General features: G+C 65.7%; 51 protein-coding genes and 5 pseudogenes. 42 read left to right on the top strand and 14 right to left on the bottom strand.

Annotated features, from left to right (window positions below):
- Both ATO3_RS24995 and ATO3_RS24990 read right to left on the bottom strand, forming a co-directional pair.
- The coding region (locus ATO3_RS24995) for an ABC transporter substrate-binding protein (RefSeq protein ID WP_143747386.1) at positions 1-776 on the bottom strand (776 nt) is incomplete at its 3' end.
- 297 nt (positions 777-1,073) lie between these two features.
- Positions 1,074-1,682 (bottom strand): TetR/AcrR family transcriptional regulator, encoded by a 609-nt coding sequence (locus ATO3_RS24990; protein ID WP_088652594.1) that lies wholly within the window; start codon positions 1,680-1,682, stop codon positions 1,074-1,076.
- Positions 1,683-1,759: 77 nt separating this feature from the next.
- Between ATO3_RS24990 and ATO3_RS24985 the strand changes: the two genes are divergently transcribed.
- The 6 genes from ATO3_RS24985 to ATO3_RS24960 all read left to right on the top strand — a co-directional run bounded on the left by ATO3_RS24985 (position 1,760) and on the right by ATO3_RS24960 (position 9,418).
- Entirely contained in the window at positions 1,760-2,959 is a 1,200-nt protein-coding gene (locus tag ATO3_RS24985; RefSeq protein WP_198963348.1) for a Tm-1-like ATP-binding domain-containing protein, read from the top strand.
- On the top strand, positions 2,959-3,804 hold the full coding sequence (locus tag ATO3_RS24980) for a phosphoenolpyruvate hydrolase family protein (protein WP_088652592.1): 846 nt from the start codon (positions 2,959-2,961) through the stop codon (positions 3,802-3,804). Before ATO3_RS24985 ends, ATO3_RS24980 begins: the two co-directional genes overlap by 1 nt.
- Positions 3,801-4,217 carry a cupin domain-containing protein gene (locus ATO3_RS24975; RefSeq protein ID WP_088652591.1) on the top strand — a complete coding sequence of 139 codons (417 nt, stop codon included), beginning with the start codon at positions 3,801-3,803 and terminating at the stop codon, positions 4,215-4,217. The genes ATO3_RS24980 and ATO3_RS24975 overlap by 4 nt, the downstream gene beginning before the upstream one ends.
- A gap of 1 nt (position 4,218) precedes the next feature.
- Complete coding sequence (locus tag ATO3_RS24970) at positions 4,219-5,394, top strand: M24 family metallopeptidase (RefSeq protein WP_088652590.1); 1,176 nt, start codon at positions 4,219-4,221, stop codon at positions 5,392-5,394.
- Between the two features lie 269 nt (positions 5,395-5,663).
- Positions 5,664-7,523: an ABC transporter ATP-binding protein gene (locus ATO3_RS24965; protein ID WP_233152310.1), complete on the top strand. Its 1,860-nt coding sequence runs from the start codon at positions 5,664-5,666 to the stop codon at positions 7,521-7,523.
- A complete protein-coding gene (locus ATO3_RS24960; RefSeq protein ID WP_233152309.1) occupies positions 7,520-9,418 on the top strand; it encodes an ABC transporter ATP-binding protein in 1,899 nt (632 codons plus the stop codon). The genes ATO3_RS24965 and ATO3_RS24960 overlap by 4 nt, the downstream gene beginning before the upstream one ends.
- Before the next feature lie 93 nt (positions 9,419-9,511).
- On the opposite strand, the gene ATO3_RS24955 is transcribed toward ATO3_RS24960, so the two are convergent.
- On the bottom strand, positions 9,512-10,765 hold the full coding sequence (locus ATO3_RS24955) for a replication initiation protein (RefSeq protein ID WP_088652589.1): 1,254 nt from the start codon (positions 10,763-10,765) through the stop codon (positions 9,512-9,514).
- Positions 10,766-11,365: 600 nt separating this feature from the next.
- On the opposite strand from ATO3_RS24955, the gene ATO3_RS24950 reads away from it, so the two are divergent.
- The 3 genes and pseudogenes from ATO3_RS24950 to ATO3_RS29340 form a co-directional block, all read left to right on the top strand.
- Positions 11,366-12,736 carry an AAA family ATPase gene (locus tag ATO3_RS24950; RefSeq protein ID WP_088652588.1) on the top strand — a complete coding sequence of 457 codons (1,371 nt, stop codon included), beginning with the start codon at positions 11,366-11,368 and terminating at the stop codon, positions 12,734-12,736.
- Positions 12,733-13,821, top strand: coding sequence for a ParB N-terminal domain-containing protein (locus ATO3_RS24945; RefSeq protein WP_158218073.1), 1,089 nt, complete (start codon positions 12,733-12,735; stop codon positions 13,819-13,821). The genes ATO3_RS24950 and ATO3_RS24945 overlap by 4 nt, the downstream gene beginning before the upstream one ends.
- A gap of 153 nt (positions 13,822-13,974) precedes the next feature.
- A pseudogene (locus tag ATO3_RS29340) lies at positions 13,975-14,187 on the top strand (hypothetical protein); the annotation flags it as partial.
- A gap of 10 nt (positions 14,188-14,197) precedes the next feature.
- On the opposite strand, the gene ATO3_RS24935 reads toward ATO3_RS29340, so the two are convergent.
- Complete coding sequence (locus tag ATO3_RS24935; protein WP_088652586.1) at positions 14,198-15,295, bottom strand: tyrosine-type recombinase/integrase; 1,098 nt, start codon at positions 15,293-15,295, stop codon at positions 14,198-14,200.
- 347 nt (positions 15,296-15,642) lie between these two features.
- On the opposite strand from ATO3_RS24935, the pseudogene ATO3_RS24930 reads away from it, so the two are divergent.
- From ATO3_RS24930 to ATO3_RS24905, 7 genes and pseudogenes are all read left to right on the top strand, one after another.
- Positions 15,643-16,612 (top strand): annotated as a pseudogene (locus ATO3_RS24930) (Mu transposase domain-containing protein); the annotation flags it as partial.
- A pseudogene (gene istB / locus ATO3_RS24925) lies at positions 16,542-17,063 on the top strand (IS21-like element ISPkr1 family helper ATPase IstB); the annotation flags it as partial. The pseudogenes ATO3_RS24930 and istB, both read left to right, overlap by 71 nt.
- Positions 17,064-17,241: 178 nt before the next feature.
- Positions 17,242-17,553: a hypothetical protein gene (locus tag ATO3_RS24920; RefSeq protein ID WP_088652585.1), complete on the top strand. Its 312-nt coding sequence runs from the start codon at positions 17,242-17,244 to the stop codon at positions 17,551-17,553.
- Between the two features lie 424 nt (positions 17,554-17,977).
- A complete protein-coding gene (locus tag ATO3_RS24915; RefSeq protein ID WP_088652584.1) occupies positions 17,978-18,334 on the top strand; it encodes a BON domain-containing protein in 357 nt (118 codons plus the stop codon).
- Positions 18,335-18,522: 188 nt separating this feature from the next.
- Entirely contained in the window at positions 18,523-19,074 is a 552-nt protein-coding gene (locus tag ATO3_RS24910; protein WP_158218072.1) for an exopolysaccharide biosynthesis protein, read from the top strand.
- Between the two features lie 218 nt (positions 19,075-19,292).
- A pseudogene (locus ATO3_RS29645) lies at positions 19,293-19,431 on the top strand (transposase); the annotation flags it as partial.
- Between the two features lie 442 nt (positions 19,432-19,873).
- Positions 19,874-20,911 carry a CAP domain-containing protein gene (locus ATO3_RS24905; RefSeq protein WP_158218071.1) on the top strand — a complete coding sequence of 346 codons (1,038 nt, stop codon included), beginning with the start codon at positions 19,874-19,876 and terminating at the stop codon, positions 20,909-20,911.
- Positions 20,912-21,033: 122 nt separating this feature from the next.
- Here the strand turns inward: ATO3_RS24905 and ligD are convergent, their stop codons facing one another.
- Positions 21,034-23,469 (bottom strand): DNA ligase D, encoded by a 2,436-nt coding sequence (gene ligD / locus ATO3_RS24900; protein ID WP_088652581.1) that lies wholly within the window; start codon positions 23,467-23,469, stop codon positions 21,034-21,036.
- On the bottom strand, positions 23,466-24,290 hold the full coding sequence (gene ku / locus ATO3_RS24895) for a non-homologous end joining protein Ku (RefSeq protein ID WP_088652580.1): 825 nt from the start codon (positions 24,288-24,290) through the stop codon (positions 23,466-23,468). Before ku ends, ligD begins: the two co-directional genes overlap by 4 nt.
- A gap of 271 nt (positions 24,291-24,561) precedes the next feature.
- Between ku and ATO3_RS24890 the strand changes: the two genes are divergently transcribed.
- Genes ATO3_RS24890 through ATO3_RS24855 form a run of 9 tightly spaced genes read left to right on the top strand, consistent with a single transcriptional unit; the run spans position 24,562 to position 34,331 of the window.
- Complete coding sequence (locus ATO3_RS24890) at positions 24,562-26,043, top strand: glycosyltransferase family 2 protein (protein WP_158218070.1); 1,482 nt, start codon at positions 24,562-24,564, stop codon at positions 26,041-26,043.
- A complete protein-coding gene (locus ATO3_RS24885) occupies positions 26,043-27,026 on the top strand; it encodes a glycosyltransferase family 2 protein (RefSeq protein WP_158218069.1) in 984 nt (327 codons plus the stop codon). The genes ATO3_RS24890 and ATO3_RS24885 overlap by 1 nt, the downstream gene beginning before the upstream one ends.
- The gene (locus ATO3_RS24880) at positions 27,023-28,093 is read left to right on the top strand and encodes a glycosyltransferase family 4 protein (RefSeq protein ID WP_088652577.1); all 1,071 of its coding nucleotides are present in this window, start codon (positions 27,023-27,025) and stop codon (positions 28,091-28,093) included. Before ATO3_RS24885 ends, ATO3_RS24880 begins: the two co-directional genes overlap by 4 nt.
- Positions 28,083-29,216, top strand: a complete 1,134-nt coding sequence (locus tag ATO3_RS28915; protein ID WP_158218068.1) for an acyl-CoA dehydrogenase family protein — start codon at positions 28,083-28,085, stop codon at positions 29,214-29,216. The genes ATO3_RS24880 and ATO3_RS28915 overlap by 11 nt, the downstream gene beginning before the upstream one ends.
- Positions 29,209-29,910: a PIG-L deacetylase family protein gene (locus ATO3_RS24875; protein ID WP_158218067.1), complete on the top strand. Its 702-nt coding sequence runs from the start codon at positions 29,209-29,211 to the stop codon at positions 29,908-29,910. Before ATO3_RS28915 ends, ATO3_RS24875 begins: the two co-directional genes overlap by 8 nt.
- Positions 29,907-30,488: a class I SAM-dependent methyltransferase gene (locus ATO3_RS24870; protein ID WP_088652575.1), complete on the top strand. Its 582-nt coding sequence runs from the start codon at positions 29,907-29,909 to the stop codon at positions 30,486-30,488. The genes ATO3_RS24875 and ATO3_RS24870 overlap by 4 nt, the downstream gene beginning before the upstream one ends.
- The gene (locus tag ATO3_RS24865) at positions 30,485-31,627 is read left to right on the top strand and encodes a glycosyltransferase (RefSeq protein ID WP_088652574.1); all 1,143 of its coding nucleotides are present in this window, start codon (positions 30,485-30,487) and stop codon (positions 31,625-31,627) included. The genes ATO3_RS24870 and ATO3_RS24865 overlap by 4 nt, the downstream gene beginning before the upstream one ends.
- A 43-nt stretch (positions 31,628-31,670) precedes the next feature.
- Positions 31,671-33,740 (top strand): catalase, encoded by a 2,070-nt coding sequence (locus ATO3_RS24860; RefSeq protein ID WP_088652573.1) that lies wholly within the window; start codon positions 31,671-31,673, stop codon positions 33,738-33,740.
- A gap of 51 nt (positions 33,741-33,791) precedes the next feature.
- On the top strand, positions 33,792-34,331 hold the full coding sequence (locus ATO3_RS24855; protein WP_088652572.1) for a DUF421 domain-containing protein: 540 nt from the start codon (positions 33,792-33,794) through the stop codon (positions 34,329-34,331).
- Positions 34,332-34,358: 27 nt separating this feature from the next.
- Here the strand turns inward: ATO3_RS24855 and ATO3_RS24850 are convergent, their stop codons facing one another.
- From ATO3_RS24850 to ATO3_RS24840, 3 genes are all read right to left on the bottom strand, one after another.
- Positions 34,359-36,050, bottom strand: a complete 1,692-nt coding sequence (locus ATO3_RS24850; protein ID WP_088652571.1) for a glycoside hydrolase family 13 protein — start codon at positions 36,048-36,050, stop codon at positions 34,359-34,361.
- An 11-nt stretch (positions 36,051-36,061) separates the two neighbouring features.
- Positions 36,062-37,753, bottom strand: a complete 1,692-nt coding sequence (locus tag ATO3_RS24845) for an alpha-amylase family glycosyl hydrolase (protein WP_088652570.1) — start codon at positions 37,751-37,753, stop codon at positions 36,062-36,064.
- 68 nt (positions 37,754-37,821) lie between these two features.
- Positions 37,822-38,679 carry an SDR family oxidoreductase gene (locus ATO3_RS24840; protein WP_088652596.1) on the bottom strand — a complete coding sequence of 286 codons (858 nt, stop codon included), beginning with the start codon at positions 38,677-38,679 and terminating at the stop codon, positions 37,822-37,824.
- A 329-nt stretch (positions 38,680-39,008) separates the two neighbouring features.
- Here ATO3_RS24840 and ATO3_RS24835 point away from each other — a divergent pair, with 329 nt between their 5' ends.
- The 10 genes and pseudogenes from ATO3_RS24835 (at position 39,009) to ATO3_RS24790 (ending at position 45,607) form a co-directional block, all read left to right on the top strand.
- Complete coding sequence (locus ATO3_RS24835) at positions 39,009-39,629, top strand: hypothetical protein (protein ID WP_143747383.1); 621 nt, start codon at positions 39,009-39,011, stop codon at positions 39,627-39,629.
- Positions 39,626-40,021, top strand: coding sequence for a phage holin family protein (locus tag ATO3_RS24830; protein ID WP_088652568.1), 396 nt, complete (start codon positions 39,626-39,628; stop codon positions 40,019-40,021). The genes ATO3_RS24835 and ATO3_RS24830 overlap by 4 nt, the downstream gene beginning before the upstream one ends.
- Positions 40,011-41,120: a DUF3618 domain-containing protein gene (locus ATO3_RS24825; protein WP_088652567.1), complete on the top strand. Its 1,110-nt coding sequence runs from the start codon at positions 40,011-40,013 to the stop codon at positions 41,118-41,120. The genes ATO3_RS24830 and ATO3_RS24825 overlap by 11 nt, the downstream gene beginning before the upstream one ends.
- Before the next feature lie 57 nt (positions 41,121-41,177).
- Entirely contained in the window at positions 41,178-42,125 is a 948-nt protein-coding gene (locus tag ATO3_RS24820; protein ID WP_088652566.1) for a YihY/virulence factor BrkB family protein, read from the top strand.
- A gap of 195 nt (positions 42,126-42,320) precedes the next feature.
- The gene (locus ATO3_RS28910) at positions 42,321-42,461 is read left to right on the top strand and encodes a hypothetical protein (protein ID WP_158218066.1); all 141 of its coding nucleotides are present in this window, start codon (positions 42,321-42,323) and stop codon (positions 42,459-42,461) included.
- 272 nt (positions 42,462-42,733) lie between these two features.
- A pseudogene (locus ATO3_RS24815) lies at positions 42,734-43,141 on the top strand (trehalose-phosphatase); the annotation flags it as partial.
- A gap of 24 nt (positions 43,142-43,165) precedes the next feature.
- Entirely contained in the window at positions 43,166-43,363 is a 198-nt protein-coding gene (locus tag ATO3_RS24810; protein WP_088652565.1) for a hypothetical protein, read from the top strand.
- Between the two features lie 27 nt (positions 43,364-43,390).
- Positions 43,391-43,714 (top strand): hypothetical protein, encoded by a 324-nt coding sequence (locus ATO3_RS24805; RefSeq protein WP_088652564.1) that lies wholly within the window; start codon positions 43,391-43,393, stop codon positions 43,712-43,714.
- A gap of 1,047 nt (positions 43,715-44,761) precedes the next feature.
- Complete coding sequence (locus ATO3_RS24795) at positions 44,762-45,028, top strand: hypothetical protein (RefSeq protein WP_088652562.1); 267 nt, start codon at positions 44,762-44,764, stop codon at positions 45,026-45,028.
- 12 nt (positions 45,029-45,040) lie between these two features.
- Positions 45,041-45,607 (top strand): hypothetical protein, encoded by a 567-nt coding sequence (locus ATO3_RS24790; RefSeq protein WP_088652561.1) that lies wholly within the window; start codon positions 45,041-45,043, stop codon positions 45,605-45,607.
- Positions 45,608-45,745: 138 nt separating this feature from the next.
- Here the strand turns inward: ATO3_RS24790 and ATO3_RS24785 are convergent, their stop codons facing one another.
- The gene (locus tag ATO3_RS24785) at positions 45,746-46,234 is read right to left on the bottom strand and encodes a COG4315 family predicted lipoprotein (RefSeq protein ID WP_158218065.1); all 489 of its coding nucleotides are present in this window, start codon (positions 46,232-46,234) and stop codon (positions 45,746-45,748) included.
- A gap of 254 nt (positions 46,235-46,488) precedes the next feature.
- Here ATO3_RS24785 and ATO3_RS24780 point away from each other — a divergent pair, with 254 nt between their 5' ends.
- Positions 46,489-47,061 (top strand): response regulator, encoded by a 573-nt coding sequence (locus tag ATO3_RS24780; RefSeq protein ID WP_088652559.1) that lies wholly within the window; start codon positions 46,489-46,491, stop codon positions 47,059-47,061.
- A 28-nt stretch (positions 47,062-47,089) separates the two neighbouring features.
- On the opposite strand, the gene ATO3_RS24775 is transcribed toward ATO3_RS24780, so the two are convergent.
- Both ATO3_RS24775 and ATO3_RS24770 read right to left on the bottom strand, forming a co-directional pair.
- Positions 47,090-48,160, bottom strand: coding sequence for a sensor histidine kinase (locus ATO3_RS24775; protein WP_088652558.1), 1,071 nt, complete (start codon positions 48,158-48,160; stop codon positions 47,090-47,092).
- A complete protein-coding gene (locus ATO3_RS24770) occupies positions 48,153-49,619 on the bottom strand; it encodes an ATPase domain-containing protein (RefSeq protein WP_088652557.1) in 1,467 nt (488 codons plus the stop codon). The genes ATO3_RS24775 and ATO3_RS24770 overlap by 8 nt, the downstream gene beginning before the upstream one ends.
- Before the next feature lie 156 nt (positions 49,620-49,775).
- Here ATO3_RS24770 and ATO3_RS29335 point away from each other — a divergent pair, with 156 nt between their 5' ends.
- The 6 genes from ATO3_RS29335 to ATO3_RS28905 all read left to right on the top strand — a co-directional run bounded on the left by ATO3_RS29335 (position 49,776) and on the right by ATO3_RS28905 (position 55,515).
- A complete protein-coding gene (locus ATO3_RS29335; RefSeq protein WP_158218064.1) occupies positions 49,776-50,405 on the top strand; it encodes a chemotaxis protein CheB in 630 nt (209 codons plus the stop codon).
- Positions 50,342-51,322, top strand: coding sequence for a CheR family methyltransferase (locus ATO3_RS24760; RefSeq protein WP_233152311.1), 981 nt, complete (start codon positions 50,342-50,344; stop codon positions 51,320-51,322). Before ATO3_RS29335 ends, ATO3_RS24760 begins: the two co-directional genes overlap by 64 nt.
- Complete coding sequence (locus tag ATO3_RS24755) at positions 51,223-53,958, top strand: PAS domain-containing protein (RefSeq protein WP_088652555.1); 2,736 nt, start codon at positions 51,223-51,225, stop codon at positions 53,956-53,958. The genes ATO3_RS24760 and ATO3_RS24755 overlap by 100 nt, the downstream gene beginning before the upstream one ends.
- 13 nt (positions 53,959-53,971) lie before the next feature.
- Positions 53,972-54,460 (top strand): response regulator, encoded by a 489-nt coding sequence (locus tag ATO3_RS28650; RefSeq protein WP_143747381.1) that lies wholly within the window; start codon positions 53,972-53,974, stop codon positions 54,458-54,460.
- 22 nt (positions 54,461-54,482) lie between these two features.
- Entirely contained in the window at positions 54,483-55,097 is a 615-nt protein-coding gene (locus ATO3_RS24750; RefSeq protein WP_088652554.1) for a BON domain-containing protein, read from the top strand.
- 259 nt (positions 55,098-55,356) lie between these two features.
- On the top strand, positions 55,357-55,515 hold the full coding sequence (locus tag ATO3_RS28905) for a hypothetical protein (protein ID WP_158218063.1): 159 nt from the start codon (positions 55,357-55,359) through the stop codon (positions 55,513-55,515).
- Between the two features lie 9 nt (positions 55,516-55,524).
- On the opposite strand, the gene ATO3_RS24745 is transcribed toward ATO3_RS28905, so the two are convergent.
- Positions 55,525-56,058, bottom strand: coding sequence for a sigma-70 family RNA polymerase sigma factor (locus ATO3_RS24745; RefSeq protein WP_088652553.1), 534 nt, complete (start codon positions 56,056-56,058; stop codon positions 55,525-55,527).
- A gap of 105 nt (positions 56,059-56,163) precedes the next feature.
- Entirely contained in the window at positions 56,164-56,991 is an 828-nt protein-coding gene (locus tag ATO3_RS24740) for a DUF305 domain-containing protein (protein WP_088652552.1), read from the bottom strand.
- Between the last annotated feature and the right edge of the window lie 47 nt (positions 56,992-57,038).

Here is a 57,038-nt window from a genome sequence, read left to right as displayed (position 1 = left end):
TTCGCCCCCGGAGAGCGACCGCCGCAATCATACCATGTCTTGTAATCTTCCAAGGCCCGGATGTTCTGCTCCGAATTCAGGATGCCCTCGACCTCGTAGGTCTCGTAATTCCCCAGATCGCCCCCGTAAGAGAAGATCGCGTTCTCCACGCCCATCACCATGGCGTCATAGGAATTGTCCGTATAGATCGCCACGCCATAGCGGTCCTCGTCCGGGCGGTGGAAGAACGCGGCGATGTCGAGAAGCTGCGCCCATGTCTCGGGCGGGGCCAGGGGATAGCCGTATTCGGCCTCGAACGCCTCCATCTCGGCGGGATCCTCGAACCAGTCCTTGCGGTAGGACCAGCCGACCGCGTCGCCCTCGGCCGGGACGGCCCAGTACTTGCCCGAATTGCCGGGATATTCGGCGTAGTATTTCACCGTGGCCGGGGCCATCACGTTGCCCAGGTCATGTTCGGTGAAGAACTCGGTCAGGTCGACGTAATGGCCCCCCTCCGAGGCCGCGCCAAGCCACTGGCTGTCGCCGACGATCAGGTCGTAGGCGGACCCGCGCGCATTGAATTCGGTAAAGGCCTTGGTCTGGAAATCGGACCACGGGGTCGTTTCCACGGTCACGAGAACGCCGGTCTCGGCCTCGTAATCGTTTACCAGCTCCTGCAGGTAATTCGCGGGATCCCATTCGGCCCAGAAGATCGTCAGTTCCTGCGCCATGGCAGCCGGTGCGATCAGCGCACCAAACGCCGCCCCGGCCAGAAGCCGGCTCGCATATCGTTTCATTCCTATCTCCTCCCAGTTCGGTTCCTCATGTGGCGCCCGCTTCGGGATCTTTTGGAATGTCCCATTGCCTTGAGCTGCCAGGCGCCACTGTCGAACACAATTTTTGGTACTACCAGATTGCGCAATCTGTCAAGAAGTTGTTAGCTGGTCCCAGGCCCTCCCGATTGGAGTTTTCCCCTGTCTTACATGGCAAAATATGTCACATCCGGCCACAGGTCACGGACCGCCCGGCCGGGCGCCCGGCCTGGGGCGCATTCGCGCTATTGGCGCAATTTGGTCGGACCAGTTTTGGCCCGCCTAATCTTCGCCCCGGTGTCGCACCGTCGCGGCGACCATCGCCTGCGCCGCCCAGAGAGCCGTTTCCAGCGCCTCCTCCTCGCTCAGGCCCCAGATGTCCTTCAGCACGATCATAGCCTCGACCCCGAAGGTCAAAGACAACGCCTGATTGAGCCGCATCCGGTCCTCTGCGGAGATGTCCAGATCCTGCGTCGCGCTTTGCAGCAGGCGGCGGCGGTGGCCGCGCCCCAGCGTCGAATCCTCGGCCGCCGCGTCCAGCGACTGGCGCAGCGCGGCGCGAAACGTCGCCTCGTGCTCGAACAGGCGCGGGAAGGCGGTGCGGTACAGATCGTCGATCCGCGCCGCGCCGGTCGCGCCGTCGTCCCAGTCCAGGATTGGCCCCAGCGCCTCGGCCACCACGGCGCGCAGCATGTCGGCCAGCGTCGGGAAATAGCGATAGGCGGTCGAGCGCGACACGCCCGCCGCCTCCGCGACCTCGCTGACCGAAGGCGACTGTCCCGCGCGCATCATGTCGCGCGCGGTGGCCACCATCAGGGCGTGGGTGCGGGCCGCCGCGCCCTTCAGGGGCGGCGTCTCGATCGGGTCGGTGCGTTGACTTGGGACTTGCATCCCAATATGGTACTGCAGTCCCATTTTCGGTCAACCCGTAATCCGCATGGGGCCTCTGGGAGGGGGGAGGATCGGCGATGTCAGCCATGATCCAGGTTGTCGGCACCGCCGACACCAAGGGCGAAGAGCTTGCCTATCTGCGTGACCTGATCGTCGCCGGCGGCGGCCAGGCCCGTATCGTGGATCTGGGCACGCGGGCCCCGTCGGTGCCGGTGGACGTGCCCGCCGAGGCGGTGGCCGCCTGCCACCCCGACGGCGCCGGGGCCGTGCTGGACGGCGACGACCGGGGCACGGCGGTGGCCGCCATGGGCACGGCCTTCGCGGAATGGTGCCGGCGCCATGGCGACGAGGTGTCCGGCATGATCGCGGTCGGCGGCGGCGGCGGAACCTCGATCGCCTGCGCGGGGATGCGCGACCTGCCCTACGGCCTGCCCAAGATCATGGTCTCGACGCTGGCGTCGGGCGACACCGCCCCCTATGTCGGCATCTCGGACATCGTGATGGTGCCCTCGGTCACCGATATTGCCGGGCTCAACCGGCTCAGCCGGGTGATCCTGTCCAACGCCGCGCAGGCGCTGCTGGGCGCGGTGCAGCACCCGCCGCCCCGGGCCGGCGATGACAAGCTGGCCGTCGGGCTGACCATGTTCGGCGTCACCACGCCCTGCCTCACCGCCATCTCGGGGCATCTGGCGGATCGCTACGACTGCCTTGTCTTTCACGCGACCGGGACCGGCGGGCGGGCGATGGAACGCCTGCTGGACCAGGGCGTGCTGTCCGGCCTGATCGACATCACCACGACCGAAATCGCCGATCTTCTGGTCGGCGGCGTGCTGGCCGCCGGGCCCGACCGGCTCGACGCGGTGGCCCGCAGCGGCGCGCCCTGGCTCGGCTCGGTCGGTGCGCTCGACATGGTGAACTTCTGGGCCCCCGACACCGTGCCGCCCGCCTTCGCGGACCGCGCCTTCCATCACCACAATCCCAACGTCACGCTGATGCGCACCACGGTCGGGGAAAACACCCGGATCGGCCGCTGGATCGGCGAAAAGCTAAACGCCTGCGCCGGGCCCGTCCGCCTGCTGTTCCCGCAAAAAGGCCTCTCGGCGCTTGATATCGAGGGCGGCGCCTTCTGGGACCCCGAGGCCGACGCCGCGCTGTTCGAGGCGCTCCGCGCGACCCTGACCGACCCCACGCGGCTGGTCTCCCTGCCCCACCACATCAACGACGCCGCCTTTGCCGAGGCCGCCGCCGCAACCTTCCTAGAGCTGATGGACCACTGATGCCCCAGATCCCGCGCAAAGACCTGCTGAGCCGTTTTCACGACATGATCGCCCAGGGCATCCCCATCATCGGCGGCGGCGCCGGCACGGGGCTGTCGGCCAAGTCCGAGGAGGCCGGCGGCATCGACCTGATCATCATCTACAATTCCGGACGCTACCGCATGGCCGGGCGCGGATCGGCCGCCGGGCTGCTGGCCTATGGCAATGCGAACGAGATCGTCCGCGACATGGCCGTCGAAGTGCTGCCGGTGGTCCGGCACACGCCCGTCCTGGCCGGCGTCAACGGCACCGACCCCTTCATCCTGATGCCGCGCTTCCTGGCCGAGCTGAAGGACATGGGCTTTTCCGGCGTGCAGAACTTTCCGACCGTGGGGCTGTTCGACGGCACCATGCGGCAAAGCTTCGAGGAAACCGGCATGGGCTTCGGGCTCGAGGTCGACATGATCGCCGAGGCCCATCGCCAGGATCTTCTGACCACGCCCTATGTCTTCAACCCCGACGAGGCCATCGCGATGACGAAGGCCGGCGCCGACATCATCGTGGCCCATATGGGCGTGACCACCGGCGGCACCATCGGCGCGACCTCGGCCAGGTCGCTGGACGATTGCGTGGGCCAGATCGACGCCATCGCCGCCGCCGCCCGGTCGGTGCGCGAGGATGTCATCCTGCTGTGCCACGGCGGGCCGATCTCGATGCCCGAGGATGCCGCATACGTGCTGGGCAAGGCCGCCGGCATCCACGGCTTCTACGGCGCCTCGTCGGCGGAACGCCTGCCCGCCGAACGCGCCATCGCCGACCAGATCCGCGCCTTCAAGGCGCTGAAACCCGAAGGAGACAAGCGATGACCGACGTGAAGGACCTGTACCGCTATCCCGGCGACGTGGATGCCTACGGCTTCGACTGGGGCCAGCTTTCGGTGACGCTGGGCCCGAAGGTGAACGGCGCGGCGCAGTTTTCGGCCGCCGTGGTGACGGTGCCGCCCGGCCAGGGCCACGCGCGCCACAACCACCCCGGATCCGAAGAGATCATCCATATCCTCGAAGGCGAGGGCGAACAGATGGTCGAGGACGAGGCCGGCCATCCGCACACCGAAACCGTGCGCGCCGGCTGCACCGTCTTCATCCCCGAAAGCCGGTTTCATTCGACCCTCAACACCTCGGACAGCGACCTGAAGATCTTCGTCGTCTATGCCCCCGCCGGCCCCGAAGAGCTGCTCAGGGACATGCCCGATTTCCGGCTGATCCCGGCGAGGCCCTGAGATGCCCGATCAGACCGAGGCCCTTTCTTACGACTTTGCCCATCTCGACGCGCTGATGGAGGCCGCCGGGATCGACGTGCTGCTGGCCAGCTCCAAGCACAATGTTCAGTACCTGCTGGGCGGATATCGTTTCATCTTCTTCTCGGCGATGGATGCGATCGGGCACAGCCGCTACCTGCCCATCGTCGCCTATCTGCGCGGCGCGCCGGACAGCACCGCCTATATCGGCAACCGGATGGAGGGGATGGAGCATGCCAACCACCCGTTCTGGACCCCGCATTTCCACCCTGCCGCCTGGGGCACGACGGATGCGATGGCAGAGGCGATCCGCCACCTGAAGGCCCATGGCCCCGCGTCGCCCCGCATCGGGGTGGAGCCCGGCTTTCTGCCGATGGATGCCGCCCGCGCGCTGACCTCGGCCTTCGCCAACGCCCCGCTCACGGATGCCACGCATGTGCTGGAACGGCTGCGCGCGGTGAAATCCCCGGCCGAGCTGGCGCTGCTGAAGCAGGCCAGCGAGAGGATCGGCGACGCGATGCGGGCGACGATCGCCGCGGCGCAGGCGGGCACGACCAAGCACGAGATCATCGACCGGCTCCGGCAGGAGGAAACCGGCCGCGGGCTGCAGTTCGAATACTGCCTCCTGACGCTTGGCGCCTCGCACAACCGCGCGGCGTCCGATCAGGCCTGGGCCGAGGGCGAGGTGCTGTCGATCGACTCGGGCGGGAACCTGAAGGGCTATATCGGCGACATCTGCCGTATGGGGGTGCTGGGCGCGCCGGACAGCGAGCTGGAGGATCTGCTGGCCGAGATCGAGACGGTCCAGCAGGCCGCCTTTTCCAGGGTGCGCGCCGGGGCCCACGGGGCCGAGGTGATCGAGGCCGGGCAGGCCGAACTGGCCCGCCAGCCCAGCCGGGACTGCACCGATTTCTTCGCCCACGGCATGGGCGTCATCACGCACGAGGCGCCCTTCCTGATGACCAACCATCCCGTCACCTACGAGGGCGTGGATGCCGACCGCCCCCTGCAGGCGGGCATGGTCCTGTCGGTCGAAACCACCATGCAGCATCCCACGCGCGGCTTCATCAAGCTCGAGGACACGCTTGCCGTGACCGAAACCGGTTATGAGCTTTACGGGTGTGACGGTCGCGGCTGGACCCGGGGCGGGACGGGCTGAGCCCGGACATCGACGGCCCCGCCCCAGAGGCCGCGCCCCGGGCGGCGGGTGGCGCCCCTGGCCGATGAACCCGCGCAGCCGGGCCTACGGCTGTACCATCGCCAACCGGCGCCTGCGCCCCGCGCGGCGCCGGGCTTCCCATCGGCATCCAACCACCCATCCGGCGGGGAAATTTCCCGTAAAGGCTGGAAAACCGGCCGCGCCCGTGGCAGGTGAACGGGACAACATCAGCACGACCGTGTCGAAGATCGTGCGCCAGGAGACGTTCCGTGAAAGCTCAATCCGCGCCTTCCGATCACCCCGATGGGGACGGCGGGCGGCAGATCGTTCCGGATTTCAACCGGACAGCCAGCGTCGGGCTCGACCGCTCACGCGAAACCATGCGCCGCATCATGCAGATGTCGCTGGCCTACCGGCGGCAGGCGGGGCTTGCGATCCTCTGCACGATCCTCGGCGTGCTGGCCCAGCTGACCATTCCGCTTCTGCTGGGCCGCGCCGTCGACCAGGCACAGACCGCGCTGACCGCCGGGGGCGGCACCGCCCAGCTTCTGCCCGTCGCGCTCATGCTGCTGGCGATGAGCGTTCTGCGCGGGCTGCTGACCATGGGCCAGAACTTCTTTGCCGAGTCGGTCGGCCATCACCTGGCCCGCCAGATCCGCGCGATGGTCTACGACAAGATCCAGCGCCTGCCCTTCTCGTTCCACGACCGCGTCCATTCGGGCGAGCTGATCACGGTGGGGATGCTGGATGTCGAAGGCGTCCGGATGTTCTTTTCCACCGGGTTCATCCGGCTGATCCATCTGGTGCTGCTGATCGGCATCGGCGGCTGGCTCCTGATCTCGACCGACCCGGCCCTGGGCCTGCTGGCGCTGTGCTTCGTGCCCTTCGCGGCCTGGCGCTCGATCGTGTCGCACCTGACGCTGCGCGCGACCTGGCTGGTGCTTCAGGAAAAGCTTGCCGTCCTGTCGCGGGTGATGGAGGAAAACCTGGCCGGCATCCGCGTCGTGCGCGCCTTTTCCGCCCAGCTTTACGAGATGGCCAAGTTCGACGGCGCGTCGAAGACCGCGCTAGAACTTGCGCACCGGCGGGTGCGGATCCGGGTGACGAATTCCTCGGCCATGTCGCTGTCGTTCTTCCTGGCCATGGCCCTGGTGCTTCTGGTCGGCGGACGGCAGGTGGCCAACGGCACCACGGGCATCGGCGCGCTGACATCCGTCCTGACCTTCATGACCATCCTGCAGATGCCGGTCCGCCAGCTGGGCATGATGGTCAACAGCTTCGCCCGGGCCTCTACCTGCGGCACGCGGATCTTCACGCTGCTGGATCTTGAACCGGTCATCGCCGACGCCCCCGGCGCGCCGGAGCTGAAGATCACCGACGGCACGCTGCGCTTCGAGAACGTGTCCTTCTCGTTCGATCCCGACAGCGGGCCGAAGGCGCTGGACGACATCAGCTTCGAGGCGCGGCGCGGCGAGACCATCGGCATCATCGGCGCGCCCGGCAGCGGCAAGTCCTCGCTGGTGCACCTGATCCCGCGGTTCTACGATGCCACCAGCGGCCGCGTGACGATCGACGGACAGGCGGTCAACGAGGTCACCCTCGCCTCGCTGCGCAAGGCGGTGGCCGTCGTCCAGCAGGACAGCTTTCTCTTCACCACGACAATCGAGAACAACGTCGCCTATGGCGATCCGGCAACCGCGGATCACCGGCTGCACGCGGCGTCCGGGTCGGCCCAGCTGCACGATTACGTCACCGGCCTGCCCGAGGGCTATGGCACGGTGGTGGGCGAACGCGGCGGATCGCTGTCGGGCGGCCAGCGTCAGCGGCTTTCGATCGCGCGCAGCCTGCTGCTGGACCCGGCGATCATGATCTTCGACGATTCCACCGCCGCAATCGACGCCGGCACCGAGGCCCGCCTGCGCACCGCCATGCAGGAACGCGCGCCCGACCGCGTGACACTGATCATCGCGCACCGGCTGAATTCGCTCAAACACGCCGACCGAATCCTGTTCCTCGAGGAGGGGCGGATCGTCGAAAGCGGCACCCACGAAAAGCTGATCGCCCTGGGCGGACGCTATGCCGAGCTACACGTGCTGCAGATGGGATCGGCCGAGGAGAGTGCCGCATGAGCACGATGCAGCAGCAGCCCCAGGATTACTCGGCCGACGCGCCCGTGGGTTCGCGCCTGCGCGCGACCGTCGGTTCCACCCGGATCGAAGAGGACATCTTTGGCCGCGCCTTCGACGGGCGCATCATGAGCCGGCTCTGGGCCTTTGTCGCGCCCTACCGGTCCCGGGTGATCGTCGCCGTCATTGCCGTTCTGATCTTCACCGCGACGCAGCTCGCGATCCCGCTGATCATCCGATATGCCGTCGATTACGGCATCGCCCCGGCCAGGGACAGCGGGCTGGACATGTCCCATCTTGGCCGGGCGGTGGCCCTGTTCGTCGCCGTGGTGATTGCCAATGCCATCGCCAACCTGATCCAGGAACGGGTGGTGGGCGATCTGGCCGAGAACGTGCTTTTCGACATCCGCCGCGCCATGTTCGGCCATCTTCAGCGGGTGTCGCTGTCCTTCATGGACAAGACCGAGGTCGGCCGGCTGATGTCGCGCCTACAGGGCGACGTGAATTCCATGCAGGAATTCCTGGAAACCTCGGTCATGGCGGTGGGCGATTTCGCGCTGCTGATCGGGATCGTCGTGGCGATGCTGTGGCTCGATGTGCAGCTGGGCCTTCTGGTGCTGTCGGTGCTGCCGATCCTGTTCATCGTGCGGATCTTCTGGATCAAGAAGGCCCGCGATGCCTTCATGGCCGCGCACCAGAGCAATTCGATCGCCAACGGCGCCCTGGCCGAGGCGATCCACGGCGTGCGCGCGGTGCAGTCGATGGGCCGCGAAGAACTGAACCTCGGGCTTTATTCCCGGCTGGCGGACCGGGTGCTTTCCACCCATATCCACGCCGCCCGGCTGGCGCAGATCATGGTGCCGATCGTCGACACGCTGACCGGCATCGCCATGGCGCTGGTCATCCTCGTCGGCGGGTCGATGGTCGTCTCCGGCCGGCTGGAGATCGGCGGCATCATCGCCTTCCTGTTCTACATCCAGCGGTTCTTCGACCCGATCCGCTCGCTGACGCTGCAATATTCGGTCATGCAGCGGGCCATGGCCTCGGGCCACCGGCTGATCGAGGTGCTGGACGTGCCCAAGGCGATCACCGACAAGCCCGATGCCGAACCGCTGACCGAGGCCGACGACGGATCGGTCGAATTCCGCAACGTGGTCTTCGGCTACAACCCCGACGAGCCGGTGCTGCGCGATGTGTCGTTCCGGGTGAACACCGGCGAGACGGTGGCCCTGGTCGGACCGACCGGGTCGGGCAAATCCTCGGCCATGGCGCTGGTGCACCGGTTCTACGACGTGCAGGACGGCGCCGTTCTGGTCGGCGGCCGCGACGTGCGCGACGTGACCCAGGATTCCCTTGGCCATCACATCGCCATGGTGCTGCAGGAGCCCTATCTTTTCACCGGCACGGTGATCGAGAACATCCGCTATTCCACCGAGCACGCCAGTGTCGACCAGGTCATCGAGGCGTCGAAGGCCGTGGGCGCGCATGACTTCATCATGCGCCTGCCCGAGGGCTATGACACGCTGCTTGACGAGCGCGGCGGCAATCTCAGCCAGGGCCAGCGGCAATTGCTCAGCTTTGCCCGCGCGCTGGTGGCCGATGCGCCGATCCTGATCCTGGACGAGGCGACGGCCAATATCGACAGCTATACCGAGATGCAGATCCAGAAGGCGCTGCAACGCCTGCTGGAAGGCCGCACCGGGCTGATCATCGCGCACCGGCTGGCGACGATCCGGGGGGCCGACCGGATCATCGTGCTGCAGAAGGGGTCCGTCATCGAATCCGGCAACCACGACGCGCTGATGGCGCGCGACGGGCTTTACGCCGGGCTCTACAATCTCAACCACGGCTCCTTCGACGATCTCGGCACGCCGTCGGATCCGAACCTGGCAAGCTAGGGCGGGGTGCGCCCCTGCCCTGCCGGCGGACTGGGCATCGTGATCTCCGCCCCCTGCCCTTCGCCCCCGGCCAGCGTCTCGCGCGCGAGACCGTCAGCCGTCGCGGTCCGGCAGGCCTTCCGGGACAAGCCCCGACCAGAACTCGCGCACCTTGGGAAAGACCCCCCGCGCGTGCCAGCCGTAGCGGCGGAACTGTCCGCGTTCGAATTCGTCCTCCAGCAGACGTTCGAACCGGTCCTTCACGACCTTGCGGCTGGCCGGAGACCGCTTTTCCAGGTTGGCGTCGATCACGTCCAGGCAGGCCTTGCGCCAGGCCGCGTCCCGGGCCAGCGCCGCGTCGCGCGCCTGTTCGGCAAGCTCGGCCTCGGTCGGTCCTTTCGACTCGGGCGGGGGTGGGGCCGCCGTCGCGGGCACGGCGGTGGGCCTGAAATCGCCCTTGATCGCGGCGGCAAGATAGCCCGCAGGCGTCTTGCGCACCCTGCCCTTGCGGCGCTCGGCCTCGACGAAATCCAGCTTCTCGGCGACGTAATCCTCGCCATGCTCGCCGATCCAGCGTTGCGCCAGCCGGTCCGAGATCCCGTTTTCGACCAGCCGCCGGAACGCCGCCGATTTGCGCACCGCGTCGTCATCGCCCAGGTCGAACAGCGTCTCCTGCCCGTTGCGGGTGATCAGGAAGCGGATGTACTTCGCGCGCCGGTTCTCGCGCCGCACCTCGGCCACCAGCGAGATGTCGGACACGGCGTTCACCTCCTTCACCGAGGGCTTGATGATCTTGGCGTTCAGCTTGGCGTAATCGTCGTAATAGGGCATGTCGTGCACGCCCATCAGCCGCCGGAACACGTCCATCTCCCACCAGCCGGTGGATCCCGTCCGAACGAAGCGGAAGCAGTTTTCATAAAGCGCCAGCGCATGGCCGGAGGTGAAATTGCGCTGGATGCGCATGTTGATCATCGAGAACACGGCCGGGTCGTAAAGCTTCGCCGCCAGCGGCGCCGAATAGGCGTATTCGCAGACCCCGCCCGACAGCTTGGCATAGGAGATCAGCGAGGAAATGCCCCATTCCTCTTCGCCGTTGTCGCCCAGCATGTTCCATTCCGCCGTCGTCTCGGCCAGCGCCCGCAGCGCGGCCTTGAGCGTGTCGCGGTCGCGGGACGCATAGCCCGACAGGGCGCAGAGCGTTTCGGCGTCGATCTTGTGTGAAGACTTGGTCAGCAGATCGTCGTAGGCGTGCAGCAGCAGGCAGTTGCTCAGCTTGCGCTGCAACAGCGTCAGCTTGCCCCCCACATGGATGGCGGCCACATGTTTGCGGAGGCTTTCGCGCTCCGTGATCTGGCGGAACTGGGTCACTGCTCGACTCGAATTCTCTGTTTTCGTCAGTGGATCGGAAAACCGACCCGTCTGTCAATCACTGCGGGTCTTTTCGGGCAGGTGCCGCCGGGATGGCACCACGCAAACGGGTCGGTTTCGACGAGGATGCGTCACGTAAACGGGTCGGTTTCGGCGCCTTTGGTCGCCCCCCTGCCCCGAAACCGGCCGTTTCAGGCCGTTTTGGCTGCGTTTTCCGGCCCTGTTTCGCGCCCGGAGCGCGGCCGAATCCCTGCACGCAGACGGGTCGGTTTCATCACGCAGATGGGTCGCTTGCGGCCCGCAAACGGGTTGGTGCCGTCCTGTGTATGGGTCGTGCCGGTCCCGTGCACGGGTTCATGCCACCTTTTAATGCGTTACAAACACTCAGGAATGTGGACAGTAAATCTTCTAAAGACTCCTAAAGGATTCATAAGTTTGTTGGTGCGTTTTCTATTGGTTTTTGAAGGGACAACAGCCTTCCGGCAGGTGTCTCGCGCGCGTGACACGCCGGTTTTCATCGCCTATGGTTATCCAAAACACGTGTGGTTCGCGAAATCCACGCGTAAGAAGGAAAAGCAGGAACATTCGAGGCAACCAACAATGAGCGGCCCACCGACGTCCATTTCACTGCAACCCATAGATCCCACCGACGCGCTCGATTCGGTCCCCGCCCGGGTCACCACCGAACGCTTCACCGTGGCGGCCGAGATCTGCATGCGCGCGCGCGACGATCTGGCCCGGCGCGGCTACAAGCCCGACGGCGAAAAGAATCTCCGCCGCTTCGGGATATGGGAGATTACCACATTCATGCTGCCGGTGTCGCCGCAGCATCTGCGCCGGGTGCTCAAGGCCAATCCGGACCTGCCCCAGGGGCTGGCCGACAAGGCCGGCGGGGCCAAGACCTTTACGCTGGAAGAGGTCAACCAGATCCGCGACTTTCTCGAAGCCGAGGGGCAGCAGGGCAAGGGCTACCGCCCCTACCGGCCCAAGGACCGGCCCGCGAAGGTCGTGTCGGTCTGCAACTTCAAGGGCGGCGTGGCCAAGACGACGACCGGCGCGCATCTGGCCATGGCCTCGGCGCTGGATGGCTACCGGGTTCTGGTGATCGACCTGGACAGCCAGGCGTCGATGAGCACGATGTTCGGCTCGATGGCCGAGGACGAGGGCCAGACCGCCTATTCCATCCTGGCCTGGCACCGCGCCCGTCACGCGGCGCGGACGCTGGGGATCGACGATCTGACCTCGGAAGAGCTGGACGAGGAAATCCGCGAGGCCGCCGCCGTCACCGCCGATGACGTGATCTTCGGGACCCACTGGCCGACGATCGACATCCTGCCCGCGCAGCTCAACCTCTACTGGGCCGAATTCCAGGTCCCGGTCTGGATGCAGACCCATCGCAGCTGGCAATTCTGGGACGCGCTGCGCGCCTTTCTCGAAGACCAGAACCTGCTGTCGGATTACGATGTGGTCATCGTCGATACGCCGCCCGCGCTTGGTTACCTGACGATCAACGCGCTGTCGGCGGCGGATATCCTGCTGATCCCGGTGGGCGCGAGTTTCATCGAGTTCGATTCCACGGGCCGGTTCTTCGACATGCTCTACACGACCTTCGTCAGCATCGAAGACAGCATGGCGCGGCTGAGCGACGAGGCGCCGAAATTCTCGTGGGACGCGGTGCAGGTGCTGCTGACGCGCTACGACGATGCCCAGCAATCGGAACTGGCCAACGTGATCCAGGTCTATCTTGACGATTTCGTCGCCACCTACCGGCAGGAATTCACCGCGCTGGTGGGACAGGCGGGCGAGCGGGTCTCGGGCATCTACGAGGCGAGCCACACGGATTTCAACCGGGAAACCTATCGTCGCGGGCGCGAGACCTTCGACCGGTGCTATCACGAATTCAAAAGACTTCTGATCGGATGCTGGGAACGCGACCGGATCGAGGCAGAGAACAGGGAGGCCGCGGAATGACACGCAAGAGACTTGGGGCCGTCGACAGGGACACGATTTCCGTCATGCGCAACGTGGCCGAACAGACGGCCGCCGAACGCCGGGGGCGGGCGGCCAGCAAGGCGCCCCCGATCGGGCAGGTCGCCGGCGAGGCGGCGCGGTCGATCGAGGACGAGATCCTGAAGCTGCGCCGGGAACGTGACGGGCTGCAGGGCGAGGCCGAGGCCTGGCGCGACGCCCGCGGCGCGGGGCTTGTCATCGAGCGGATCGCGCTGGACCGGATCGACGACCACGCCTTTGCCCGTGACCGGCGCCACCTCGACCGCGAGGGCGAGCCCTGGCAGGAACTGAAGGACAGCCTGCGCACCCGGGGCCAGCAGACCCCGATCGAGGTGACCGGGCCGGATGCCGAAACCGGGCTGTACCAGCTGGTCAGCGGGTTCCGCCGGCTCAGCGCGCTGCGGGAATTGCAGGCCGAAACCGGGGACGAACGCTTTGCCACGGTCAAGGCGCTGGTCACGGACCGGCCCGGGACGGTCGACGCGATGATCGCGATGATCGAGGAAAACGAGATCCGGCAGGACGTGAGCTTCTACGAGCGTGGTCGGATCTGCTGTCTCGCGGCGGAACAGGGGGTCTGCGAGACGGTGGACGATGCGATCCAGACGCTGTTTGCCAGTTCCAGTCGCAACCGGCGCTACAAGATCCGGAACTTCACGGTGATTCACGCGGCGCTTGGCCCGTATCTCGATTACCCCGAGGCGATCGGAGAGCGGCTTGGCGCGCGGCTGGCGCAGGCTCTGAAAGAGGGCAGGGGCGGCGACCTGGCCGCCGTGATGGCCGACCGGGGCGAGAAGTTCGCGGATGCGGCCGAAGAGATCGCCCTGCTGGAGGCCTTTGTCGGGCGCAAGGGCCAGTTTGCCGGTGAGCGCCCCGCGCCGAAGCCCGCCGCCTTGACCGCCGACTGGGAAGGGCAGGGGGGTCTGCGGCTGACGGCCAGGGCAAAGTCCGGCCGCGTCACTCTGGATATTTCCGGGCTTGCGGTCGAGGACGAGGCGGAGCTTCGGGCGCTGCTGGACCGGATCGGCAAGGCGACGTCGGGCTAGGCGTCTCGCGCGCGAGACGCGTGTGACGCGAAGACGGCGTGCAGGATGACATGCTTGGGAAACTGCGCTCCTTTGAGTGACACCACGGGCCCAACCTCATTGAAGAACGACGCCGACTGACAGAACATCACACCAATGTTTGCGACAGAACCGCCGACGGTCGATACCTGCCTGAACCGCGTGCCCAAGGCCCGGATTCGAGAGGCTGCGCGCGAAGCGAAAGGGAAGGGGATGGCGCAACTCCTCGAGCACCTGAAGAAGGGCAGGGGGGCGTCTGAGCCCGTTTCCGACACCGAGCAGGCCGAAGGTGTCGACCTTCCTGCCTTCCTCACGGCTGACCTGCCAAGCGAAGAGACATCGATGATGGTTCGGGTGACTACAACCCAGCAGCCTTGGTCAGGTTCACGCGGAACCGGTCACGCCGTCGCTGGTAGCGACGGGTCATCTCGGCCGAGGCGTGGCCGAGGTGTTTCTGGACGTAGCGCTCATCGACTTCTGCCGAGCTGGCGAGCCCTGCGCGCAAGCTGTGGCCGGAGAATAGCGCCAGTCGATCTTTCTCGGGCAGCTCTGATCGGATGCCCGCGTCCAGCACCGTCCGCTTGATCAGGCGGGCGACATGCTTGTCGTTCAGCCGCGTCTTGGATGCCCGTTTGCCATCGCGCGAGGTGCCGACGAAGACCGGACCAAAGTCGATCTTTGCGAAGTGCAGCCATTGCTCAAGAGCATGTACAGGGCAGGTCTGATCTTTGGAGCCGCGGCCGATCTCCACCTCGCGCCAGCCGGTCTTGGCATTGAGTGTGAGCAGGGCGCCTTTTTCCATGATCTCGACCCAGCCACCAGAATCCGGTGTGTCGTCCTTGTGAACGTCAAGGCTGACGAGCTCCGAGCGACGCAGGCCGCCAGCGTAGCCAAGCAAGAGGATGGCGCGGTCCCGAAGCCCGCGCAGATCGTAGGTCAGGGTGGCCACCATCGCGAGGATGTCCTCGGCCAGGATTGCTTCCTTCTGCACTGACGGCCGCGCATGTTTCCGCTTGATCCCCGCCAGCACGGTTGCGATGTGGCGGTTCTTGCGGTCGAGGATGAAGCCCCGCTGGGCGTAGTTCCAGGCGAGGCCTGACAGGCGGCGGTCAATCGTGCTGACCGCGAGGGCAGGGGAGGGGCCCGACCCGGACGCCAGGTCCGCGAGATAGAGCGCGACAATCTCCGGCGACGGGGGCAGAGGCTCCGCGCCCTTCATCCGGCACCAACGTGTGAAGTGTGTCCAGTCCGTCGCGTAGGCCTTGAGCGTGTTCTCGGACGACGCGACCCGGGCGTAATCGCGCGCCGTATTGACCAGACGATCGAGGGTGCCGGTCCCTGCGACATGGGCGGGCAGGGCGATATCGCCCCTTTCGTCGTGATCTCTGTCGTCGATGCGAGCATCCTCAAAATCACCAGAGGGCGCTGACGTCGATTTCTCGGCCTCTGACGGCATTTTCCACTGATTCCGGTGATGAAGTTGACCTACTTCCCAGCATATTTTCTCATGTCCAATAATATAAACTTATTGGACATAGTGGCATCTGGCAAGATGCGGCGGTTTCAGCGCCATTTTCTGCAGTGAAGCGCCGTTCTGAGATGGGCTTCGGCCATGACATTTGCGCCGCCGAACCACACCAGGACCTTGGAACCCCAGCCCGGGATACCCGCCTGGATCCGGCGCGGGTCGTGGGGCAGGGGGCCTCGGTCGATCTGCTGGTCGAAGACCTCTCAGCCGATCTTGAGGGCCGGGCGTTTGAGATCGCCCGGGTCGCCGGTGGCTGGATGTTCCGGACGCGCGCGGCCTACAACCGCAGGTTCCAGCAGATGTGCGGGCATCACCTCGTCGATCCTGTTGCTTGCACCCCGGCATCCGGCTGGGAAAAGGGACAGGTCGAGAACCAAGTCGGTGTTGTCCGACGGCGGTTCTTCGTGCCTCGGCCGAAGTTCAAGAGCTACGCCGAACTCAACGCCTGGCTCGCGGATCGCTGTGTTGCCTGGGCCAAGGCCAACCCGCACCAGGAGCTTCGGGATCGAACGAACTGGGAGGTCTTCCAGGATGAGCGCGCGAGTCTTGTGCCCTACGTCGGTCCATTCGACGGCTTCCATGCCGTGCCGGCGTCGGTCTCGAAGACCTGTCTGGTCCGGTTCGACAAGAACCGCTACTCCGTGGATGGCCGGGCCGTTGGCCGACCTGTCGAGATCCGTGCCTATGCCGAGCGGGTCGAGTTCTGGCAGGACGGCAAGATCGTGGGGCAGCACGCCGTCGTCCATTGGGCTTGAACCAATGGCGCCGCAATGGACGACCTTCGGGCGCGACAAGGCCATCTACGACCCGTTGCACTACATTCCGGTTCTGGCCCGCAAGCCCGGCGCCCTCCGGAATGGCGCCCCCTTCAAGGACTGGGACCTGCCGCCGGCGATCAGGCGCGTGCAGCGCAAGCTTGGCAAGGTGCCGAACGGCGACCGGCAGATGGTCCAGATCCTGAGCATGATCCCGATCGATGGACTGGATGCGGTGGATGCTGCCTGTGCCGAGGCCCTGAGCGAAGGGGTCCCCGCGGCCTCGGTCGTCATCAACATCCTGGCCCGGCATCGGGAGCCGCCACCGCCACTGACCATCGATACGCCGGCCGCGTTGCGACTGACTTGCGAGCCCGTCGCCGATTGCAAACGCTACGACAGCCTCAGGAGACCCAACCATGGAAAGATCACAGGTGCTGGACGCGATGAGCCAGCTGAAGCTCTACGGCATGAAGGCCGCCTACGATGAGATCATCACCACGGCCGTGAAGCGCCAGCACGAGCCCCAACAGATCGTCGGCGACCTGCTGAATGCCGAGATCAGTGAGAAGCAGGCGCGCTCGATCAAATACCAGATGACGATCGCCAAGCTACCTCTGGCGAAAGAGGTCGACGAGTTCAGCTTTGAAGAGACGCCGGTCAATGAGACGCTGGTGCGCGATCTGGCCGCCGGGGAGTTCCTCGAACAGCAACGCAATGTCGTCCTCATCGGCGGCACCGGGACTGGTAAATCGCACCTTGCCGTCAGCATCGCCCGGGCCTGCATCCGGCGCGGCAAGAGGGGCCGCTTCTTCAATGTCGTAGACCTGGTAAACAAGCTCGATGCCGAAGCCCGTGCAGATCGGCAGGGGCGCACCGCAGACCTGCTGTGCCGCCTCGACTTCTTGATACTCGACGAACTCGGCTATCTTCCCTTCGCTCATGGCCACAGACGGCGAGCGCGGAGATCTCACGGAACGGAGCTAAGATTATAAGGCCGCGGCCGCCTCAGGCCTGACAGTCGCCCTTTTGACCAGCGCCGCAGTCATTGGCCCTAGGCAGGACGGGGTCGGAGAGGTTTAGCAAGTCGTGCTAACCCTATAAGGCGAAGTCGATTTCGTGGTCATCGACGTTGGCGGCTTCTTCCTTGGGTTCGGTGAGAAGCCAGTCGCCCTGCCGTTGTCAGCCCCCAAGTTCCTGCTGTCGGAACGCGGGGACGCTCTTCGCGTTCATTTGCCCTTGACTGAGGACGAGCGCATTCAATGTCGGGATATTCTAGCCGACGCCATGCCGGAACCAGGCACCCGTCACCCAGCGCGCGCGAGGCGCCGCGAGGACCATTGCGCGGGCCTGAGCGGGATGAACGAAGCCGAGCACGATGCGGACGCGACGTGGCAGTGCTACATGCCGGCCGGCCAGGAGCCGACCTGAGTGACTCGCTTAGGCCGTAAGGCTGCTTCAGCCGGCCCATAAAGGCGGCAGCAACCTGTCATGCTGGGAGCCTATGACGCCGCCGCAAATGATGACAGGGCGGGCGGCCGATCTCGGCCCACAACCGAGGCATCCCGCGCCCAGGGGCACCGCGCCCGTCGTCCTAATCCTGGAACAATACCTTTCGTTTTCGGTTGGAGGGGCTCACTGGAACCAAACGAGGGCACGTCAGGGAGATTTCCGAGATCATGCCGCTCTGACCGTTCAGGGTCGGTTTGGGTCAGTCGCTCGGGGCGGCCATGGAGATCATGCACCGCACAGTTTGCGGATTTCTACCGGACCCTGCCTGCCGAGCTGAAACCAGCCCCGGGCGCTCCTAACTGCGGTTCGTGCCCAGACCTTGAAAACGGAAAGGACCATCGAAATGATACGCAAGGGACTGAAAGCGACTTCCTCACCGGATCGCGTCATATCCTATCTGGCTGAGCCAAGTCGCTCCAAAGGCCGCGGCGGCGTCCGTCAGCCGGTTCGCCCTGATCTGCCGGTGCTACCACCCGAAGACGCGCCCGAAGATACGGTGCTGGCGCAGCGCGTGAGGGAAAGCTTGAATGGGGACGGACGGCTCGAAGTCGGTTCGATCGGCGTCGGGGCCCGGGACGGGGTCATCGTCCTGCAGGGGCGGGTACCGCGCGAATTCCAACGCTCACTGGCCAATGCACTGGCGGAAAAGGTGCCGGGAACACTCAACGTCGAGAACCAGATCATGGTCGTGGGAGAATGACGCGCTCGGGCCAACGACCCCCGGAAGACGGCAGCCGAGCGGAGCGGATCGCGCAGGGCCACACAACCCTGCATGGCAGTCCGGGAACACTGGGCCGGCACACCGGTTTCTGCGCTATGGCGAAACAGTCACAGACACCGCCGGCCGGATCCGACGGCGGCCAGGCCGAGCCGAAGGCCCTCCCGCGCTTGATCGACCGCATCGAGGACCTCGCAGGCTCGGAGGCGCCGGTATCAGTCGGGGCGGTGACCGACATGCTGGGCGCCCGCAGCCATGCGCCCATGCTGATGTTCGTGGCCTTGTTGATGATCCTCCCTGTAGGCATGATCCCAGGTGTCGGCGGTGTGCTGGGGGTCATCGCAGCGCTTATCGGTCTGCAGATGATCCGCGGCCGCAAGGGGCTCTGGCTGCCTGCGTTCATCCGGCATCGCGAAGTGCCCGCGCATAGCATCCGACAGGCCGTGCGGGGCATCCGGCCTCCCGCCGCGTGGTTGAGCCGTCACCTGCAAACACGGCTGCCGGTCCTTGCCGAGGGCCAGTTGTCGCTCTGGGTGATCGCGCTCGTGCTGGTTCTGGGCGGCGCTTCGATGATGGTGCTTGGCGCTATCCCCTTCGCGATCCCCCTGGTCGGGCTGCCGATTGCCTGCTTCGCCGTGGGGATCCTGACCGGTGACGGGCTGGTCGTCGCGGCAGGCTATGCGATCCTGTTCTCTGCCTTCGCCGTCACCCTGGTCGCTTGAGATCGCATCGTGGCCGGAGCAAACCGCACCTGCATCTGGTTTCGCGGACCATGCACAACCTTCGCGCCGAGAGCCGTTGGACCAGAAAATAAGAAGAGACATGATTGGTGCGGAACGTCCCTGAGCTCAGCTACCTGGCACCCCGACGAGAGAAGTGGCTGATGGCGGGCCGGAGGCATGTCACATGAATGGTCGCGGGATTTCGGACTGGATGTCACGCGCGGGCGGTGGAGCTGCTCTCCGGGCTGCCGGACTACCAGCTGATGACAACCATCCCTGGCATCGGCCCAACAACGCCATGACCTTTTTGCCAAGACCGGTGAACTGCGCCGGTTCCGACATCATCGGGGGTTTCTGAACGGGATCTGGATTCTCGTATTTAGCACGTGGGGAGCCGCCATTGCGCGTACCCTGTGCTTGCTTTGGATGAGATCATTTCAGGACGGCAGAGCCTGTTTGCGCAACCCTCATGGTCGAAAAAGCGGCGTCGAGGCGAAAGGTTCAGTAGGGCTGACGCGTTCATGGCTATAAACCATCCACTCGGCCCGCCCGCGTCTTCTTCCCCTATTGGCACTTCCGGACCCATGCTGTGACGACTGCAGAGGGGCGCTGATCGAGGATTGCCGTGGCACATTCGCGAGGAAGTGGTGCTCGCGCGAGAGGTAGGCAGACTGGTGCTGGACCGCAGACAGTCGCGCCGAAGACACCGGCGGCATGGACCATTTCACATCTGTCAATGCTGCCGCCGGGGCTGGAACAATGGTGCCGTCGTTCTGTTCCGGCCTTCGAGAGTTTGCGCATGGAGGACAAAATGGAAAAGCAGATGTGGTGCAATCCGTTGCGGGTTTCGGGAACTGGCGGCCAGACGGCCTTGGCACGGAATCGTATTGCCAGCTGGAACACGACGGCGCAGACCTTGCGACTGCCAAACGGGGCTGCCCTTGCTCTCCTTCTCGGATTTTTGCTGCTCATTGGCAGCCAGATGGCCCGTGCCGAGGATAGGGCTGCCCTGCGCGATGCAGCCCTGCAGCACGTCAACCAGTCCCGAACCGACGAAGGGCTACCACCCCTCGAGCCGGGGGCCAGCCTTGACGAGGCGGCGCAGAAACACGCTGAAGACATGCTGAAGCGCGGCTATTACTCCCACACCACGCCCCAGGGGGATGGCCCGCGCGACAGGTTCCTCGATGCCGGGGGAGGGGAGTGGGAACGCGTCGCCGAGAACATCGCGAGATGTAGGAACTGCGGTGCGCTCGACCGCGAACGGGTGGCGACATTCCATGAGGGCTGGATGGACAGCCCCGGGCACCGGGCCAACATCCTGAGCGAGGGGCTGGCGCGGTTCGGTTTCGGCGCCGTTGCGTTGGACGGGCGCATCTACGCCGTCCAGACGTTCGCCGGACCCGGCAATTCCCGAGGCCGGGATGGCACGGAAATCGAAGCCGGAGGTGCCAGTGACATCGCGCAAGAGGTGCTGAACGCAGAACGAACCCGCGCAGGTGTAGCGCCCGTCAACAGGAGCCCCGCCCTTACCGAGGCGGCCATGGAGGCGTTGCCTGCGGATCTTGGCGGAATGCGGATCGAAAGCCTCGATCCATTCGGGACATTTCCGCAGGAACTGCGCGAGTTCGGTCGGTTGCAGGCACTTGTCAGTGAATGCGGCGGCTGCGGCACGGTCGCGACAGCGGGCGATGTCCGGGCGTTTCTCGGCGACTGGCTGGAGGCACATGGTCGCCGGGTAAGCCTTCTCGACGGGGAGACAACGCATCTGGGAATGGCTCTGCGCAGCGACTGGGAAGGGCGCAAGGTCGCGTTGTTGCTGTTAGGGACGCGCTGACTCTGATCTCTTGGCGCTGCAGGTGCTCTGCGGCTTCAACTGTTCCGCAAGACCACTGCATCAAGCGGTAAGGCCCCCGGGACGCGCAAGGCAACCACGGCGGACGTCGTGGGGCGGACCGGTCAGGATTTGGACAAGTCTTCGAGCGCTCTTACGGCACCTTTGCCGATGCCCCGCGGTTCGACCTGGTCGAGCGGGCAGGGTCGGTCCAGCCGGGCTTCGACATCGGCGGGATGGAAGGTGTCGGGCCGCTCGAGATCTCCCAGCTCGTCCCAAGTGAGCGGCAGGGCCACCGCGGCGCCGCCGCGGGCCCGCAGGGAATAGGGCGCTACCGCCGTCGCGCCGCGTTCATTGCGGAGCCAATCGATGAAGATCCGTCCCTTGCGTTTGGCTTTCGACATGGTGGCAGTGTAGCGGGCCGGATCGCGCGTGGCGAAAATGGTGGCAAGCACGCGTGAGAAGTAGGTAACGCTGTCCCATTCCGAGATCCGACGCAAAGGCACGATCACGTGCACGCCCTTGCCCCCGGTGACCATCGGCACAGAGGCGAGCCCGCAGGCATCGAGCGCGGCCCGGACCTCTCCGGCGGCCCGCTTCACGTCGGCAAAGTCCAGCCCTTCGTCCGGATCGAGGTCGAAGACCATGCGGTCGGGCCGGTCGAGCCTGTCGCGCGCTGCACCCCAGATGTGGAACTCGATCGTGCTCATCTGTGCCGCGCCGATCAGGCCGCCGGGGGTCGAGACATACATGTAATCCTCGGTACCGCCGTCCTTTTCCTCGATCGGAATGGATCTGATCCCGTCCGGAAAGCCCTTGCCCGCGTGCTTCTGGAAGAAACAGTCGCCGGAAATGCCATCGGGACAGCGCAGGAGCGACAGCGGCCGGTCAGCGACATGGGTCAGCATCCTGTCCGCCACCACCTCGTAGTACCGCGCCACGTCGCCCTTGGTCAGCCCCGCATCGGGAAAGACCACACGGTCGCTGCTCGAAACCTTCACCCCGCCGATCGTCGCATCGCTGTCGATCTCGGCTTCCGCCTTCGCACTCACGTTGGATGCCTCCTTGTCCTGGCGCAGGCCCTTGTAGACCCCGTGGCGGATGCGGCCCTCGGCGGTGAACTCGGTGTACTCGACCTCGGCCACCAGCTTAGGCGTCACCCATTGTGCGCCATCGGCTTCAGGGGGCAGATCGCCGTCGAAGGGCGGTGTCTTGCGGGTGATGCTGTCGAGCGCCGCGTTGAGTTCGGCAAAGTCGTCCGCGTCGAATCCGGTGCCCACGCGGCCGCGATAGACCAGCCGCCCGGCCTCGTGGCTGCCCAGAAGCAACGAGGCAAAGGGGCGACCGCGCTTGTCCGAAGGTGCCCGGCCGGCGATGAAGAACTCGGCCCTGCGGATGCACTTGGACTTGATCCAATCGCTGCTGCGACCGGAGCGGTAGTGTGCATCGCGGCGCTTGGAGATCAACCCTTCGCCCCCGGCCTGGCAGATTGCATCAAGCGCGGCCGCACCCTCGCCTTCGATCACCGGGCTCAGGCGCAGGGGGCCGCGCGGAGGCAGACCGGAGAACAGGCGTTCGAGCGCGGCGCGCCGGTCCGAGAGCGGCTGGAGGGTCAGGTCCTTGCCGTCGAGATGCAGCAGGTCGAAGGCGTAGCAGGTCAGCGGACCACCGGATTTCAGCGCCTTTTGGAGGGATGAGAAATCGCCACCGCCGCCGCCCGCGATCACCTCGCTGTCGATCAGGGCGGCATCGCAGGGCAGGGCGGTGACCGAAGCGCAGAGGGCTCCGAAGCGGTCGGTCCAGTCCTTGCCGTTGCGGGTGTAGAGCCGTGCGCCGCCTTTGCCGAGCGCGATCAGGCAGCGATAGCCGTCGAACTTGGCCTCGTGCTGCCAGCCTTCGCCGCCGGGCGGGGCATTCTTCAGCGTGGCCAGTTGCACCTTGTGAAAGCGCGGGCGTGGCTTGCCATGGTCGGCCGGATCGGCGGCGGGCTTGTCGGCGGCGATGGCCCGCATCGCGCGCCCGGTGCTGACGCTGGTGCGGTGCCGGTTGATCAGCGCGTCGGCGCTGCGTCCTGCGAAATCGTCGCGCTCCTTGATCAAGAGCCAGTTGTCGCGTTTCTCGCCCTTCCTGGCGCGCATCCGTACCAGGACCCAGCCGCCCTTCATCCGCGCGCCGTGCAGGCGGAAATGCAGCTTGCCCTCTTTCAGGCCCTGCGCCGGATCATGCAGCGGCTCCCACCAGCCGCTGTCCCAGAGCATCACCGTGCCGCCACCGTATTCGCCCTCGGGGATCGTCCCTTCGAAATCGCCATATGCCACCGGGTGATCCTCGGTCCTGACGGCCAGGCGTTTCTCGGAGGGATCGGCCGAGGGGCCGCGAGTCACGGCCCAGGACAGCAGCACGCCGTCCCATTCCAGCCGGAAATCGAAATGCAGCCGCCGCGCGTCGTGCTTCTGGACAACGAAAGACAATCGGTCGCCCCCGGCCTCGACCAGCTCGGCGCGCGGCTCCGGCGTGACGCTGAAATCGCGCTTCTCGCGGTAGCGGTCGAGCGTGCTCATGACGCCTTCTTCCGGCTGCGGCCGGACCCCTGCTTGCCCTGCTTCAGGCTCTTCTTGAGCGCATCCATCAGATCGACGACATTCCCGGCCTCGGCGCCGTCCGTGTCGCCGGCCCTGGCGCGCGGGGTTTTCTTCGATTTCATCTCGGCGTCGATCAGATCGCGCAGCGCGGCGGCGTAATGATCTTCGAAGGCGCCGGCATCGAAGGGCGCGGATTTCTTCTCGATCAGCTGGGTTGCGACCTCGAGGAGTTCGTCGTCCGAAGCGGCATCCTCGATACTGGAAAATAGCGGGTCAGCGTCGCGTATGTCCTGCTCGTAGTGCAGGGTTTCCAGAAGGATGCCATCGCCGCAGGGCCGCAGTGCGCAGAGGTATTCCTTGCCGCGCATGGTCAACTGGCCGAGACCGGCCTTGCCGGATTTACGCAGCGCGTCGCGAACGACGCGGTAGGCATCCTCGGCTAGCTCATCGGTGGGGACGACGTAATAGGGCCGGTCGAACCAGATCGGTGCGATTTCGTTGGTATCGACGAACTGAACCAATTCGAGGGTCTTCTTGGTTTCCAGTCGGATTGCGTCGATCTCATCAGGCTCAAGCAGGATGTATTCGCCGTCATCGGTCTCGTAGCCCTTCAGGATATCGTCATTTTCGACCGGACCGACGCCCTGAACGGTCTTCTGGTAGCGGACTGGCTCGCCCGAGGGGCCATGGATCTGGCGAAAGGAGACGCGAGAGCCTGAATTGCGGGCCGAATGGATCTCGATCGGGATCGACACGAGCGAAAGCCGCAGCTGGCCTTTCCAAATCGCTCTCGACGCCATCGAAGTACCTCCTCGTCAGCCATGTTCTTGTACCGGACACGGTGCACCGAAAACGCGAATGGCGCGGGAAAGTTTCCGCAGGCCGGCCGGCTTTTTTGCCGGAACATTTCTTCGCAAGCGCTGTTTGAGGCTGCAATTCCCAACCGACAGCCGGAGCAAGATCCGTTCTGGCGCGTCCCCCTTCAGGAAATGTTGCGATGTGTTTTTGCAGTCATGCCGGCCATTCCGCCGTTTCGGTGTTCTGCCGCGCGTTCTTTTGGCGGACGGTACGATGAGCCGGTCGTCGGGCCTGTTCGTCCTGGTCTTTCTCTCCGCGCTGGTCTTTCCGGCGCTTGCTCTCCCAGCCGTCCTCCTGGCTGCAGCGCTGCAGATGATGTCGGCGCTGATCCGGCTGACTGCCCGCTTGCGATCGGGCCGTCCGACGGAGCGGGTTGGCGGGCGTGGCGGGCGGTCGGTCTTCTCGGTGCACCTGGCCATTCGGAACGAGCCGCCCGATGTGGTGCTGCGCACCATCGGAGCGCTCTGCGGCCAAGTCTATCCCGCCGACCGCTTCGAGATCATCGTCATCGACAACAATACCTCCGATCCGGCACTCTGGCAGCCGGTTCGGGATCGGACGGCGAATATGCGGCTGGTCAGTTTCTACCATTTTGACCAGGTGGACGGTGCGAAGGCCGGGGCGCTCAACATCGCGCTGGAACGGACGGCGGCGCATGCCACCCATGTGGTCACCATTGATGCCGATTACGTGGTCGAACCGGATTTCCTCCAGCGCGCGGAATGTGCGCTGGAGGGCGGGCGCCATGATTACGTGCAGTTTCCGCAGGCCTATGCCCGACCTGCGCCCGCGGGCGGCGGGCTCGACCTGGAATTGGCGGATTACTTCAAGACCTACGCCCGCCGCGCCAGCCGCGACGAAGCCGTTCTGCTGACCGGGACGCTGAGCGTCATCGACCGGACGGCGCTGGCCCGGGTCGGTGGCTGGTCGGGCGCCACGGTGACCGAGGATGCCGAGCTGGGTCTGCGGCTTTGCCTGGCGGGATACAGCGGGCGTTATGTCGAGGACGTGGTCGGCAGGGGGATGATGCCGCTGACCTTCGACGCGTTGGCGAAACAGCGCTTGCGCTGGACCGCCGGCAATCTTCGGACGCTGCTTCATCATCACCGGCGCGATGCCCTGCCGGCATGGCGCGGAACACGGTCGCGGCAGCGGCTGCTGATCCTGTCGCAGCTGTTGGCCTGGCCCAATGCAGCGCTGGTTCCGGCCGCCTCGCTGCTGGGCTCGAAATACGGCCCTGCCCTCGCCGTTCCGGGCACTGCGCTGCGTCCGATGCTCGAGGGCCTGTCCTCGCTGACGATCCTGCTGGTCTTCACGACTTCGGTCACAAGTGTCGTCGGTGCGGCGTTGCGTGAACGGTGGTCATTTGGCGATGCCGCCCGTGCGGTGACGACGCGGCTGGCCCTGGTGCCCGTGTCGGCGCGCGGAGCCGTCGAGGGCGCGCTGTCTCGGCACATCCGCTTCGTGGTGACCCCGAAGATCGCAGCCCGCGCTGGCTTCGCAGGCGGGCTTTGCGATCATGCGCTGCTCTTTGCCGCCGCCGCCGTGCCGCTCTTGTGGGGCCAGGGTCCGGGCCTTCTTCCGGGGCTGGGATGTCTTGCCCTTATGAGCCTCCTGCCGTTGGGCCTCGCCGCTGCTGCAGACATCAAAGCCTATCGCATCTCGTTGACATCTCAGAGGGAGGGAACCGCCTAATGGAACCGCTGGTCAATATCGTCATTCCGACATTCAACCGCGCGCATCTGATCGGTCAGGCCGTCGAGGCGGCGCTCGGGCAGAGCTATCGCAATCTGGTGGTCACCGTGGTCGACGACGGATCGACCGACGCCACGCGAGACCGGCTTTCGTCCTGGTTCCCCGATCCGCGGTTCCAGTACATTCAGCTGGCCGAAAACGCGGGCACGGCGCAGGCCAAGAACGTGGGCCTTGCGCTGACCGCCGCCGATGCCTGCACCTTCCACGATTCCGACGATTTGCCGCACCGCGACAAGGTCCTGCGCCAGGCGCGGGTGATGGCCCAGCCCGCGATCCATGCTGACGCCTGCTTGAACTGGGGCTCGGCAGGGCGGGAGCCGGGATCGCGGGTGGATATGGGCTGCGTGCTCACCCATCACGAGCTGCTTCTGCCGGATGGCCGTCGCGTGGAGATCTCGCGCAGCCTGTCGCTGGTCGACGATTTCTTTCCCAACCTGCAGATGGGCTCGACTGTGCCGGGCGACTGGACCCATGTGAACTCGGGGCTCTTCCGCGTGTCGGTCTTCGCCCGCCTGGGCGGGTTTTCCGATTGCATCGAAGAGGATCGCGAATTCCGCAACCGGCTGATCATGGCGGGCGAGGTGGTCTGGGTCATCCCGGAGCCCCTGCTGACCAAGATCGAGACGCCGGATTCTCTGACCCAGTCCGCGGCATCGGATTACGACAGCGCCCGCCGCAAGGCCGACCGTCAGGCCGTCTGGGACAGCGTCGCGCGCTGGCGTGCGTCGGGCGAGGTGCCGCCGGTGCCGGTGGATCTCTCGGGGGTCAGCATCGGTTTCGTCAGCAATCCGGCCCTGCTCGCCCGGTCCGGGGCGCTGATGACCAAGGGGACGCGCGACCGGGTTGATATGTGGGTGCGCCGGCTTGGTCCCGCCAGAGCCGCAGACCGGGCAGGCACCGCTGAGATCGGTGAAACGGCATGACCCGGGTGATACTGGTCGATCCCTGCTGCCCCGCAGGTTATACGTTGGCGTCGCTTGGGCGCGATCCGCTTGGCGGCACCGAGTCGACCGTGCTTCGCGTGGTCGGGGCGCTGGCCGACAGCTGCGCCTTCACCCTTTACCAGGCGGGTCGTGGCCAGGCAGAGCAGGACCGGATGGTACGGTACCTGCCTCTGCCGCACCTGGCGGACGTCCGGCTTGACGATTGCGACGCGCTTATCGTGATCAACGCCTGGAAGGTGGCGATCAAGCTCCGCAAGCGGTTGCCGCAGCGCCGGATCATCCTATGGCTGCACAATTATCCGGGACGCCACAACCGCAAGATGGGACCGGCCTTGGCGGCCGCGGGGATCGAGGTGGTCTGTGTCTCGCGCGCCCATGCCATGCGGCTGACGGGGTTTCTGAGCACCACGTGCGCCGCGCTGCCCGATATCGGGTACATCCACAACCCGATCGCGGACGATCTGCAACCCGACGCGACACCGGTGGACCGCAATCGCCTGCTCTTCGCCAGCGCGCCCCACAAGGGCCTCCGGCAGGTCTACGAGAGCTTCGCCCGGTTGCGCCAGGCGATGCCCGAGCTGGTGCTGGAGGTCGCCGATCCGGGCTACCAGAGATGGGATACCGGCCGCGTGCCCGACGGCGTGCGGGTGCTGGGCACGCTCAGGCATCCCGATCTCGTGGACCGGATGCGGGGCGCGCTGTGCCTGTTCTACCCGCAGACCGAATTCGCCGAGACCTTTGGCCTGGTGATCGCGGAGGCCAATGCGGTGGGCACGCCTGCGCTGGTCCATGCTGGGCTGGGCGCCAATGACGAAGTGGTGTCCTCGGGCGGGCAGTGCATGGATTGCGGGGATGTCGAGGCCGTGGCCGGACGGATCCGTAAATGGCGCGAGATACGCCCCGAGGTGCGGGGGCGGGAACAGTTCCGCTTGAGCATTGTTCGACAGAGCTGGGACCGGCGGCTGAGCTGCGCCCACCATGACGACAAAGAGTGGCCGAAGCCCACAACCGCATCCCGCCAGGAAGGAGACGCCCATGTTGCCTGACACGACCATGACGGTCCGCACCCAGGTGCCGCCACGCACCGCAACCCCGGTGCAAGGGCTGTCGAAGGACATGCTCGTCGCGCTTTCGCGCAACGCCCGGGCTGAGGACCGCGCGCGGATGGATATCGGCGCTTCGGTCGCGCTGCTGAGGCAGTCCGGGCTGCTGAGAGCAGCATCGCAGGTGCAAGGCCGCGCCAACACCGCCGGGGCAGTGCGCTGCCTGATGCTGCTCGCGCAGGCAAACATGTCGGTGGCGCGGCTCTACGAGGGCCATGTCAACGCGGTGGACCTGGTGCATCGCTTCGGCAATGCCGACCTGCAGCGGCGCGTGGCTGCCGAGATCGACGCCGGCGCGCTGTTCGGGGTCTGGGGCGCCGATGGGGACAAGCCCGCGCGGCTCGCAGCCGACGGGCGCAGCCTGACCGGCGGCAAGCGCTTCGCCTCGGGGCTGGGCCATGTGACGCGCGCGATCGTCACGCTGGGAACGGGTGCCGATGTGCGCCTTGCCCTGGTGGACGCCGATGCGCCTGACCGGCAGGACCTGGCCGGGTGGTCGATGACGGGAATGCGCGCCAGCGTTTCGGGCAATTTCGATCTGTCCGGTCTGGACCGCACGGCGTTTCAGCTGTTCGGGGCGCCGGGAGATTACCATTCCGAGCCCGGGTTCGTCACCGGCGTCTGGCGGATTGCCGCAATCCAGCTGGGCGGGACCTTCGGCCTGCTGGAGGCGGCGCGGCAGCGGCTGCGGCAACTCGACCGGCTGGAGTCCGATGCCCAGATCGCACGGTTGACCGGGATCCTGCAGCGTGCGCTCGCCGGGGTCGGGCTGGTCGAGCGAGCGGCGGAGGTTGCCGTCAGCTCGGACGGGATCGTGGATCCGGGGCGGGCGGTTGCGCTGTCGATCCTGGCGCGGCTGGAGACCGAAGAGATCGGACAGGCCGCCATAGCCGCCATCGAGCGTGGGATCGGGCTGCAGCATTTCGATGAAGTCAGCGACACCGGCCGGATCGCGCGGGATCTCGCGGTCTACATGCGGCAGGTCGCACGCGATGCCTTTGCCCAGAGGGCAGGGCGAACCGCCTTCTGTGCCCAGCACGATCTGCTGGAGCTCTGGCATGGATGAAATGAAGACGCGCGAGAGTGTCGGACGGATCCTGCAGGACCGTCCGGTGATGGTGCTGGCGCCCCATCCCGATGACGAAAGCCTCGGCTGCGGCGCTCTGTTGTCGGCCGCGTTCGACAGCTTGGGCGCGCATGTGGTCTGTGTGACCGACGGGCGGTTCTCGCACCCCAATTCGCGCATGTGGCCGGGCGACCGGCTGGCAGCGCGGCGCGAGGCCGAACTGCATGAGGCGGTCCGGATACTGGGCGGTGGCCCCGAGGCGGTGACATTCCTGCGGTATCGGGATTGCCATGCGCCGGTCGATGGCGCCGAGTTGACCGATGCCGCCGGGCGCATCGCGGCGCTCTGCCGGACGGGCGGTTTTGGCACGCTGATCGCGCCAGCGCCAGAGGATCCGCACAAGGATCACGTCGCCGTGGCCAAGCTGGCCCGCGCTGTCCATGCCATGTGCCCCGGATTGCGGCTCTACGATTATTCCGTCTGGTCCCGCTGGCACCGGTCATGGCCAGAAACTCCGGCCGAGCTGCACCTGGACACCGCGCCATGGCAGGCGCGCAAGGCCGCCGCCATCGCAGCCCATCGCAGCCAGCTGGGGCTGGTGGTGCAGGACGATCCGGAGGGGTTCATCATGACCGCCGACTTCACCGATTTCTTCGCGCGGTCCCCTGAACGTTTTCGGGAGGTGCGCGGATGAGTGGCGTCGATCTGGCCCATCTCCAGGGCCTCTATGCCCAGACCGGCGATCCCTGGCATTTCCGGACCAGTGGCTACGAGCAGGCCAGGTTCGATGCCACCCGGGCGGCTTTGGCGCGCGACAGCTATCGCGCGATCCTGGAACTCGGCTGCGGCAACGGCGAACTGGCGCGGCGGCTCAGTCCGCTGGCCGGTCGCTATGTCGGTCTCGACGCCGTGGACCGCGCGGTGACCGAGGCGCGGGCGGTGGTCCCTCGGGGCGAATTCCACCGCGCCTGGCTTCCCGGCCCTCTGCCCGCCGGTCGCTTCGATCTCATCGTGGTGTCAGAGGTCCTCTATTTTCTGGATCGGGCCGGCATAACCGCGTTGGCCAATCAGATCGCCTGCACCTGGCCAGGGGCCGAGATCCTCTCCGTCAACTACCTGGGACCCAGCGGCAACGCGCTCCAGGGCGGCGAGGCGGCGGATATCTTCGCGCGCTGCCTCGCGCCGCGCTTTGCCGTCACCCTGAGCCGCGCCACCCGCCACTACCGCATCGACCGGTTCCAACCCCTTCATTCAGGAGACACCGCCGCATGACGTTCCCGACGCTCGACAAGGCCGCGCTGGCCATCCTCTGCTTGACCATGCCGCGTCCGACCAGGCTGCGGCGCGTCACTGTTTCCGGCGCCACTTCGGGTGCAACCGCCGCCGTGGTGATCCCGGCGCTGAACGAGGAGCGCCGGATCGCGCGCTGCCTGCGCGCGCTGGCGAGGCAGGCGCCCTCCGAGCGCTTTGGCGTCATCGTTGTTGCGAATGACTGCCGGGATGCGACGGCGGCGGTCGCGCTCGAGACCGCGCGCGCAATGGCGCTGCCGCTCTGCGTGCTCGAGGTGGAATTCGGCGGCCGTGGCAATGCCGCCCTGGCGCGCAACTTCGGCATGGGCGCGGTGGCGGGGGTCATGCCGGAGGCGTGCAGCCTGCTGACCACGGATGCCGATTGTGTGGTCTCTGGAGACTGGGTCGCCAACAGCCTCGCGCATCTGCGCCGGGCCGAGGCGGTCTGTGGCCATGTCATCCCCGATGCCGAGGAGTTCGACAGGCTCCCGCAGTTCTGCCCTGAGCGGTCTGCGGCGGAATACGAGTATCTGCGCGCCTCGCTGGAATTCGAAAGCCTGATCAGCCCGGATCCGTTCAATCCCTGGCCGCATCACGGGCAGGCACCGGGCGCGAGCCTTGCGTTCCGGCGCGCGGCGTTCGAGGCCATCAGCGGATTTGCCGACATGACCTGCGGCGAGGATCGCGACATCGTGCTGAGGCTGCGCATGGCCGGGCGCCCGGTGGTCTTTGCGCCGGATGTGAGCGTGACCGCGTCGTGCCGGCTGCAGGGCCGCGCGGTGGGCGGCATGGCCGATGCCCTGGCGCGCGTGCTGGCCGATCCTGCGTCGCCGGTCGATGAGAGCATATCCCGCGCCACCTGCCTGATGCAGCGCGCCGACAGGGCGCTGCGGCGCGGCGAACCGTTCCGCTTTGGCGCTCCGGTCGCGCCGGGCCAGCGGCTGCGGCCCTGCGATCTGCCGCCGGAGCTGACCCGATTGCGCCGCGTCAACACCGCGCTGGCGGCCATGTCCGCGGCGAAACGGCCGAAGGCCCTGTCGAAGATGCTGGGCAGCCTGCCATCCCGTGCGGCCCCGCATGCAACCTCCCTGCCCGATGCCCGCCTGCCGGCGGCCGAATGAGGCAGGGGCCTCCAACCTCCCATCCAGTCGAGAAGGTGACAAAATGACGGACCAGACCAGGAGCAACGGTGGCGAGACCCACCAGACCACGGACGACACCGAGCAGACCATGACCACGGCGCAGGGCGCGCCCATCGCGGACGACCAGAATTCGCTGAAGGCCGGGCCGCGTGGGCCCGTGCTGCTGGAAGATCACGTGATGCGCGAGAAGATCTTCCATTTCGACCACGAACGCATCCCCGAGCGGGTGGTTCATGCCCGGGGCTATGGCGCCCATGGGTATTTCGAGGTGATCGACTCCATTCCGGAACTTACGGCCGCAGATCTCTTCCAGCGCAAGGGCAAGAAGACGCCCGTCTTTGTCCGCTTCTCGACCGTGGCGGGCAACGAGGGCTCGCCGGATCTGGCGCGCGATGTGCGCGGCTTTGCGGTCAAATTCTATACCCAGCAGGGCAACTGGGACCTGGTCGGCAACAACATTCCGGTCTTCTTCATCCAGGATGCGATCAAGTTCCCCGACCTGATCCACGCCGCCAAGCCCGCCCCCGACCGCGCCTTTCCCCAGGCCCAGACGGCGCATGACAACTTCTGGGACTTCGCCTCGCTCACGCCGGAATCGATGCACATGATCATGTGGATCATGTCCGACCGGGCGATCCCGCGCTCGTTCCGGATGATGGAAGGCTTCGGCGTGCATACCTTCCGGCTGGTCAATGCAGACGGCGCATCGACCTTCGTGAAATTCCACTGGAAACCGAAGCTCGGGATGCAGTCGGTGGTCTGGAACGAGGCGCTCAAGATCAACGGCGCAGATCCCGATTTCCACCGCCGCGATCTCTGGGCGGCGATCGACAGCGGCGATTATCCCGAATGGGAGCTGGGCGTGCAGGTCTTCGACCAGGAGTTCGCCGACAGCTTCGCCTTCGACGTGCTCGATGCGACAAAGCTCATCCCCGAGGAAGAGGTGCCGATCCGGATCATCGGCCGCATGGTTCTCGACAACAACGTCGACAACTTCTTTGCCGAGACCGAGCAGGTCGCCTTTTGCACCCAGAACATCGTGCCGGGGATCGATTTCACCAACGATCCGCTGCTGCAGGGGCGGAATTTTTCGTATCTCGACACCCAGACCAAGCGCCTGGGCGGACCGAACTTCACCCATATCCCGATCAACGCGCCGCGCTGTCCGTTCCATCACTTCCAGCAGGACGGCCACATGGCGATGCACAATCCCAAGGGCCGCGCCAATTACGAGCCCAACAGCTGGGGCGAAGACGGCGGCCCCCGCGAGAACCCTGCGCAGGGTTTCCGGAGCTACCCCGAGCCGATGGAGGGAAACAAGGGACGGATCCGGCCCGAGAGCTTTGCCGATCACTACAGCCAGGCGCGGCAGTTCTACATCAGCCAGGCGCCGGTGGAGCAGAAGCACATGGCCGACGCGCTGACCTTCGAGCTGTCGAAAGTCGGGCGGATGGACATCCGCGAACGCATGGTCGGGCACCTGCGCCTGATCGACGAAGGGCTGGCCGAGGCGGTCGCGGAAGGGATCGGTCTGCCCGAGATGCCCGACAAGGCCGAGCCGGCGAAGGCGCCGGTGACCGATCTGCCGGAGTCCCCCGCATTGAGCATCGTCCGCAACGCGCCGGGCAGCTTCAGGGGGCGCAAGCTGGGGCTTTTCGTGGCCGACGGCTCGGATGCCGATCTTGTCAATGCGATGATGGAGGCGGCGAAGGCCGAAGGCGCGATGGTCGAGATCGTGGCGCCCCATGTCGCCGGAGCCGAGCTTTCGGATGGCGAGCGGCTGGAGGCGCAGCAGAAGATCGATGGCGGCCCGTCGGTGCTCTACGATGCCGTGGCGATCATCCTCGACGACAAGGCGGGCAAGACGCTGAGCGAGGACAAGACCGCGCAGGATTTCGTCAGCGACGCTTTCGCCCATGCCAAGTTCATCGCCCATACCGAGGCCGTGCAGCCGCTCTTCGAGACGGTGGGCATTGCCGGGAAGCTGGACGACGGCGTGGTGATGCTGTCGGATAAGGCCGATGCGGAAGCCTTCATCGAAACCTGCCGCGCGCTGCGGTTCTGGGACCGCGCGCCCGTCAACACGAACTGAGAGGAGAAGGCTGGATGAAACCGTATCACGGACTTCGGGATCACCGGTGACATGATCTTCGGTGAACCGATCTTCTTCGACGGCGGCACGGAGCTTCTCCGTGTCGCCATTTCCGCGCCCATCATCTATCTGGGCATCATCTGTGCCATCCGGCTGGCCGGCAAGCGATCGACCTCGCAGATGAACAATTTCGACTGGGTGGTGACCGTGGCCATGGGCTCGATCACGGCCTCGGGCATCGTGCTGAAGGATGTGACCATCCTCGAGGTCTTTCTGGCAGTGGGTCTGCTGCTGGGGCTGCAATGGATGGTGACGAAAATGATCGTCTGGTATCCGCCGACCGGCCGGCTGGTGAAGGCCGAGCCGGCGCTGCTGGTGCAGGACGGCGAATTCCTGCACGAGAGCCTGCGGCGCGAAAGGGTCAGCACGGCCGAAGTGCTGGCGGCGGTGCGCGAGAACGGATTCACGGCGCTGGATCAGGTCCGCTGGGTGATCCTGGAAACCGACGCGACGATGAGCGTCCTGCCCAGAACGGACGATCCGCGGACCGAAACGACCGCTCTGTGCGGCGTGGCCGGTGTGCCCGGCTGAAACCGGGCCGCCCCCCTCCTGCCGCGGTCAGGCCGCGGCAGGTCGGCAGGCGATGCTTTCGAACGGGGCAAGCACCAGATCGCCCGCCAGAGCTTCGCGTTCGGCGTGGGTCCAGGCCAGGCAGTGCACCGGGCCTGTCAGCTCTGCGGGCAGGGCGCGCGTCTGCACCCGGTCGGAGAAGTTGGCGAAGACGACGATCCTGTCGCCGCCCAGCCGGCGTTCGAATGCGAGGATCTCGGGATCGTCGGGCATGAGCTGCGTGGTTTGGCCGAAGGCCACAATTTCGTTCTCCTGTCGCAGCCTGATCAGCCGACGATAATGCGCGAAGATGCTTTCCGGATGCGCTAGATCGGCCTCGACATTGATCTCGGTGAAATTCGGATTGGTCTCGATCCAGGGCGTGCCGGTGGTGAACCCGCCTTGCGGCGCCGCGCTCCACTGCATCGGAGTGCGGGAATGATCGCGGCTGTTGCGGTTGGCACCGGCGAGGAAGACCTCGGGCTCGACCCCTTGCGCGATCTGTTCTTCGAAATGGTTCAGCGTTTCCAGGTCGCGGTACTGGTCGATGCGCTCGAAGCGCGCATTGGTCATGCCGATCTCCTCGCCCTGATAGACAAAAGGCGTGCCCTTGAGCAGGTGCAGGACCGTGGCCAGCGTCTTGGCCGCGACGCAACGATGCGCGCCGTCATCGGCGTAGAACGAAACCTGCCGGGGCAGGTCGTGATTGGACAGGAAGAGCGCGTGCCAGCCGTCTTCGGAGGTCAGATCCTGCCAGGCGAAGAGCGCCCGCTTGAAGGCCACCAGGTCGAAGGGCTTCGGCGCGAACTTGCCCAGCTCTGGATGCCAGCCCTCGCGGATGTGGCTGAACTCGAACACCATATCGAGTTCGTCCCGGTCGCGGCCGCAATAGAGCAGCCCGGTTTCGGTCGAGACCGACCAGCTTTCACCGATGGTCAGCACGTCGCGCCCCGACAGGACCTCGCGGTGCATCTCCTGCAGGAAACGGTGCAGATCGGGACCTTCCTCGTATATCCGCGCATCGACGTCCTTGCCGATCAGACTGATGACATCCATCCGGAAACCGGCGATGCCGCGGTCGAGCCACCAGCGCATCATCTCGTAGATCTCGGCCCGCAGGGCCCGGTTCTGCCAGTTCAGATCGGGCTGGGCCGGGCTGAAATAGTGGAAATAGTACTGCCCGACTTCGGGAACGAAGGTCCAGGCCGGACCGCCGAAGGCGGCGCGGGCGTCGTCGGGCGGGCCGCCGTCCGCCGCCGGGTCGCGCCAGATGTAGTAGCCGTGCTCTGGGCAGTCGCGCGAAGCGCGGGCCGCCTTGAACCAGTCGTGGAGCGCGGACGAATGGTTGACCACGAGATCCATGACGATTCCGATACCGCGTTCACGCGCGCTGGCGATCAGTTGGTCCATGTCATCGAGCGTGCCGAATTCCGGCGCGATGTCGCGGTAGTCCGATATATCGTAGCCGTTGTCGATCATTGGCGAGGCATAGACCGGCGACAGCCAGATGAAGCCGATGCCGAGATCCGACAGATGCCCCAGGCGCGAGATGATGCCGGGTATGTCGCCCATTCCGTCGCCGTCGCTGTCGGCGAAGCTGCGTGGGTAGACCTGATAGCCGGTGGCGCGATGCCACCAGCGTTCCGTGGGTTCCGGAGCGGCGTCGGGGGCAGGGCGGGGCGCGGTGGTGACATCGGTCATGGCAGATCCTCCTAATTGGTCAGGGCTATGGCGGCAAGCGGACCGAGCGTGAGTCGCTCGTTCTCGAGCGCCGTTTCGGACAGGGTGAATGCGGGACAGAGACTGGACCGGGGCAGGGCGATGTCCACCTCGTCCAGTCCCACATTGGCGGCGCAGAGCAAGACCTCGTCCTCGGTGACCCGTTCATATGCGATCACCTGCTCGGGCATATCATGCAGCACCCGTTCGGACGCGGTTCTCAGCAGGGGCATGTCGCGCCGCCAGCGCAGGAGGCGGCGGGTGTAGGCGAGCACGGAGCCGGGGTCGGCCTCCTGCACATTGACGGCAGCGGCGGCATGGGCCTCCGGCACCCGGTGCCATGGCGCCGTCGCGTCGGAGAAACCGCAATTCGGGGCATCGCGGTCCCAAGGTATGGGGCAGCGCACCCCGTCGCGGCCTTCGAAATCCGGCCAGAGCGCCAGCGCCCAGGGGTCCTTGATCTCTTCCTTCGGAATTTCGGGCTGTTCCAGCCCCAGTTCCTCGCCCTGAAACAGGATCGCGCCGCCCATCAGCGTGCATTGCAGGAACAGAAGTAACCTGGCGGCGTCGGGCGCGCGGCCGGCATCGCAGGCTTCGGCCATAAGATTGCTCACCGCACGCGGGGAATCGTGGTTGGTGAACACATTCAGACCCGCTCCCGGCATGGTGTATTCCGACCGCAACGCCAGCATATCGGTCCAGTCGCGTATGTTGTCGGCGCGGTGGATGAGATCGAAATCATAGACCACGTGCAGCCTGTCATTGCCGACGGTGTACTTGGAGGCCAGTCGCGAACTGTCGACATCCGCGAGCTCTCCGATCAGGACGCGCTGGGGCTCGTATTCATCGGCGACAGCGCGGATCCGGTTCAGGATCGGGATGGCATCGGTCATGTCGCGGTCGAAGAGGTGGATCTGGCTCTTGAAGGGATTGTTGGGCCCACCGGCCACCGAGGGATTGTCGCCCTCGCGCGCAGGCGGGTTCGATCGCAGGGCGGTGTCGTAGGACAGGCATTGCACGGCATCCAGGCGAAACCCGTCGAGCCCCATGTCCAGCCAGAAGCGCAGGTTGTCCTCCATCGCGGCCAGCACCTCGGGATTGGCAAGGTTCAGCGCCGGCTGGCAATCGAGGAAGGGATGGTAGCAATATTGCGCGCGCCGCGGCTCCCATCGCCAGGCGCTGCCGCCGAACGAGCTCATCCAGTTGTTCGGCGGCCGGCCATCCGGGGAGGGATCGGCCCAGACATACCAGTCGGCCCGGTCGTTGTCCCGGGATGATGCGCTTTCGCGGAACCAGAGATGCGCGTCCGAGGTATGCCCGAGCACGAAGTCGAACATGATCTTCAGCCCCCGATCATGGGCTTCTGCGATCAGCCGCCGGACATCCCCGATCGTGCCGAAATCGGGATCGACCGCACGGAAGTCGCTGATGTCATAGCCGTTGTCGACCTGTGGCGACGCATAGAACGGCGTGAGCCATAGCCCGTCGACGCCCAGATCCCGGATGTAGTCGAGCCTGGCGATAACCCCGGGAATATCGCCGATCCCGTTACCCGTCGTGTCATTGAAGGAGTGGGTATACACCTCGTAGAACACCGCGCCGCGCCACCATTCCGGCGGGTCCGGAACAGTGCCGCGGTGGGTAATGGCATGCAGGAGTTCGGCCTCACGCTTTGCCAGTGACATCGGACAGGGCTCCCTTGGCCATGGACGGGCGGCGCGAGAACCTGGAGCTTCCGCGCCGTCTAAGATCCTCAGATGATCGGTTTGCCGCCGGTCACGGCGACGGTCGCGCCGGAGGTATAGCTCGAGGCGGGATCGGCCAGCATCACGTAGGCGGAGGCGAGCTCGGCGGGCTGGGCCGGGCGGCCCATGGGGTAATTGGCGCCGAAATCGGCCACGGACTCCTCGGGCAGGGTGGCCGGGATGAGCGGTGTCCAGACCGGCCCCGGGGCGACGCAGTTTACCCGGATGCCGCGCGGCCCGAGAGATTGCGCCAGCCCGGCCGAGAAATTCTGGATCGCGCCCTTGGTGCAGGCATAGGCCAGCAGCCCCGGGTTCGGCATGTCGGAATTCACCGAGGCCGTGTTGATGATCGAACCGCCTGTCTCCATCAGCGGCACGGCGGCCTTCGACAGGTAGAACATCGCGTGGATGTTGGTGCGGAAGGTCATGTCCCATTCTTCGTCGGGGATGTCCTCGAACCGGTCGAAATGCATTTGGTGGGCCGCATTGTTGACCAGGATGTCCAGCCTCCCAAAGTGTTCGTGGGCCCGGCTCACGATGTCGCGGCAATGCTCGGCCGACTGGATGTCGCCGCCCAGGAGCAGCGCGCGCTGACCTGCCTCTTCGACCAGATCGCGGGTGCACGCGGCCTCGTCGTCCTCGCAGAGATAGGAGATCGCGACATCGGCACCCTCGCGGGCATAGGCAAGGGCTATGGCGCGGCCGATGCCGCTGTCTGCGCCGGTGATCAGCGCGGCCATGCCGGACAGCCGGCCGGACCCACGGTAACTGTCCTCGCCGTGGTCGGGACGCGGGGTCATGCGGTCGCTGCTGCCGGGTAGTTCCTGTGATTGTTCGTCGAACGGGGGTGCGGGGTAAGTCGTCATTGTCATGAGGGTTCTCCTTGTCCTCCCCTCCCAACAGGTCGGACGCGGCAACGTTCCTGATCGGGTCGAACCCGTCTGAAGGCTGGCAGGGTTCCGCCGCCCCCGGCGCAAACGGAACCCGGGGCGTGCGACCACGGCGTCGGGTCTTGGCGGAAATTGCCTGGAACATATCGGGCCGGAGCCTTGTTCAGGGCTCACACCGACCGCGAAGCTAGCGCGTCAGGCCACAGAAGGACCGAGCAATGCACAGTGTCTTCTACATCATCGGGGTCGTCGTCGTCGTTCTGGCGATCCTCGGCCTTGTTTTCTGAGTAAGGGGAGAGTTTCACATGACCAATCCAACACCTGATCACCCCGGCAATCGCGAGCCCATGGCGGACCAGGCCAGGGCACAGGCGGCCGATCTTGCCGAGAGTGCCAAGGATGCCGCCCGCGACGCCGCCGACAGCGTGGGAGAAGAGGCCGCCCGGCGCGCCGATTCCGCCAAGTCGAGCGTGGCCGCAGAGGTCTCGGACGTTGCATCGGGCCTGCGCAAGGCGGCAGAGGAAATGCGCAACGGATCGCCCCAGGAGCGGACCTTTGGCCAGGTGGCAGAGAGCCTTGCCGATGCCTCGGACGCGCTGCGCGACAAGGACCTCGGCCAGATCATGCACGAGCTGAACGGCTTTGCCCGCCGCAATCCGATCGCCTTCCTGGGTGGCGCCGTCCTGACCGGCTTCGCCGCGTCCCGCTTCGCGACCGCCTCGCGCCGCGGCCACGGGACCGACAGCACATCGGCACCGTCCAGTGCGGCCGGTGGCGGGACCTCGGTTGCGCCGAATTCGAACATGGACCCGACCCGGGGAATGACCGCACCGTCCACGCCGCCCACACCGGCCACACCGACCGCCGGGGGCACCACCGTTGCGCCGAACGCCAACATGGATCCGTCCCGGGGAGGCCTGTCATGACCGAGCAACCCAAAAGCGCAAGCAGCCTGGTGGCCGATGCGCTGGAGAACGTCAGTGCGCTCCTGCGCAACGAGATCGACCTGGCGCGCGCCGAGGTGAGCGAGAACCTGAACCGCGCCGGCGTTGCGCTCGGCATGATCGCCGGCGCCGCCATCGTCGTCATGGTCACGCTCAACACGCTGGTCGCCGCCTTGGTGGCGGCGCTGACCGAAGCCGGGCTCGATGCCGGCTGGTCGGCGCTGATCGTCGGGGTGATCCTGGCGATCGTTGCCTATGCGATGATGAGCAAGGGACTGAACGACCTCAAACTTACAAGCCTGGCACCGACGCGGACGATGAAGAACGTCCAGCGCGACGCAGAAGCCGTGAAGGAGGCTTACAATGACAAATGACACCAGATCCGCTGCCGAAATCGAGCGCGAGATCGAAGACCGCCGCGCCCGCCTGAACGCCGATGTGGAGAACCTGCAGGAGCGGTTCTCGATGGATGGCATCTTTCGCGAAATCGGGCTTCAGTTCCGCGAACACGGTGGAGATGTTGGCCGGGCCGTTGCCGATCAGGTCAAGTCGAACCCCGTGCCGCTGGCCCTGACCGGCATCGGCCTGGCCTGGCTGATGATGGGCAAGTCGGACCGTCCCGACCCGAGCCCGTCGGGATATTCACGCGCCGAGGAGGAATATCGCCGCTATCGGCTTGCACGCGGGCAGGCTTATACACCTCCGGCAGGGCCGGTTTACGGCAGCCCGGTTGGCGGACCGGCCTGGGCGATGGAGGACGACGATCGTGACCACCGTTCGGTGGGCGAACGGGTGTCCGAGAAGGCCGGTCATGTCTCGGACGGGATCGCCGATACGACCAGCCGCGTCTCGGGCGGGGTGTCGAAGGCGGCGGCCGACGCGAAATCCGGGCTGGCCGAGACCGGCGCGCATGTGCGCGACCGGGTCGACAGCGCGCGGTCTTCCGCATCCGACCGGCTCGAGGCGGCTCGCCAGCGCATCGCCGACGGCACGGAACATCTGTCCGAAGAAGGCCGCGCCCGCGTGATCGCGGCGCGCGAGAAGGCGCTTGAGATGCGCCGCCGCGCCTCGGCGAACGCAGAGCGCGGGATCGAGACGGCGCAGGACTTCTATGACCAGCAACCGCTGGTCGTGGGGGCACTGGCACTTGCGGTCGGTGCGGCCCTGGGCGGAGCACTGCCGCGCACCCAGGTCGAGGACGACCTGATGGGTCAGCAGAGCGACGATCTCTTCGACGAGGCCGAGCGGATCTTCGAGGAAGAGAAGCGCAAGGCCGCCGAGGTCACGAAAGCGGTGAGCGACGAAGTCAAGGACATCGCAAGCGAGACGAAGTCGGAGGCCGATGACATGGCACCGGGCGACCGGACCGCAGCCGAAGCGGCGGCCGACAAGGTCCGCTCCGCCGCCGACCGCGTCGCCGATACGGCCAGGCACGAGGCCGAAAAGCGCGAGCTCGGAACCTCTGACAGCTGAAACACGGGTGCGAGGGCCCATGCGGGCCTTCGCACCACCCCAGGACAGGATGATTTCATGGCTCGCGGACGCTCAGCCCAAACCCCGTTTCAGATCCCCGCCACCGGATGGAAGGATGTCGCCTTTCGCGTCAAGGACGAGATCGCGGCCGACCGTGTGAGCCTGGTGGCCGCCGGGATCGCGTTTTACGGGCTTTTGGCCCTGTTTCCGGCGATCACTGCTCTGGTTGCGATCAGCGGCCTTCTGGTCGAGCCGGGCACCGTCGTCGAACAGGTCGACCGGCTGTCCGGGCTGCTGCCCGAGGATGTCGTGACCATCGTGACCGACCAGGCCTCCGCCGTGGCGGGCAGCGAGGGCGGCGGGCTCGGGTTGACCGCGGTCGTCGGCCTGCTGCTGGCGTTCTATTCGGCGTCGAAAGGGGTCGCCAGCGTGATCGAAGGGCTGAACGTCGCGTATGACGAACAGGAGACGCGAGGCTTTATCCGGCTCAAGTTGGTCACCTTCGCCTTCACCCTGCTTTTCCTCGTGTTTGCGCTGGCCGGGCTGGGGGCGGCGGTCGTTCTGCCGGTCATCCTGGCGATCCTGCCGGCGGGGATCGTGGTGCAGACCCTGGCAACGATCCTTCTTGCGGGTCTTCTGGCCGGGCTGGCGATCGTGGGCCTTGCCGCGCTCTACCATTTCGGGCCCTGCCGGGATTCACCCGAGTGGCGATGGATCAGTATCGGCGCGCTGGTGGCCTGCGTGATCTGGGTGGTGGCCTCGGCGGGCTTTGCCTTCTATGTCGGGAATTTCGCCTCTTACAACGAGACCTTCGGGACGCTCGCCGGCGTGATCGTGCTGCTGATGTGGCTGTGGCTCTCGGCGTTCATCGTGCTCATGGGCGCAGAGCTGAACGCCGAACTCGAGGCGCAGACCGCCGCGGACACCACGGTCGGACCGGACGAGCCCATGGGGCAGCGCGGTGCGGTCAAGGCCGACAAGCTTGGCGCGACCAAAAGCGCCTGAGCGGCGTCGCGGCCCGGCCCGGCATGTCGGGCCGACGTTGCCCTGTCGTGAGCCGTTGCGCGGTTCCGGCGGGGTTCCTTATTCCGGCTTCCTATCCTCTGCGTTTGCCCGTTTTGCCGGGAACATCGAGCTGGGCCGGTTGTTGAATCCCTAACTGATGCAACCACGCGCCGTACAACCCGGGAGCAGGTGGACATGGACCTTTCTACGATCCGCAAAGATCCCCTGACAGCGCCAACGATGCCCGACTGGCAACGCAGCGCCGTCTTCCTCGATTTCGATGGCACTCTCGCGCCGCTCGAGGAGCACCCCGAAAATGTTCGGATCACCGAATAAATGGCAGGCCTCGCCGCCCGCCTCTTCAGCTCCACCGATGGGGCAGTGGCCGTGCTCTCGGGGCGCGCTGGATGATCTCGCAGGACGGCCGTGCGGGGTTTCGTTGGCGCTGTCCGGCTCGCATGGGCTCGAAGTGCTGCGGCCCGGTGAGCGCCGGCCCGATATGGAACCGGTGAGAGAGTGTCGTGGGCTGTCCGGGGCGTTCGGGGAATTCAAAGCGCTCGCGCGCGGGTTCGGGCTGTTGATCGAACGCAAGCCCGGGTCGGTGGCACGCGGCGGCCTGCATGGCGGCAGTCGAGGCGGCGGCGGCGACGCATGGGCTGTGGGTGATGCATAGGAAGATGGTCAGCGAAGCCGCGCTGCCCGGCGTGGACAAGGGTGCGGCTCTGCACGGCTTTCTCGCGCAGCCTCCCTTTGCGGGCCGCGTCCCCGTCATGATCGGCGACGATGCGACCGACGAGGACGGGTTTCGCGCCGTGCAGGCTCTGGGCGGCTTCGGGATCAAGATCGGCCCGGCCCGACGGAGGCGATGTATCGCCTTGGCGCGCCGGCGGATCTTGCCGATTGGCTCGACGCAAGCCTCGGGCGAACACGCTGAACCGTCGCCGTTCGGAACCATGACGCAAGACGTTTGTTTGCTCTCCCGAACTGGGCCGCCGAGCGGCCATGGCGGGCGATGAAGCCAAAGAGAAGAGGAGGATATCATGATCCGGAAACTGCTGCTTCGTGGCGCCGCGCTCGGCGCCGTAGCCCTGATCCGAAGGGCGATGCGACAAAGGTCTCGGCGCGAGGTGCGCGATGCCGGGCCGTCACAGATGCGCAATCCGCCCGGAACCTGGGACCGTGTCGACGAGGCGAGCGATGAATCCTTCCCCGCCAGCGATCCCCCCGCAAACTATTAACCCCGCCAGACGGGAAGGAGCGATTGCATGACAGGTTCAGATGAAGTTCGCCACTCGGGCCCGGCGGCCGCGAGCCGCTTGAGAGACCGGATCGACAGCGGCGCCACCGGCGACAAGGTGGCGCATCCCGATCCGGCTGCGGCGCCCCTCGGCACCGACGACGAAGCCTCAGGCCATCCGCCGACGGCGGCCCAGGTGCGCGAAGCGTCCCGGCACGAGACGGCGCGCACGCGGCCGCACGATACCAATGGTAGGGGCTCCGCTGGCGCCGGGCGGGCCAGTGTGCTCCTCATCGGGCTGGCCGTCGGTGCGATCATCCTCTTCATCGCCTGGATCATCCTGCGGGGGTGAACACGTTGGGTCCTGGCCTTCAGATAGCCGCAGACGGAATCCCGCCACGGCAGGTGAAATCGGCCGGAACATCCCGCGCCGAGGTCTGTTTAGGGAGAAATCGAGGAGGGTATGCCAAATGTCGAGGCTAATAGCCATTTCAAACAAGATTCCGACTAGCGGTTCTTATCCGGGCAGGCTGGTGGTGGCGTTGATGGACGCTCTCGATTCATCCGATTGCATTTGGACCTGGGTGCATCCCGGGCGGCGGCGTGCTAAGAAAAGCTTGGAGCGGAAAACGGGCCAGGACAGCTGACCTGCCCGGTCCAAATCGCGCGGCCGTCCCGCGAGAAGGTCCTGGCCTACGTGCATCACCAACGAGCTCGACGAGATCGCGTCCGATCTGATCAGGGCCCGTGCGGAGCCAGTCTGGATCCCGATCCGCGATATGCGCCGCTAGTTTGACCGTCACATGATTGCGCTTTTGCTTGGCGGGGCGCGGGCATGTACCATGATCTCCTTGGCCGAGGAGCTTAACATCCTCGCCAAGGAATTCGTCGCCGCGCAGGATCCGGAGGATCCCGGTGTGCTGACCCTATTCCACTTTGGCGATGCCGCCGAGCACAGGTCGAGGCGCTACTGGTCAACCCGAATGACATGGAGGACCTCGCGCAGGCCGATTACCAGGCCGGGCGCGCCCCGTGCGACGGCGCCGCGACACGGGACCGACGACAGGTCAGCCGTGGCGGGCGTGAAATAGCTGGAACGGAGGAACGACAAAATGACTATGATTACGAGCCTACCCGAATACCGGGGTTTCGGAGCCCTGCCGCAGTGGGGGGGATTGCCCCCTGGCAATCCGCCTGCCGAGATCCCGTCCGACTCGGAGCCTGACAACAGCCCGCCTTCGCCACCGACGGAAGCGCCGGAGCCGGATCTGCCGGATGTCGATCCGGGCGGTCTGGAGGAGCTTCCCGATCGGGAACCCGACGAGGCGCCGGATCTGCCGCCCGAGTTACCACCCGGACGCCTGCGCCTGAGCGAGCCACGCCCCATTGGAGCAGCCTCATGACCGACATGCAATCGCGCCTGGAGATGCTGGAGGCACGGGCCGTCGCCCATCGGCGTCTGCTGGCCAGGCTTCTGGCGGCCTCGGGCCGCGCGACCCGGGAGTCGGTGACGGACTGGCTTGTCAGCCATGAAGTTCCCAGCGACGGGCAGGAAGATCCGGGCGCCGTGCTATCGGAGCTGGACAGCGGGCTAATGACCGAGGCCGAGGAGTTCCGGGCCATTGCGGCCCTGGTGGAACAGGAATCGGGCCAGTTGGAAAGCTAAGAGGCCGCGTGTATGGGACGGCTTGAATACCGCATCTTCGGAAAAGACCTCGGCGACAAACGTCGGTCGCTGCAGCGCGAGGCGGCGCGGTCGGGGCAAGATCGGCGCGAGGATGTCTATTTTCTCGGTCCGTCCATCGACCGTATCTTCAAGCTGAGGGACGGTGAGGAGCTGGATTTCAAGCGGCTGGTCGGGCGTGAGGACCGGTTCGAGCGCTGGGATCCCGTAGGGCTGATCGAATTGCCGGCGTCGGGCGCGGCCTTTCCCGAAGCGTTTGTCGGGGCATCCGGCATGCCTGATCTGGACGCCACCAGATTGTATGGCCCCGTCGAGATCCGAAAGGCTTTCGAGCGGGGCGGGGCGCGCGAGGCCAGGGTGTGCAAGACCCGACAGCGATATGACGTCGGCCATTGCATGGCCGAGATGACCGAGCTGCGAACCAGCGACGGGGCTGTGACACTGAGCTTGGCCATCGAAGGTGACGATCTGGCGGCACTGTCGCAGCTACGTGACCGGCTCGGAATCGTTGAATGCCAGAACATGAGTTATCCACGATGGCTGACCGACATGGCCACCTGATCCGCCCGACGCCCAAGGCCACGCTGGCCCCCCCTGAGCGACAGAGAGGCCGGCGGCCAGATTCCGGGGAACCGTTTGATGGCGTTCATGTCAGGTTGCGTCGGGGCGTTTTTCCGGACCCAAGCGCAATGCCTGTGATCACTCGGTATCCGGCGCCGGGATCGCGTCCGAACGGATCGGCACGCCCGAGGGATTCAGAAGCGCCCAGTAACCGCCGAAGCTGTAGATCCCTTGTCCGCTCGGCTCGTCCCCGGCAGCGTCTCGGTAGAAGCTGAATAGGGGCTGGCCGGCATAGGACACCACCGGTTCGCCGTCCTCGTCCTTGGTCGTCCCCAGCAGATATGCGTCGAGCTCTTTGCTGGCGCGCACCTCGCCCGGGGCGTCCAGCGGCGGCCATTCCTCCCGGCAATCGGCGTTGCAGGAATCGAGCGGATCCTGCCCGTCGCTTGCGCCGCGCTTGGTAAGGAATGTATAGACCGGCTTCCCATTGGGTCCGACGACATAGTCGCCGAATTCCTCGCTGGTGCCGACAGAAAGCGTGGCCGCACCATTGTCGGCCGATCCCACACTCGCGATAAGGCCAACGATCGCCGTGGCACCCGCGAAGCGAGATAAATGCGCCACCATGAGAATTCCTCCTTTGCTAACGACATTGATGGGCTGAACAGGAAGCGCTGGCGTTTTGTTCCAATTGGCCGGGGAGGTTCCGGCAGTTCCGGGCATGCCGTGCGAAATAAAACTAGCATCCAGGATGGATCAAATCCTTGTCGTGCTGCGTTTACCCGTCGAAGGAGTGTCATTTGCCGGATCTGCATCCGGTGCGTAAGCCGCCCGCGGTAAGTCCGTCGGGTCCGACCTCGCAGATACGATAGGACGGGATCATGGCCAGCCTTGAAGGTGTACGAGTACTCATTGTTGAAGACGACTGGCTACAGGCCTCCGAACTCGCCTGGCAATTCTCTGACCTGGGCGCCGAGGTCATCGGACCGGCGACCAGCGTCGAAGCCGGGATGAAGTTGGCGCCCACGGCCGATATGGCAATTCTCGATATCAACATTTGCGGAGAAGCCGTCTTTCCCATCGCCGACAGCCTGCACGAGCGGGGCGCACCGATCGTGTTCTACAGTGCCTATAGCAACATCCGGATTCCAGAACGGTTCCATTTCGCCTCGCGCCTGAACAAGCCCGCGTCGGTTGCTCGTGTCCGTCACGTTGCCCGCTCTGCGCTGGATGAACTTAATGTCCCCGAAAACGATGTTGTCCGCGTTTTGCCGCGCCTGCGGTTGACCGCCATGATGCTGATGGAAGGACCGGAAGCAGCTGACCGGCTCGTCGAGGCGGTATTGGTGCAGGCGATACAGACGGGGCAGCCCTCGGGCGAAGATGTCGAAAGCTGGCTGACCCGCCTGCTGGTGGCAGTCGCCGAGGTGCGCGGCAAGGAACTGCTGACCTGATGGCCCGCGTCGGAGCCTTTGCCAAGGCTTAAGACAGAAAGCGCCGCGGAATGCGGAACCGACAAACCACCCCCTCGGCCCGGTAGTCCAGATCGACCGAGGCGCCTTCGCCCTTCAGTGCGCTGCGGATGACAGTGGTGCCGAAGCCCTCGCGGGTGGGCGGATGCACCTCCGGCCCGCCGGCCTCTTGCCATCTCATGTCCAGCCCGTCGCCGCCCGCGCTGCGCGACCAGGTGACGGACACCCGGCCCTGCGCCACGGAGAGGGCACCATGCTTTCGGGAATTGTTGCCCAGCTCGTGCAACGCCAGACCCAGTGACGTTACTACATCGGCGACGAGACGGACCGGGGGACCATCAGCTGTGAACCGATTGATCGCTTCCGTATCGGCTAGCAGCGGCAGCACCGCGCCGCGCACTATGGCATCGAGCTCGGTGGTCTCCCAATCGTCGGCGCGCATGGCGCCGTAGATGCCTGCCAACGCGTCCATGCGGTCGTTGAAGGCGCCGAGGAAGGTGCCGGGATCGGGCGTGTGTCGCAGGGTCTGCCCGGCCAACGCCTTGATCATGGCAAAGAGGTTGGACACCCGGTGGCTCAGTTCGTGATACAGGAAGCCGGAATGCTCGACCGCGCGTTCACGATCCTCGAGCAGATCGCGAACCCGAAGCTGCCCGACCCGCGATTGACGCGCAACCGACAGGGCCGAGGCGATCTCCACCTCGTCGCAGGGACGGATCAGGATCGCCACCGGCAGATCGGGCCGCGCCTCGCGCAACAGGCCGGCCGCCTTACGCCCGGCGATTTCCGTTTCGGACAGCATCACGACGGGGGGCGCCGACCAGACCGGCAGATCGAGCAGCCGTGCGGCCACGCAGGACAGGATCCGCGGCCGGCAGGCCTCGGCCGTCAGCACCAGGATGTCCCAGCTCGCCGCGAGCCGCTCTTCGAGCGGTCCGCATTCCCCCGGGGCAGTCACCGGCCGCAGGTCGTGTGCGGCGACGATCCGTTTGAGCACCGCCATGTCGGCCCCGAACGGCGCCACGATGATCACCCGGGAGGCAGCTTCCGGTTCCGGCGGATCGGCGGGCGTTTCAGCCATCGCCGCGGGTCATGGCCGGCGGATCCCCGGCATAGGCTTCGAGCGTCACGCCCCCGGCTTCGATCCGCATCCGGCGCACTTCGCGGGAATGCGCGCCATAGCGCTTCTTGGCGACAGAGATCACCCGCTCGATCTGGCCCCCGGTCTGGATCTGCCGCATCCGGATCAGGTTGTCGGCGACGAAGCTGACGTCGAGATCCATGGTACTCGCTTCTTCCGGGCCGGTGCCGGAGATGTTGCGCGTCATCAGGACGGCGACCTTCTGGCGCTTGAGATAGTTGAGGATCGCGTTGAACTGCACAAGCATGCCACGCCCTTCGGGCAGCGCGTGGAAGAAGCCGGTGAGGCTATCGAGGATCACCAGCCGGGTGCCGGCCTCGACCTCGTGGACGATCCGGTCAAAGACTTCGCCCGGCGACAGCTCGGCCGGGTCGATATGAACCAGCTTGCAGCGCTCGGCTATTTCCGGCTCGTCGAGCCCCATATTCAGGGAACGCGAGCGCTTCACGAAATCCTCCTGCATCTCCTCGAACAGGAAGACCGACGCCCGGTGCCCGCGCAGGGCCGTCTGGCGCGCGTAGATGGTGCAGAGGATCGACTTGCCGGCGCCTGTGCTGCCGGAGATCAGCGTCGTTCCGTTGCCGGGCAGACCGCCGCCGCAGAGGTCGTCGAGCGCCTCGACACCCGAACGCAGCTCCCAGTCGTCGATATCGACCGGCTGCGACGGCGGCACCAAGCGCGGCGAGACTTCCAGCCCACCCGTGGCGATGCGCATGTCGTGAAAGCCCTCCACGAACGCCGCGCCGCGCATCTTGATGACCTGGACGCGCCGATGGGCCACGCCGTAATCCGGCGCCTGCCAGTCCATGCGGATGGCGCCGTGGGCGATGAGTTCGGCCGTCTTGGTCATGTCCTCGTCGTCGAATCCGTCGATCATCATCACCGTGGTCTCGCGCTCGCTCAGCCGGACCTTCAGGCCCAGCAGGCTGCGCCGGAAGCGCAGCAGCGAACTGCTGACGAGCCGTATCTCGGACAGGCCATCTATGACGATCCGCTCGGGATCATGGGTCGCGACGGCCGTCTCGATCGCGGTAATGAGGCCCGCCAGCTCCTCTTCGGAGCTGTGCAATACGCTTTGCGCATTCCCGATGTCGCGGATCTCGTCCGCGAGAAGATCGACAATGTTGATCCCGCTGAGATCGAAGCCGTGGGACCGGGCCACGCCACGCAATTCCTCGGCTGTCTGCGAGAGCGTGAGGTACAGCATGCCGCGCGAGGATCCCGCGGCCCGGCCGGCCAGCAGGAACTGGAGCCCGAGCGTGGTCTTGCCGGTCCCGGGCGCGCCACTCACCATGTAGACATGGCCGGCGGGGAGCCCGCCGTTGAGAATATCGTCAAACCCTTCGACACCGGTCCCGAGAGGGTTGGCGGTCGGGGGGGACGATCCGTCTCCCATCATATTCAAACCCTAGATTTTTCTTTCCACCACATTAACTTCAAACTTCGGCCGGTCGCAATCGATCAGCCGGCTGTTTGGCCTGAGACCCGAGGCGTGAACGCGTCCCTGCCACCAAAGCAGGATCGGGACAAGATCAGCTCTGGGAGAGGATGTACGATGCCCAAATTGCCGCCTATCGTGGGGATCGTCGCCTCCGCTGGCGGGCTCGAGGCATTGCAGGAGTTCGTGCAGGCCCTGCCGAATGACAGCGGCCTTGCCTGCGTGGTGGTGCAGCATCTCTCGCCGGACCAGCCCTCGCTCATGGACAAGCTCCTGCGGGCCCATACGCCGGTGCAGGTCACCCAGATCGAGGATGGCGGCACAATCGAGCCGGATCACGTCTTCATCATTCCGCCCGGCCGGTTTCTGACCATCGAGGCGGGCCGGTTCCGGCTTGAGGACCGCGACCGCGAGGAAGGCGTGCGCACGCCGATCGACCGGTTCTTCCGGTCCCTGGCCGATACGGCAGGGCGGCGGGCCTTTGCCGCGGTCCTTTCGGGCACGGGATCGGACGGGACGATGGGCGTGCGGGCGATCAAGATGCGCGGCGGCATCGCTCTGGTGCAGGAAAGCCGCAGGACATGCCCGCGCGGATCCTGGACATCGTTGATCACCGGCGCGACCTGGAAGAGCGCGTCGGCCGCGATCATCTGCTCGAACAGAACGAGGCGCAGCTCGGCGATGTGCTCGGCCGGCTGGAAGAAGAGGCCGGCAATTCCTTTTCCGGCTACAAGCCCGGCACCCTGATCCGCCGCATTGCGCGGCGCATGTCGCTGCTGCGGCAAAGCTCGATCGAGGGCTATCTGCGCACCCTCGACCAGAAGCCCGAGGAACGGCAGCTGCTGATGCAGGACTTCCTGATCGGCGTGACCCAGTTCTTCCGGGATCCCGAAGTCTTCGAGAGCCTGCAAGCCAAGGTCCTGCGGCCTCTGCTCGACATCGATCAGAGTGGTTTCCGCATCTGGGTGCCCGGCTGTTCGACGGGCGAGGAAGTGTTCTCGCTGGCCATTCTCGTGGCCGAGATGCGCCAGAGCACGGGCGATACCCGGCCCTGGAAGATCTTCGGGACCGATATCGACATCGACGCGCTGCGCCAGGCGCGGTCTGGGCGCTATACCGAGGCCTCCATCGAGGGGCTGACCGAGGAACGGCGCGAAAAGTCCCTGGCGGCAGCGGGCGCGGTGTGGCAGGTGAATTCGGAGCTGCGCGAAATGTGCGTCTTTGCTCCGCACAACCTGCTGCAGGATCCGCCCTTCTCGAAGCTCGATCTGGTCTCCTGCCGCAATGTGATGATCTATCTCAACGCCGACAGCCAGGAGACCATTCTGCCGCGGTTCCATTACGGGCTGAACCCGGGCGGGTTTCTGTGGCTGGGCCCCTCCGAAACGCTGGGCCGCAGCGAACGGTATTTTCGGACGCTCGACCGCCCGTCAAGGCTGTTCCAGCGCGACGATCAGGCCCCGCCTGGTTTTTCGGCCATTTCCCACAGCCTACCGCAGCATTCGGTGACCGGCTCCCGGCCGCCGTCGGGGTCACGGCGGCGCACACCAGACCCGCCGACAGCATGGAGGCCCAGGCCGAACAGCTCTTCCTGCAGCACCGCGCCGCGCCCTTCGCCTTGGTCAACCGCCATGATGAGGTCGTCTATGTCTCGGAGGCGATGACCGCTCTGGTGAAGCCTGCGAGGGGAACCACCAGCATCGCTCTGGGAGATTTCCTGACCAAGGACCTGCGCCTGCCGGCGAAATCGGCCCTTGTCGAAGCACGGGAGACTGGGCTCGAAGCGGAGATACTCAACGTCGCGGTCGAGCGGGGCGACACCCCGCTGCTCTTCGACGTGGCGGTCACGCCCTTCAGCAGCGATAGTGATCTGATGCTGCTGTCGCTGACCGAGGTGCGGCAGGGCAATGCCGAGGACCTCGCCGCGGAATTCGGCGGCCGGCGCGAGGCCGGTTACGAACGGGAGCTGATCCTCACCCGCAAGCGGCTGGCCGCGCTCGAACGGGATTGCGAGACGACCGAACAGGAGCTGCGCAGCGCCAACGAGGAGCTGCTCAGCATGAACGAGGAGCTGCAGACCTCCAACGAAGAACTCGAGACCAGTCGCGAGGAGCTCCAGTCGATCAACGAGGAGCTGGAGACGATCAACGCCGAGTTGACCGAGAACAATCGCCAGCTCGCCCGCGCCAACAGCGATCTGAAGAACCTGCTCGAAAGCACCGACATCGCCACGCTGTTCATCGACGCGGCCGGATGCGTGCGCCTCTTCACCCCCGAGCTGACCCGGCTGTTCGGCGTGCAGGAGCGTGATATCGGCCGCTCGATCCACGATCTGGCGAGCAAGGTCGACTATCCCGAGATGAAGGAGGATTCCGCCGCCGTTCACCGCTCGCTCCGCCCCATCGAACGCGAGGTCAGGGTGGCGGCGACCGACGAGACCTTCATCGCCCGGACGCGCCCCTATCGCACGGTGGACAACCGGCTGGACGGCGTGATCATCACCTTCGTTAACATCACGCATCGCAAGCGCAACGAGCGCCAGCTCGAAAGGAACGCGCGGATCCTGCGGGAGCAATACGCCGAACTCGAACAGCTCTACGATACCGCGCCGATCGGGCTCAACCTGCTGGACCGAGACCTGCGATACCTGCGCATCAACAACGAGTTGGCGGCCAACGGCCATTCGGTAGAGGATCATATCGGCCAGCGCCAGGCCGACATGGTTCCCGCCGTTCACGCAGAGATCGCCGAGTTGCAGGAGCGGGTCTTCGTTACCGGAGAGGCGGTGCGCGGGATCACGGTCCGCTCTGAGACGCCGGCCGAGCCGGGGCGCGTCCGCGAGGGGCAGGTCGATTTCTACCCGGTGATGGATGGCGAAACGGTCTTTGCCATCGGCGGCTGCGTGCGTGAGGTGACCAATGAGCGCGAACTGGAGCGCCGGATCGCCGAGAGCGAGGCCCGGCTCCGGCGCATCTTCGACAAGGCGCCGGTCTCGATCTCGATGCACGAGGGGCCGGAGCTGATCACGACGTATTCCAACCCCGCCAACCAGCACGATATCGGCGAGCGCGAGATCCTTGGCCAAGCGATCGAGGTGGCCATGCCGGAGCTGCAGGGCAGCGAATTGCTGCAGCGGTTGCTGGACGCATACAAGTCCGGGGTATCGAACGAGATGGTGCTGCTCGACGCGGTGATGCCCGACCGCGCCGAGACCGGCAAGCGCATAATCTTCCGCAGCGTGCTGGAGCCCTGGTTCGACTCGCGCGGGAATGTCGAGGGCGTGATCAGCTTTTCCGTTGACGTGACCGACCAGATCCTCGCCCAGCAGCGCGATGCCGAGCATCGCAAGCGGCTGCAACGGCTACAGGACGGTTTGAGCGCCTTCGTCGGCATGCTCGATCCCGACGGAACGCTGACCGAGGCGAATGCGGTGGCGCTCGGGCACGGCGGGCTGACGCGCGAGGGCGTGATCGGAAAGAAGTTCTGGGATTGCTGGTGGTGGACCTTCAGTGCGGAGGTTCAGGAGGGACTGAAAGACGCCATCGCCCGGGCCGCGGCGGGAGAGACGGTGCGCTATGACGTGCCATCGCGCATGGCTGGAGGCGAGATCATCGTGATCGATCTGCAGCTGGTGCCGCTCACCGACGAGGCTGGCAAGGTCACCGAGATCCTGCCGTCGGCGATCGACGTGACCGAGCGCGTGCGCGCCGAAGAGCGCAAGGACATCCTGCTGGCCGAGCTCGAGCACCGGGTGAAAAACAGCCTTGCCACGGCGCAGGCGGTGGCGCGGTTCACCGCCCGCACGGCGGAATCGCCCGAGGCTATGGCGCGCAGCCTGGCCGACCGGCTGGCGGCGATCTCGCGGACCCATGATGCACTAACCCGCCGCGACTGGGCCGGGCAGGGCCTGCGCGCGCTGGCCGAGGCCGAGACGGCGCCCTTCGTCGAGCCCGGCGACGGCCGCTTCACCTATTTCGGCGACGATCTGCTGCTGGATCCCACCACCGCCCTCTCCTTCGGGCTGGCGCTTCACGAGTTGGCCTCGAACGCCACGAAGTATGGGGCCTTTCGGAATGGAGTCGGGCAGGTCGAGGTCCATGTCCGCGCGGACGACGGCGACCTGGCGCGGCTGAGCTGGACGGAGTTGGATGGGCCGGAGGTGCGGCCGCCGGAGCGTCAGGGTTTCGGAACTTTTTTGATCGAAACGCTTCTGGCGCGGGAACTAAATGCCGACATCCGGCTTGTCTACAAAAGCACGGGCCTGGAATGCGTGATCGAACGCCGCCCGGGCGCGGAATGAACAGGGAAATCCATTGCCCGCCAATTCAGGCGACACCGCTTCTACCCGGGTCCTGCTGGTCGAGGACGAGTTCCTGATCGGCATGGATCTCGCGATGTTCCTGGAGGAATGGGGCTATGTCGTCGACGGGCCGCACGCGTCGTCGTCAAAGGCCATAGCGGCCATTGAAAAGGATCCCCCCAATCTCGCCATACTGGACGTCAACCTCGGGCGCGACGACACCAGCCTGCCGATCGCCCAGATGCTGCACGGGCAGGCGGCCCTTCCTCTTTCTTACCGGCTACGATCCCTCGCGCTATGCCGATCACGCGCTGATCCGCGAAGCGCCGCATCTGCGCAAACCCGTGAACGAGGCGCACCTGCGCGCACTTCTGGCCGGGCTCGCCGACGGGTCGGGTCCGGACTGAGATCCCCGGCCGCCGGACCCGCTCACAGCTTCCTGAGACGCTGGAACATTGTGCGGCATGCGCTTGTTTCCTTGGTATCAGACGGCCGGCATTGAAACCGGCTGAAAGGAGGAGACCATGTCCAGACGTTTCGACAACATGACCGAAGAGGAAGCCCGCGAGGAACTTGCGCGGCGCAACGCCCCCCGCCAACGGCATCGCGACGAGCCCGTCGACCCCGGGTTCTGGCCCGATCCCTACGGCTTTGCCGCAGGTCCGATGGGCGGTATGGGATACGGCTGGCCGTTGCCCCCGGGCCATGACCGGCAATCGCCCCAGGGCGCACCGTGGGCTGATCCGCGCGGTCGGTATCGGGGCCAGTATGCGGGCCAGTACCGAGGCCAGGACGGCAGCCATGAGCGCGATTTCATGGACCGTGCCGGAGACGAGATCGCCTCGTGGTTCGGCGACGAAGATGCAACCGCGCGGCGCGAGGCCGATCATCGCGGTCGCGGGCCAAAGGGCTACGTGCGCTCGGATGCCCGGATCGAGGAAGACGTGAACGACCACCTGACCGAACATCCCCGTGTCGATGCCAGTGACATTTCGGTGAGCGTGCATGATCGGGAGATCACGCTCGACGGCACGGTGTCTTCGCGCCAGGCCAAGCGCTGCGCCGAGGATTGCGCTGACAGGGTCACGGGCGTCCTCCACGTGCAGAACAACCTGCGCATCCAGACCGCTCAAGCGTGAACCAGCGGGTGCCGAAGGCACAACGAAAATCCCGGCCTGCATCTCGGCGGGCCGGGGATATTTACGCCAGCCGGATGGCGAATGAGGCATGGTGGCAACATGAGACACGAATGCCCCCCGGCATCGTCTCGCGTTAATTGCGTGGCCGGGGTAGCATGCCCGGCGAAAGATTACGAAAAAAACGCAATTGGATTGATCCGAACGGTGCATTCCTTCGTAAGACCTGTATGGGACCGCACATAATAGGAGGGAGCCCGAGGTGACCGACGTACATCAAAAATCTGTCGATCAGGACGACTTGGAAAAACAATTACGCCGCCATCTGGAAAGCCTCCGGGACGAAGAGACGCCGGATAGGCTTCTCGAACTGGCCCACCGGCTTCAGGCGCTGCTGCGCCAGAAGGAAGAGCCGCACTGACCTTCCGGTTCAGTCCGGCGAGGCCGAGCGTTCCGTATTGAACTGCGGGGGCAGGGGGTCGTTCGGCGCGCGCCGCTCCAGATCCGCGATCACCATCGACCGGCCGCGATTGACCCTGCTCTTGACCGTCCCAACTTGCACCCCGAAGATCTGCGCCGCCGTCTCATAGCTTTCGCCCATCATCACCACCATGACCAGCATCTCGCGGTAATGCAGCGGCAGCCGCGCCACCGCGCGCATCAACTCGGAGCCGCGCACCGACCATTCCTGCGTTGCAGGAGTCGACAGCGCGGTCGAGATGCAATCCTCCGTCCCGGTGGTCGAGCGCTTGGATCGCGCGATGGCGTTGAGGAAGGTGTTGCGCATAATTGTGATTAGCCAGGCGCGTAGGTTGGTTCCCGGCTGGAAGCTGTCCACCTTGGCGATGGCCTTGACAAGCGTGTCCTGTACCAAGTCGTCCACATCCTCGTGACGCCGGGTCAGCACCCAAGCATATGCGCGCAGGGCGGGGATCAGCTCCACGATATCGTTGCGAATGGTCATGCGCACCTCCCTATCAGCCTACCGGGGAACGCCCCGGGGCCGGAAGAGTTCCAGATAACCGACCGCAACGGTCGGATTCTTCGCGCTTCGCCGCCGCACCACCGTTCAGCAAGACCAGAAGCCCCGGTAGATCGCCTGTGGACCCGGATCGAGCGCGAAGGTCAGCAGGCTGTCGGACCGGGCGGCCTCGACCGGATCCACCTGCATGCGCAACCCCTCCGCGGCAAAGCCGTCGCCCTGCGGTTCCAGTGGAATGATGACCCCGTTCAGCTGCATAACCGCGGCCGAGCCATCGCGGGCGGCGATCAGCACCGGATCCTCGGTGCGGGTCCGGCGAAACGCGCATGTCTCGCCCTGCGGGGCTGCCGACCCGGCCTCCTGCATTGTCAGCGGCGCCGGATCCAGCTCGGACAGAAGCGTATTGCCTAGTGCATCGGCGACATCCCCGACCTCGGGCAGCGGATCCTCGTAGATCTCGGTCACCACCCGGCCCGCATCCAGATCAGCGATAAGCCCGCGCATCTCCGCGATCTCCTTCTTCTGAGCGCTCTCGATGCTGTCGGCGAGCTTGGCAACCCGCGCATCCTCGATGTCGGCGCGGCTGGATGTCATGATGGCGATCGAATGGTGCGGGATCATCGCGCGCATGTAGCTTTCACCGCCGACGGTAACTTGGCTCCGCACCAGCCACAGAGACAGGGCGAAAACCAGGACGCTGCCGCCGAAGATCGCCGCGTTCACCGAGCGGCTCGGGTACATCGAGGCCATGAACATCAGCATGACGAAGGCCATCGTCGCCCCCATCACCAGGGCCATGTAGCTGCGTGTCTCGCTGAAGAAGACATGCTCCAGCGCATAGGTGTTGAGGTACATGAGCACGAACATGATCACGGTCGATGACAGGATCATCAAGGCAAAACGCGTGTAGGTCATCCGGGTCTCCTATGATGGTTGTCCAGCAGGACATTGATTTTCTTTGA

This window comes from Marinibacterium profundimaris (genome assembly GCF_002210095.1).
Taxonomy (GTDB): domain Bacteria; phylum Pseudomonadota; class Alphaproteobacteria; order Rhodobacterales; family Rhodobacteraceae; genus Marinibacterium; species Marinibacterium profundimaris.
This window is presented reverse-complemented; position numbering and strand designations above follow the sequence as displayed.

Coding starts and splice junctions, on each gene's coding strand:
- ATO3_RS24990 (WP_088652594.1), bottom strand. CDS start 1,682: ATGCAAGTCCCAAGTCAACGCACCGACCCGATCGAGACGCCGCCCCTG.
- ATO3_RS24985 (WP_198963348.1), top strand. CDS start 1,760: ATGTCAGCCATGATCCAGGTTGTCGGCACCGCCGACACCAAGGGCGAA.
- ATO3_RS24980 (WP_088652592.1), top strand. CDS start 2,959: ATGCCCCAGATCCCGCGCAAAGACCTGCTGAGCCGTTTTCACGACATG.
- ATO3_RS24975 (WP_088652591.1), top strand. CDS start 3,801: ATGACCGACGTGAAGGACCTGTACCGCTATCCCGGCGACGTGGATGCC.
- ATO3_RS24970 (WP_088652590.1), top strand. CDS start 4,219: ATGCCCGATCAGACCGAGGCCCTTTCTTACGACTTTGCCCATCTCGAC.
- ATO3_RS24960 (WP_233152309.1), top strand. CDS start 7,520: ATGAGCACGATGCAGCAGCAGCCCCAGGATTACTCGGCCGACGCGCCC.
- ATO3_RS24950 (WP_088652588.1), top strand. CDS start 11,366: ATGAGCGGCCCACCGACGTCCATTTCACTGCAACCCATAGATCCCACC.
- ATO3_RS24945 (WP_158218073.1), top strand. CDS start 12,733: ATGACACGCAAGAGACTTGGGGCCGTCGACAGGGACACGATTTCCGTC.
- ATO3_RS24935 (WP_088652586.1), bottom strand. CDS start 15,295: ATGCCGTCAGAGGCCGAGAAATCGACGTCAGCGCCCTCTGGTGATTTT.
- ATO3_RS24915 (WP_088652584.1), top strand. CDS start 17,978: ATGATACGCAAGGGACTGAAAGCGACTTCCTCACCGGATCGCGTCATA.
- ATO3_RS24905 (WP_158218071.1), top strand. CDS start 19,874: ATGGAGGACAAAATGGAAAAGCAGATGTGGTGCAATCCGTTGCGGGTT.
- ligD (WP_088652581.1), bottom strand. CDS start 23,469: ATGAGCACGCTCGACCGCTACCGCGAGAAGCGCGATTTCAGCGTCACG.
- ku (WP_088652580.1), bottom strand. CDS start 24,290: ATGGCGTCGAGAGCGATTTGGAAAGGCCAGCTGCGGCTTTCGCTCGTG.
- ATO3_RS24890 (WP_158218070.1), top strand. CDS start 24,562: ATGAGCCGGTCGTCGGGCCTGTTCGTCCTGGTCTTTCTCTCCGCGCTG.
- ATO3_RS24885 (WP_158218069.1), top strand. CDS start 26,043: ATGGAACCGCTGGTCAATATCGTCATTCCGACATTCAACCGCGCGCAT.
- ATO3_RS24880 (WP_088652577.1), top strand. CDS start 27,023: ATGACCCGGGTGATACTGGTCGATCCCTGCTGCCCCGCAGGTTATACG.
- ATO3_RS28915 (WP_158218068.1), top strand. CDS start 28,083: ATGTTGCCTGACACGACCATGACGGTCCGCACCCAGGTGCCGCCACGC.
- ATO3_RS24875 (WP_158218067.1), top strand. CDS start 29,209: ATGGATGAAATGAAGACGCGCGAGAGTGTCGGACGGATCCTGCAGGAC.
- ATO3_RS24870 (WP_088652575.1), top strand. CDS start 29,907: ATGAGTGGCGTCGATCTGGCCCATCTCCAGGGCCTCTATGCCCAGACC.
- ATO3_RS24865 (WP_088652574.1), top strand. CDS start 30,485: ATGACGTTCCCGACGCTCGACAAGGCCGCGCTGGCCATCCTCTGCTTG.
- ATO3_RS24860 (WP_088652573.1), top strand. CDS start 31,671: ATGACGGACCAGACCAGGAGCAACGGTGGCGAGACCCACCAGACCACG.
- ATO3_RS24855 (WP_088652572.1), top strand. CDS start 33,792: ATGATCTTCGGTGAACCGATCTTCTTCGACGGCGGCACGGAGCTTCTC.
- ATO3_RS24850 (WP_088652571.1), bottom strand. CDS start 36,050: ATGACCGATGTCACCACCGCGCCCCGCCCTGCCCCCGACGCCGCTCCG.
- ATO3_RS24845 (WP_088652570.1), bottom strand. CDS start 37,753: ATGTCACTGGCAAAGCGTGAGGCCGAACTCCTGCATGCCATTACCCAC.
- ATO3_RS24840 (WP_088652596.1), bottom strand. CDS start 38,679: ATGACGACTTACCCCGCACCCCCGTTCGACGAACAATCACAGGAACTA.
- ATO3_RS24835 (WP_143747383.1), top strand. CDS start 39,009: ATGACCAATCCAACACCTGATCACCCCGGCAATCGCGAGCCCATGGCG.
- ATO3_RS24830 (WP_088652568.1), top strand. CDS start 39,626: ATGACCGAGCAACCCAAAAGCGCAAGCAGCCTGGTGGCCGATGCGCTG.
- ATO3_RS24825 (WP_088652567.1), top strand. CDS start 40,011: ATGACAAATGACACCAGATCCGCTGCCGAAATCGAGCGCGAGATCGAA.
- ATO3_RS24820 (WP_088652566.1), top strand. CDS start 41,178: ATGGCTCGCGGACGCTCAGCCCAAACCCCGTTTCAGATCCCCGCCACC.
- ATO3_RS28910 (WP_158218066.1), top strand. CDS start 42,321: ATGGACCTTTCTACGATCCGCAAAGATCCCCTGACAGCGCCAACGATG.
- ATO3_RS24810 (WP_088652565.1), top strand. CDS start 43,166: ATGATCCGGAAACTGCTGCTTCGTGGCGCCGCGCTCGGCGCCGTAGCC.
- ATO3_RS24805 (WP_088652564.1), top strand. CDS start 43,391: ATGACAGGTTCAGATGAAGTTCGCCACTCGGGCCCGGCGGCCGCGAGC.
- ATO3_RS24795 (WP_088652562.1), top strand. CDS start 44,762: ATGACCGACATGCAATCGCGCCTGGAGATGCTGGAGGCACGGGCCGTC.
- ATO3_RS24790 (WP_088652561.1), top strand. CDS start 45,041: ATGGGACGGCTTGAATACCGCATCTTCGGAAAAGACCTCGGCGACAAA.
- ATO3_RS24785 (WP_158218065.1), bottom strand. CDS start 46,234: ATGGTGGCGCATTTATCTCGCTTCGCGGGTGCCACGGCGATCGTTGGC.
- ATO3_RS24780 (WP_088652559.1), top strand. CDS start 46,489: ATGGCCAGCCTTGAAGGTGTACGAGTACTCATTGTTGAAGACGACTGG.
- ATO3_RS24775 (WP_088652558.1), bottom strand. CDS start 48,160: ATGGCTGAAACGCCCGCCGATCCGCCGGAACCGGAAGCTGCCTCCCGG.
- ATO3_RS24770 (WP_088652557.1), bottom strand. CDS start 49,619: ATGATGGGAGACGGATCGTCCCCCCCGACCGCCAACCCTCTCGGGACC.
- ATO3_RS29335 (WP_158218064.1), top strand. CDS start 49,776: ATGCCCAAATTGCCGCCTATCGTGGGGATCGTCGCCTCCGCTGGCGGG.
- ATO3_RS24755 (WP_088652555.1), top strand. CDS start 51,223: ATGGAGGCCCAGGCCGAACAGCTCTTCCTGCAGCACCGCGCCGCGCCC.
- ATO3_RS24750 (WP_088652554.1), top strand. CDS start 54,483: ATGTCCAGACGTTTCGACAACATGACCGAAGAGGAAGCCCGCGAGGAA.
- ATO3_RS24745 (WP_088652553.1), bottom strand. CDS start 56,058: ATGACCATTCGCAACGATATCGTGGAGCTGATCCCCGCCCTGCGCGCA.
- ATO3_RS24740 (WP_088652552.1), bottom strand. CDS start 56,991: ATGACCTACACGCGTTTTGCCTTGATGATCCTGTCATCGACCGTGATC.